Origin of the sequence: Agrobacterium sp. CFBP2214, from assembly GCF_030209895.1 — a bacterium.
Taxonomy (GTDB): Bacteria; Pseudomonadota; Alphaproteobacteria; order Rhizobiales; family Rhizobiaceae; genus Agrobacterium; species Agrobacterium radiobacter.
The window spans coordinates 1-57671 of record NZ_JARVRC010000010.1 but is presented as its reverse complement, the minus strand read 5'-3'; the positions used below and the strand labels follow the sequence as shown (position 1 = coordinate 57671).

Genomic DNA, 57671 nt, shown 5'->3' with positions numbered 1-57671 from the left:
TTGCCCGCGAGGAAACAGATGTCGCCACGCCGTTTCAGGAGCGGCGGGACGAGATCGGCGACATGGCGACCGCCATCGAAACGTTGCGCGAGGCGGTTCTGGAGCGTGGACGCCTGCGGCAGATACGCGATATGGCGCAGCAGCTGGAGCATATGGCCCATCACGACGCGCTGACCGGACTTCCAAACCGCGTGCTGTTGATGAAGACGCTGGAAAACCGTCTGGAGCAACTGTCGGCGTCCGGCCAGCCCTTCAATGTCATGCTGCTCGATCTCGACCGCTTCAAGGCCGTCAATGACACACTCGGACATGCCGCCGGTGACGCCTTGCTGGTGGCGGTGGCCTCGCGGATTTCCTCCGTGCTCGGTGAAAACGATATGGTGAGTCGCCTCGGCGGCGACGAATTCGCAATCATACAGTCGACAAACGGTGACTGCGAGAGCGATGCGGCGATGCTGGCCGCGCGGGTGGTGCATGCCGTCTCGCGCAGTTTCGGCCTCGAAGGCAGCGACATCAGCATTGATACCAGCATCGGAATCGCCTGCGCGCCGGGCCACGGCACATCCGCCACACAGCTTCTGCAACACGCCGATCTCGGCCTTTACCGGGCGAAATCCATGGGCTGTGGTTACTTCGTTTTCTATGAGGCGGGCATGGACATGGCGGCGCAGCATAAGCATGCGCTGGAAATAGACATGAAATCCGCACTCGAAAACCACGAATTCGAGCTGCACTACCAGCCCGTGGTCAATCTGCAGAGCGGTCGCATTGTGGCTTATGAAGCGCTGGCCCGCTGGCGACACAGCAAGCTTGGCCTCATTACCCCGGACCGCTTCATCACGCTTGCCGAAGAAAACAACTTCATCAGGCCGTTGGGCGAATGGGTTCTGGCACAGGCCTGCATGGATGCGATGACCTGGCCGAAGGATATCAAGCTCGCCGTCAACCTATCCGCCGTTCAGCTCTGTAATGACGACATCGTCCCTGTCGTCGACCGGGCGCTTGAGAAATCCGGCTTCCCGGCGGAACGGCTTGAACTGGAAGTGACGGAAACGGCCATGCTGGAGCGTGACAGCAGCGCCCGGGCCCTGAAACTGCTGAAGGAAAGAGGCGTTCGCCTCGCTCTTGATGATTTCGGCACCGGTTACGCCGGGCTCAGCACGTTAACCCATGTCGCTTTCGACAAGATCAAGATCGACCGGGAATTCGTCTCCGGCCTGCCGGCCAATCCCATGTGTTCGGCCATCGTCAACACCGTCATCGACATGGCTGAACAGATTGGCCTGAAGGTCACCGCCGAAGGCGTTGAGAACAGTGAGCAGGTCGAAGCGCTCAAGCTTTCCGGGTGCGACGAAGCGCAGGGCTATTATTTTGCCGAGCCCGCGCCGCTTGCCCGAATTCTCAAGAACCGCGCCGTCATCGCTCCGATTGCGCAGGATGAATTCGGCGATATCGGTCTGCCGACACAGGAAATCTATTGCCCACCACAAAAAGCCATTTGAGAAACCGGCCGCCGGCCCAGAGGACATAAAATGCGTCTTTCAGTATTTTGCCTTTTCCTCACATGCTTTGCTCCCATCACGCCCCTTCAGGCCGCCGGCGAAGGCGACACGCTTCAGCAGATTGCCAGAACCGCCAAGATTCGCATTGGCTATCGCGAGGCCGAACCGCCCTTTTCCTATCAATTGCCTGATGGCGAGGTCACTGGTTTCTCGACTGATCTTTGTCGGGCGATCAGCGAAGATATTCGCAGGAAGCTGAAGCTCGACCGCATCGAGCTCGAATATGTCAAGGCAACGCCCGCGACACGCTTCATCCTTGTCCGCAGCGGCCAGATCGACATTGAATGCGCAGCCACGACCAATAATAACGAACGCCGCAAGATCGTGGATTTCTCCTATCCCAATTTCATGACCGCGACGCAGTTTCTCTCCCGCAGGCAGGACAATCTGAAAAGCCTTGCCGATCTCGCCGGACGGTCCGTCACATCCGCCTCCGGCACCGTCAATATCGAGCAGCTCAACGCCGTCAACCGGGCGAAGAACCTCAACATCTCGGTGATGCCGACAAAGACCAATGAGGAGGCCTTCGAACTCGTGGTTTCCGGCAAGGCTTCCGCCTTTGTCATGGATGGCATATTGCTCGCGGCGCTGGCGGCGACATCGGAAAACCCGGACCTCTATGCGCTTTCCGAGGAAACGCTGAGCGCGCCCGAACCCTATGGCCTGGTTTTCCGGCGCAACGACCCGGCTTTCAAAGCGGCGGTCAATGAAAGTCTCAGACATATCTTCACCGGCCCGGCCATTCACGGCCTCTATGAAAAATGGTTCACCAAGCCCATTCCCCCCAACGGCATGAACCTGAACCTGCCAATGGCCGCGTCATTAAAACAGGCCTACGAATATCCAAGCGAATACCAGGACTGAGAGCGCAAAGCGCCAACTCCTATCGATTTTCATGAAGATGTTTTGACGGATTATTTTGGCTGGAGATGCGCGATGCAGAGATCGACATTATGGCTTCTGTTGTTTTTCCTCAGTCTTCTGCCCGCCCAGGCGGCCAGTGACGGTGCCCAACCGCCGACGCTTGATACCATTGCCAGAACCGGCACGATCAAGCTCGGTTATGCCGATCGCAATATTCCCTTTTCTTATCTTGGCACCGGATCGGAACCGATCGGTTACAGCATCGAGCTCTGCCTGAGGGTGGCGGATTCCATCAAGAGAAAGCTCGGCCTGCCGGAACTGAAAGTCGAATTCGTCAAGCGCACGCCCAGCAACCGCATCATGCTTCTCAATGACGGCACGATGGATATGGAATGCGTGGCAAGCACGAATACGGAGGAAAGGCGCAAGGCCGTGTGGTTCTCCTACAGCCACTTCATCACCGGCACGCGTTATGTCGCGCTGAAATCGAGCGGTCTGAACACCGTCGCCGATCTTGCCGGACGAACGGTGGTGGTGACGACAGGAACCATCAATATCAGCCAGCTCAACGTGCTCAATCGCAAATTGGGGCTGAACATTGCCGTGCTGCAGAATGACAGCACGGAGGGCAGTTTCGACATGGTGACGGAAAACCGCGCCTCAGCCTTCGTGATGGACGATATTCTTCTGCGATCCTTCGTCGCCGAAACGGGCAAGCCGGAAGACTATGTCATCTCCAACGAATATCTCGCCCCGCCTCAGCCCTATGGGCTGATGCTCCGGCACGGTGATACCGGCTTCAGGGATGCCGTCAACGAAGCGCTCGGCGAAATCTATGCCAGCGGAGAAATCGAAAAAATCTACGACAAATGGTTCAACGCGCCGATCCCGCCGAACGGGATAAACCTGAAACGCCCGCTGCCCGGTGACCTGGAGGAAGCGTTTCACAAACCCGTCGATACGACGGCGGAATAGAAAAGCCGCCCGGTGGCGGGCGGCGTCTTTGGCGGAACGTCTTCAGGCAGCGCGCAGGTCCGCGCCAAGCGGGATTTCGACGTCGATCTCCAGAATGGAGACATGCTCGTCGCGATCCATCTTCACATGCACCCTGTCGCTGTCGATCTGCACATGCTTGGCGATGACACCGAGAATTTCTTCCCGGAGGATAGCCACGAGATCGGAGCCGGACGATGCCCTTTCGTGGGCGAGCAGCACCTGCAGACGCTCACGCGCAAGCGGTGCCGACTTCTGTTTGCGGAAAAGACTGAAGATGCTCATGCAGCCCTCCTTGCGAAGATCTTGGAGAAGATGCCACGCTTCTCACCCGGGATGACCACCGGAATATCCTCGCCGGACAGGCGGCGGGCGGCATCGAAATAGGCCATGGCCGGCGCGCAACGGGCATCCGCCAGCGTTACCGGCGCACCGACGTTGGAGGCGCGCAGCACGTCCGTGCTTTCGGGAATGATGCCGAGCAGCGGAATGGAAAGGATTTCCAGAACGTCATCGACCTTCAACATGTCGCCACGCTCGGCGCGGGAAGCATCGTAACGCGTCAAAAGCAGGTGCTTCTCCATGCGCTCGCCGCGTTCGGCCTTCAGCGTCTTGGAATCGAGCAGGCCGATGATGCGGTCGCTATCGCGCACCGAGGAGACTTCCGGATTGGTGACAACGACGGCCACGTCTGCATGGCGCATGGCCAGCGTCGCACCGCGTTCGATACCGGCCGGGCTGTCGCAGATCACCCAGTCGAAATGTTTCTTCAGCTCGTTGATGACCCATTCGACGCCTTCCGGCGTCAGATTGTCCTTGTCACGCGTCTGCGAGGCCGGCAGGAGGAACAGCGTCTCGAGGCGCTTGTCGCGGATCAGCGCCTGCGTCAGCTTGGCGTCGCCCTGAATGACGTTGACGAGATCGTAAACCACGCGGCGTTCAGCACCCATGACGAGATCGAGGTTACGCAGACCGACATCGAAATCGACGACCACGACCTTCTCTTTGTTCTGCGCCAATGCGGCGCCAAGCGCTGCGGTCGAGGTGGTCTTGCCGACCCCGCCCTTGCCGGAAGTTACAACGACTACCTTCCCCATATGGCTCTCTCCTGTTCCTGTGTGTTTATCTGTTATCAGCCGAGTTTTGCGGCCTTGATCGTATCGTTTTCCAGCCAGAGCTGAACGGGCTGGCCGCGCAGCTTGTCGTCAATATCCTCGGCCACCTTGTAGACGCCGTCGATGGCCAGAAGCTCCGCTTCGAGCTTGCGGCAGAAGATGCGCGCCGAAACATTGCCGAGCGAACCGGCCATGGCGCGACCGCGCAGGGCGCCGTAAATATGCACCGAACCGCCGGCGATGATTTCCGCGCCCGAGGCGACCGAGCCGATGACGGTCACGTCGCCTTCGGGAAACATGATCGACTGGCCGGAGCGCACCGGCTCGTTGATGACCAGTGACGGCACGACGGCCCTGACCTCACCGGCAGCACGCGGCTTTTCTTCCGGCAACTCGGCAGCGATGGCGACCGGCTCCACCTCGACATCGGAAGCGGGCTTTCCACCCTTCAGCGATGGCGGCATGCCCGGCTCGATCATCGACGGGCGAACACCCTCAATGCCCATGATGCCGACATTGCGCTCCGTCAGCGCCGCCAGCAGTTCTTTCAGGCCCGCCTTGTCGAGCGACAGCTCAGAGACGTCGAGAACCACCGGCCGCGACAGAAAGAAGCCCGCCGAACGGGCGGCGAGATCATCAAGCCTCTCCAGCCATTGATCGACCGGAGATTCGGGGGACAGGACGACTGCGAGGAAGGAGCGGCCTTTGATACGGATCGAACGCTGGTCTGTTAGCACTTTGGTCATCTTGGTAAATAAATCGTTGACAATTAGGTACCTCGAATATGGTTAACAAATGGTTAACGCCGACCCCAAAGAAGGGAAATCGTTAAGAAAATTCCCCTTGCGAAACTCCTCGCGCAGAACTTTCAAAAACCTCGGCTACCTTTTGATTTCGCGATATTCCACCCGCTGTGAATGCCTATGATGACAGCTCATCCTTGCAGCAGGCTGACGTCTCAGCGAAGACACACCCTCCCCTCCTTCCCTGCCCCGGGGAGATCGACTCGACGGGATCGCGGCGCGTCCGATTCTGGCACAAGATTTCCGACCGACCTTGAGCCGGCCTTCGATTCCCTAGATGGAAAAGCGATTCCGTTATGTCTCCCAATACTGTAGATACGGGCTATCCCACAGTTCCAACGGAAGAATGAGATGCACAGCAAAGTCCCGCCGCAGAACCAGATTTTTTCGCAAGAGTTTGCGGCATTCCTGTTCGACATGGATGGAACACTCGTCAATTCGATCGCCGTCGTCGAGCGGGTCTGGCGGGAGTGGGCCGTTGCTAACGGCATCGAGCCGGTTGCTTTCCTGCAGCGCATTCACGGCATGCGGGCCTCGGAGGTGATCCGTCGCGAGGCGGTTCCCGGCCTTAATGTGGATGCAGAGGCCGACATGATACTGCGCGCCGAGATGGATGATGTGGACGGCATCATCCAGATACCGGGCGCCGCAGCCTTCCTCGCATCTTTGCCGGCAGGCAAGTGGGCCATCGTGACCTCAGCCGTGCGTGAACTGGCGGAACGGCGGCTCGCCGCGGCCGGCATTACGCCGCCACCCGTCATGATCTGTGCGGACGATGTCGTCAACGGCAAGCCCGATCCCGAAGGTTACAGGAAGGCGGCCGAAAGGCTGGGCGTTGCGCCGGAAAGCTGCGTCGTCTTCGAAGACGCGCCCGCAGGCATTCAGGCCGGAGAACGCATGGGCGCCGCGGTGGTGGTCATCAACGTGACCCATTCCCACCCGATCGAAACGCCGCATCTTTCCATTGGCGGGTATGGTGAGCTGGATGTCATCATCGGCGACGACGGCGGCTTGAAGCTCGCAGGTAGCAAGAGCTGAAAAGCCAACCCGCGCCGTCATCCTCGGGCTTGTCCCGAGGACCCAACCACGTATCGCAAAGCCGATCGGTTGCAGATGCCCGGGACAGGCCCGAGCATGACGGAGGAGACGTTTTCGGACTTTGCCATCACCCTCGGTCCGATGACTTGGGCTGGCTGGTTTCCGGTTCAAGTCCGGAATGGCGGAAATGAAAAAAAGCCCCGGAGTGAGGCAAATGCCAAGCCTCTGCGTCGGCCGCAAGTCTTTCGCCTCGCACTTTTCCACACCGGCCAATTGACAGCACCACATAAATGCGCCCTAATAAAATTGGTAAGACCATCTTACCGCTTGCGCGATCGGGGGAGACTTTCGCGCTGGGAGGGACATCATGTTTGTGGCTCTGGAGCCGCGCCGCCTTTACCGGCTGGTCGCGGAACAAATTCGTTTGCTCATCGAAAGCGGGGAGCTGACCGAAGGTCAGCGCTTGCCGGCGGAACGGGATCTTGCGGAACGCTTCGGCGTTTCCCGCCCGACGGTTCGTGAAGCCCTCATCGTTCTGGAAGTGGAGGGCCACATCCATATCCGCATGGGTTCGGGCGTCTATGTCAGCGCAGCCGGCAAACAGGCTAAAGAAAAGCCGACGGTGCCGGATGCGCATGGTCCGTTCGAAATCCTGCAGGCGCGCTGCATCATCGAAAGCGCGATTGCCGAGGAAGCCGCACGGCTTGCCAAGCCGGAATGCATCGCCAAACTTGATGATATCATCGAACGCATGGCCGGCGCGCTCGACAATTCACCGCAGGCGCTCAATCTCGACCGGGCATTCCACACTGCGATTGCCGACATCATCGGCAATTCGGCGCTCAATCGCTTTACCGGCCTGATCTATGACGAGCGCAGCCTGTCACCCTTTTTCGAAAAGCTCGCCAGCTATTTCGAGGGCCCGCACACTTGGAACCTCGCCGTGCAGGAACATCGGGTAATCCGTGACGCCATTGCCGCCAACGACCCGGAAGGGGCCCGCGAGGCGATGCGGCAGCATCTGACGCTGTCGCAGAAGAGATTTTCCGAAAGCTTCGGGGAGGAAGCGATCGGAGAAGAATAACCGCCGCCAAAACCGGCGACGGGGAAAATGAAAAATCTGACTTTAATTCGGGAGGAGTTAAGAATGAAAATCAGATTGTCGACTTTGATGGGCGCAACAGCCGCCATCCTGCTTTCCGCTCTGGCGGCGCAGGCACAGACCACGCTGAAATGGGCCCATGTTTACGAAACCTCCGAGCCGTTCCACACGGATTCGGTCTGGGCCGCAGAAGAAATCGCCAAGCGCACCGACGGTCGTTACAAGATCGATGTCTTTCCGGCTTCTCAGCTTGGCAAGGAAGCCGATATCAATCAGGGCCTGAAGATCGGCACCGTTGATATCATCATTTCCGGCTCGAGCTTCGCGGCGCGTGACTTCAAGCCGATCGGCGTCACCTATTTCCCCTATATCTTCCGCGATCCGAGCCATTTGATCGCCTATACCAAGAGCGACATCTTCAAGCGCCTCGCCAAGGGTTATGAAGACAAGACCGGCAACCACATCGCCGCCGTCAGCTATTACGGCACGCGCCACACCACATCGAACAAGCCGATTGCCGCCTGCGCCGACATGGCCGGGCTGAAGATGCGCGTTCCCGATGTTCCAGCCTATCTCGCCATGCCGCGTGCCTGCGGCGCCAACACGACGCCGATTGCCTTTGCGGAAGTCTATCTGGCGCTCCAGAACGGCACCGTCGATGCACAGGAAAACCCGCTGACCACCATCGAGGCGAAGAAGTTCTTCGAAGTGCAGAAAAACATCGTCTTGACCGGTCACATCGTCGACCACCTCAACACGGTGATCTCGAAGAACCTCTGGTCGCAGCTTTCCGATGACGACAAGAAAATCTTCACCGAGGTCATGCAGCAGGCCGCCGAGCGGACCACCAAGACAATCGATGAACGCGAAAAAAGCCTCGTCGAAGACTTCAAGAAGCGCGGCCTGACCGTCGCCGAAGTCGACAAGGCCGACTTCGAGAAGAACGTCATCGAAAAAGTGAAGTTCGAGGACTTCGGTTACGACAAGGCCGACTGGGAAGCCATTCGCGCCGTCAAGTGAAGCAAGATCCGGTGCGGCTCCTTTTGCCGCACCGCCCTTTCTCTCCAGACGGGATATCTCAATGTCGCAGGAAATCCATACTCAGGTCACGCCTGAGGAACTCGCCCATACATTCGACGAGGCGCCGCCCGAGGTTGATCTCAAGGTCTATGCATTCGAGGACTGGGTCACGCTCGGCCTTTTCTGGCTGATGACGGGCTGCGTGTTCCTTCAGTTCTTCACCCGCTACGTGCTCAACAACAGCTACGCCTGGACGGAGGAAATCGCCGTCAACTGCCTGATCGGCGTGGTGTTTCTGGGCTCGGTCATGTGCGTTCGCATGTCGCGTCACATCCAGGTGGATGTGCTTTATCACTATGTGCCGCCGCAGGTGGCCCGCGTCATGTCGATCCTTGTCGATGTGCTGCGTATCGTCTTCTTCGCTTACACATCCTGGCTGATGTGGCGCTATCTGGAAATCGTCGCAGATGAGGAGATGGTAACCGTGGCGCTTCCGCGCAACATCGTCTTCTACACGGTTCTGGCCGCTTTCGTGCTGATGTTCTTCCGGTCGGTGCAGGTCTTCATCGACAATATGCGGCGTGGCTATTCCGTTCTGGAGCGGCCCGAAGAATTCCAGAGCGCGGGGGATTGATCAGATGCTGCTTCTTATCGGCTCATTTCTTCTGCTGATGCTGATCGGCCTGCCGGTCGCCATTTCCATGGCCTCGGCCTCACTGCTCTACATCGTGTTCTACAATGTCGCGCCTGATATCATCGCGGCGCAGCGCCTGATTGCAGGTGTCGAGAGCTTCCCGCTTCTGGCCGTTCCCTTCTTCATCCTTGCCGGTAATCTCATGAACACGGCAGGGGTGACGGGACGTATCTACTCCTTCGCGGTCGCGCTCGTCGGCTGGATGAAAGGCGGCCTGGCACAGGTCAACATCATCGGCTCGGTGATCTTTTCCGGCATGTCCGGCACGGCGCTTGCCGACGCCGCCGGTATCGGCACCATCGAAATCAAGGCCATGAAGGACCACGGTTATCCGGTGGAAGCAGCCGTCGGCGTCACCGCCGCTTCCGCGACGCTCGGACCGATCTTCCCGCCATCGCTGCCCTTCGTCATTTACGGCATGATGGCGAATGTCTCCATCGGCGCTTTGTTCATGGCCGGCATCATTCCGGGTGTCGTCATGACGCTGCTGATGATGATCACGGTTGCGGTCTTCGCCTATATCAAGGGCTGGGGCTCCGATACGCCCTTCAGCCTCAGAACCATCTTTGGTGCATCAATAGAAGTCTTCGTGGTGATGATGGTGCCGCTCGGCATCTATATCCTCACGGCATTTGGCCTGTCGCTGAACCTGTCGATCCTGATCGTGCTGGTCATCCTGCTCGCCTGCGACTGGTATTTCGACTTCTCCGCCGTGATGGCGCTAATGACGCCGGTGATCCTGATCGGCGGCATGACCATGGGCTGGTTCACACCGACGGAAGCAGCCGTCGCGGCCGTGCTCTGGTCGCTGTTCCTCGGGCTCGTCCGTTACCGCACGATGACCTTCAAGACGCTGGCGAAATCGACCTTCGACACCATCGAGACCACAGCTTCGGTGCTCTTCATCGTCGCGGCGGCATCGGTCTTCGCATGGCTTCTGACCGTCAGCCAGGCGGCGCAGCTTCTGTCTGCGGCGATCCTGACGATTACCGACAGCAAGTGGATCTTCCTCGTGCTGGTCAATCTCTTGATGCTGTTCGTCGGCTGCTTCCTCGATACGATCGCGGCCATCACCATCCTCGTGCCGATCCTGTTGCCGCTGGTGCTGCAATTTAACATCGATCCGGTGCATTTCGGCCTTATCATCACGCTCAACCTGATGATCGGTCTGCTGCATCCACCACTTGGCATGGTGCTGTTCGTGCTCTCGCGCGTGGCAAAACTCTCCGTCGAACGCACCACCATCGCCATCCTGCCGTGGCTGGTGCCGCTGTTCGTCGCATTGCTGCTGATCACCTTCATTCCCGCAATCACGTTGTGGCTGCCGACCGAAATGGGCCTGATCCGCTGACGAAACCCCTGCCCGCGCGGTTCGCCGCGCGGGTTCATTCATTCCATACACAGACATGAGGGCATCGTCATGCAGACACGCGTGGCACGTCTATACGGCCAGAAGGACATTCGCGTCGAAACGCAGGACCTCGTCGAGCCGGGTTCCAGCGAAGTACTGCTAACCATGGCGGCGGGCGGCATCTGCGGCTCCGATCTCCATTATTACCAGGATGGCGGCTTTGGCCCGGTCCGGGTGCGTGAACCGATCATCTGCGGGCATGAGGCATCCGGCCATGTACGAGCGCTGGGGGAAGGCGTCAGCGGGCTCGCCATCGGCCAGCTCGTCGCCGTCAATCCCTCGCAACCCTGCGGCCATTGCCATTTCTGCCAGAAGGGCCAGCCGATCCACTGCCTTGAGATGCGCTTCATGGGCAGCGCCATGCGCCTGCCGCACGAACAGGGCATGTTCCGCGACCGGCTCGTGGTTCCGGCAAAACAATGTGCAACATTTTCAGACGCCACCTCGCCCGCCGAAGCTGCCTGCACCGAGCCGCTCGCCGTCTGCCTGCATGCCGCAGCCCAGGCCGGCGATCTCGCTGGCGCGAAGGTGCTGGTGACGGGGGCCGGGCCGATCGGGCTCTTGACCATCGCCGCGGCCCGCCATGGGGGTGCAAGCATCATCGTTGCGACCGATCTGACCGATGCGGCGCTGGAACGTGCGCCAGCCATGGGTGCAGATCGCACGATCAATGTCGCAAGGGATGCCGAGGCGCTTTTGCCCTATCAGGACAACAAGGGTTATTTCGACGTTATTTTCGATTGCTCCGCCGCTGGCCCCGCGCTCCGCAGCGCCTTCGCCTGCGTGCGTCCGCGCGGCACCATCGTGCAGGTGGGCGTGACCGGCGATATTACCATTCCGCTCAATGCGCTGGTGGGCAAGGAAATCGTCTGGCGCGGCTCGCAACGCTTCCACGATGAATTCGCCATCGCCGCGGGGCTCATCTCCACCCGCAAGATCGATGTGCGGCCAATCATTTCCCACAGTTTCCCCCTTGGCGAGGCGAAAGCCGCATTCGAACAGGCCGGAGACCGATCCGCGGCCTGCAAGGTGCAACTGACATTTTCCGCAGAATGATATTTGAGGACTTAAGATGAGACATACATGGCGGTGGTTCGGCCCGGTCGACAAGGTCACGGTTCAGGATGCGGCTCAGGCGGGGGCGGAAGGCATTGTCAGTGCGCTGCATCACATCGCCACCGGTGACGTCTGGCCGGTCGACGAAATCACAAAGCGGCATGAGGCCATCAAGGCCGGCGGTCTTTATTGGGACGTGGTGGAAAGCGTGCCAGTTTCCGAGGATATCAAGACCCAGACCGGCGATTGGAAAACCCATATATCCAACTGGCAGGAGACGCTGCGCCGCCTTTCCGCCTCCGGCATCCGCACCGTCTGCTACAATTTCATGCCCGTGCTGGACTGGACCCGCACCGACCTGCGCTGGGAAACCAAACACGGCGCGAAGGCGATGCGCTTCGATCTTACCGATTTCGCCGCCTTCGATATTCACATCCTGAAGCGCCCCGACGCAAAGGCCGATTATCCGGACTGGCTGGTAGAAGAAGCGACAAAACGCTTCACTGAGATGCCGGATACAAAAATCGCAGCGCTCGGGCGCAATATCGGCGCGGGTCTGCCGGGCTCGGCGGATGGTTATACGCTCGCCCAGCTTCTGGAAAAGCTGCGCTCCTATCACGGCATCAACCGCGAAAGGTTGCAGCAAAATCTGGTCGACTTTCTCTCCGAGGTGACGCCGGTTGCCGAAGAAGTCGGCATCAACATCTGCGCCCATGGCGATGATCCGCCGTGGCCGCTGCTCGGCCTGCCGCGTATCCTCTCCACCGAGGCCGACTATGCCCATATGCTCTCAAAGGTCGATAGCCGCGCCAATGGCGTGACGCTCTGCACCGGCTCTCTCGGCGCGCGGGCGGATAACGACCTGCCCTTCATCGCCAGCCGTTTTGCTGACCGCATCCATTTCGTGCATCTGCGCAACGTGACGCGCGACACCGACACCGTGCCCTGCTCCTTCTTCGAAGACGAACATCTGGAAGGCGGAACCGACATGGTCGCCGTCATCGCCGCACTCGTCACCGAAGAGGCGCGCCGCCGGGCGGAGGGCCGTGAAGACCACACCATTCCAATGCGCCCCGATCACGGCCAGGAAATTCTCGACGATCTGACGCGCGGCGCGCAACCCGGTTATCCCGCCATTGGCCGGCTAAAGGGGCTTGCGGAACTGCGCGGCATCGAGCGCACGCTGTCGCACAGCCGCTTCGGTCTTGCGAACGGCAAAGGCTGAACAGGAGAATTGACCGCGGACGGTTCCGTCAGCCTGCGGTCAACCGCGCCCGGAAAAAGAGATAGGAGAAGGTTGCAAGTCCTCCGGCAACCACTCCAGCGGCTTTCACGGCGCCGTCCGTCAGCTGCGGATGGCGTGTCGGGGACAGGAATTGCAGCGCCTCGATCCCGAAAGCCGCAACAATGCCCGCCATAATGATTGCCAGCCAATAACGCGGATAGGCCAGCACGAAGGCGGCAGAGCAGAAGGCGAAGGCGGCAGCGCGGTCTATACCAACAGTTGTCAGCGTGTGCGGCCGAAATCCGATCGGGCAGATTGTAACGATCACGATCAGCAGAAGAACCGACCAGGCGACATATTTCGGAAGTCTATTTGTCATCATGGCGTCACAATAAAGCGCTGTGCGCGTAAACGGAAGCGGGTCTTTTTCGCGCCTCGCCCAATTAATCACACTTTTCGGTCAGATAGTTGAAAAACCGGCTTTCGCTCAAGCCCCACACGGGCTAAGGCAGAAGGCAACCGGGCGAGGATCGCGGCTGATGGCGTTTGCGCTGTCGCTTTTCGGTCTGGCGTCACGGTGTCGGGTGGATTTTCCACACAGGATCAGATTTTCAGGGAAGAGCACAATGAGTTTCAAGCCGCACGGCAAACATCTGGTTGCAGGAGAATGGGTCGCAACGGAAGCAAAATTCCGCAGCGAGCCTGCACATGGCGAAGCTTTCGATTTTTCGGTCGGCACCGTCGATCTGGTGAATGCGGCCTGTGAAGCTGCCGAAGAAGCCTTCTGGAGCTACGGTTATACCACCCGCGAAGAGCGCGCCGCATTCCTCGACACCATCGCCGATGAGATCGAAGCCCGCGCCGACGCCATCACCGAAATCGGCTCGTCCGAAACCGGCCTGCCCGCAGGACGCCTGCAGGGCGAACGCGGCCGCACCGTTGGCCAGCTCCGTCTCTTCGCTTCGCATATCCGCAAGGGCGACTATCTCGACCGTCGCCATGACGAAGCGCTGCCGGATCGCCAGCCCCTGCCGCGCCCGGATATCCGGCTGATGCAGCGTCCGATCGGCCCCGTTGCGGTCTTCGGCGCCTCCAACTTCCCGCTCGCCTTCTCCACGGCCGGCGGTGACACCGCAGCGGCTCTGGCAGCTGGTTGCCCAGTGGTTGTCAAGGGTCACTCCGCCCATCCCGGCACCGGCGAAATCGTTGCCGAAGCCGTTCTCGCCGCCGTCAAGAAGCATAATCTGCATCCCGGCGTCTTCTCGCTGATCCAGGGCGGCCGCCGCGATGTCGGTTCCGCGCTCGTGCAGCATCCGCGCATCAAGGCGGTCGGTTTCACCGGTTCGCTCGCCGGCGGCCGCGCGCTGTTCGACCTCTGCGCCCAGCGCCCCGAGCCGATCCCCTTCTTCGGCGAACTCGGTTCGGTCAACCCGATGTTCCTGCTGCCGGAAGCCGTTTCTGCTCGCGGTGAAGCCATTGCCAAGGGCTGGGCGGGTTCGCTCACCATGGGTGCCGGCCAGTTCTGCACCAATCCGGGCATTGCCGTCGTTCTTGCCTCGCAGGCAGACACGGTCGCGGAAACCGCGCGTACTGCTCTTTCCGAAGTCGGCCCGCAGGTCATGCTGACCGATGGCATCGCTTCGGCCTATCGTGATGGCCGCGACCGCATCGCTGCCGGCAACGGCGTGCGCGACGTGCTGACCACCTCCTGCAACCTGCGCAATGCAACACCTTATCTCTACCGTGTTGCCGGCAAGGACTGGGTTGCCAACCATGCACTCGCAGAAGAAGTCTTCGGACCGCTCGGCCTGATCGTCACGGTCGAAAGCGCAGAAGAAATGATCGAAGTCGCCAAGAGCTTCGAAGGCCAGCTGACGGCAACCCTGCATCTCGATGCCGGCGATGCCGAACTCGGCCGCAAGCTGCTGCCGATCCTGGAACGCAAGGCGGGCCGCGTTCTCGCCAACGGCTTCCCGACCGGCGTTGAAGTCTCCGAAGCCATGGTTCACGGCGGCCCCTACCCGGCCTCCACGAACTTCGGCGCAACTTCGGTCGGCACCATGTCGATCCGCCGCTTCATGCGCCCGGTCTCTTATCAGAACATTCCTTCGGACGTTCTGCCGGAAGACATTCGCTAATCACTGAAAAGGCAGGCGCGGCAATGCGCCTGCCTTCAGCGCCGGAACCTCCGCTTCCGTCATCCTCGGGTCAAGCCCGAGGATGACGTCGCGTTTGCGGCCTGACACGGAAGCTTCAACGCTTCACCGATACACACTTTCCAGATTTTCAGCAGTACGACGTCCACGTCGGTTGACATGGACCCTGCGCATAATGCTAATACGTCTCTCGTAACGTAATAACATTACACTCATTCTCAAAGACCCGCTATCGGTTCGAACCCGTATGAGGATGACAACGTCTGGAAGGAACACCATGAGATTTTCCCTTCATCACCATTTCGGTATGAGCGCACTCGCCACATGCCTTGCGCTTGCCACGCCGCTCGTTCCAGGCATGGCGCTGGCAGAAGAAAGCAGTGACAGCATCAAGGAATGGCGGCTATTCGTTGCCGATCACAGCCAGCCGGTGGTGCGCGCAATAGATTTCGAAACCGGCAAGGAGCTCGGGCGCTACGATCTGAAGGGCTATGCGGCGCTGACCGCCAGCGCCTCCGGCAAGACGGTTTTTGCGACACAGTCGGATGCCGACATGGTGCATGTGATCAAGACCGGCATCGTTTTCTCCGATCACGGAGAGCATCGCGATCTGGATGTGGAGGATACCGCGCTTTTACCCGTCACCTTCGAAGGCAAGCGCCCTTTTCACGTCGTGCCGCATGACGACCATGCGATCCTTTTTTATGACCGTGGCGGCAAGGCTGACATCATCGACGAGGCGGCCCTGCTGGATGGCAAGGCCAAGGTCCGCACCGTCGACACGACAGCGCCGCATCATGGCGTGGCGGTGACGCTGGGGCGCTTCGTTCTGGTTTCCGTGCCGAATACCGAGATCGAAACGAAACCCGATACACTGCCGCCGCGCATCGGACTGCGCGTTCTCGACAGGGAGGGCAAGCAGGTTGGCGAGCAGGCGGCATGCACCGACCTGCATGGCGAGGCGACGTCCGCACGGCTTGTCGCCTTCGGTTGCAAGGAAGGCATTCTCATTGCCCGCCCCGGCGGCACCGATGGTCCGAAGCTTGAAATGCTGGCCTATCCGGAAGATTTCCCGAAAGCCTATACCGGCACACTGCTTGGCGGCAAATCCATGCAGTTCTTTCTCGGCAATTACGGTGAGGACAAGGTCGTCCTGATCGATCCGGATAGCAAGGACGCCTTCCGTCTGGTGGAGCTGCCGACCCGGCGCGTGGATTTCATTCTCGATCCCGCCAATCCGCGCAACGCCTATATTCTGACCGAAGACGGCGACCTGCACGTGCTTGATGTGCTGGAAGGCGCGATCACCCGCAAGGCAAAGGTGACCGAGCCCTACAGCAAGGACGGCCATTGGCGTGATCCGCGCCCGCGTTTGGCCGTTGCCGATGGGCAGGTCGCGATCTCCGATCCGCGCCATTCACTCATCCGCGTGGTAGATGGGGAAAGCCTGAAGGAAACCCGCACGGTCGCAGTGGAAGGCCAGCCTTATTCCATCGTCGCCGTCGGCGGCTCCGGCGCTTCGCATTGATACCAAAGCAAAGAAACCCCGTGCGCCCGACAGACGCACGGGGTTTTCTAATTTTGAAGAGACGTATCCTCAGGCAGACTGCACAGCCTGTATCTTCTCGATACCGCCGACGATGCCGGCGAAATCCTGCCAGACGCCCTGAGCACCCTTGCGCCATTCATCCAGCGCTTCCGGCTGCAGCACCTTGCCGCCCTTGGAGAGTGCAAGCTCGACAGACTTCGTCTCGTCTTCAACGATCAGCTGGTTGAAATATTGCGCACCTTCGCTGGAGGCTTCCGAAAGCACCTTCTTTTCCTCATCATCCAGCTGGTTCCAGAAGGTCGCGCCGTAATAGACGACGCCCGAGGCCCAGATATGGCCGGTCTCGGTCATATAAGGCACGACCTCGTAAAGCTTGAAGCCGGCATAGGCGGATTTGGTGAGGTCCATGGCGTCGGCCACGCCGGTCGCCAACGCATTATAGGTTTCGGTGATTGGAATGCCGACCGGCGTGGTGCCAAAGGCGCTCCAGAGCTTGGTGTGCAGCGGGCTCTGGATGACGCGGATCTTCTTGCCTTCCAGCTGCTCCGGCCGGGTCACCGGCTCTTTGGTCAGCAGATGGCGTGCGCCGTAATTGATGAAATCGGCGGCGACGAATTGTTGCGCGGCGAGTTTCGTCTTCAGCCCGTTGCCCGTTTCGCCCGTCACCACCTTACGCACATGGTCGGCATCGCGGAACAGGAAGGGCAGATCTAGGATCTGTAGTTCCGGCACCCAGCCGGAAAGCGAGGAAACCGTGGAGAGGCTCGCCTGAACCGATCCGAGACGGATATTCTCCGCCACTTCCTTTTCGCCGCCCAGCGCGCCGCTCTTGACGATATTGAAGCGGAAACGGCCGGGCAGTTTCGCCTCCACCAGCTCGCTGATCTTCACCCAGATTTTCGTCTCCGGCTTGTCGTCGGCAAAAAGCGACGCGACGGTCAGGCTGCGGGTTCTTGCATGTGCGGTGCGAATGAAGGCCGGTGCGGCGAGCGTTGCCGCGCCAAAGGCGGAGAGTTTGAGGAGATTGCGGCGATCGATAATAGTCATGAATAAAACCCCGGATTTAGAAGAAAATGGCCCAGACGCACAAAATGGCAAGGGAAACGAGAAGAGAGGCGAGATAGGGAACGACGGCCCGGAACAGTGCTGTCGCCGGAATGCGGGTGACACCACTGACCACAAAGATGAGCATGCCGAGTGGCGGCGTCAGGCCGTGGATCATGAGATTGACCACCAGGATGACACCGAAATGGATCGGATCGATGCCGGCAGCCACGGCGGCGGGCAGCAGGATCGGACCGAACAGCAGAATGGCCGCGCCGATATCCAGCACCAGACCAACCACGAGCAGGATGAGATTGGAGAGCAGAAGCACCGCGATCTTGCTGCCGCCAAGTAACGTCACGAAGTCAGTGACAAGGCCGGAGACATTATCGACCGCGAGCAGGAAGGCGAAAGGTCCGGCCGTGCCGATCAAAAGACCGATGGCCGCTGCCTCACCGGCGGATTGGCGGAAAGTCGCGAAAATGCGCCCCGCACCCAGCCGGTAACCGAAGCCGAGAAGCAGCGTGTAAAGCGCCGCAAGTGCTGCGGCCTCCGTGGTGGTGACGATGCCGATGCGGATGCCGACCACCACGATGACGCCAAGACCGAAGGCCGGTATGGCGGCGATGGCCGAGCGCCATCGCTCCGTTCCCGTGGCGCGCGGCAAAGTATCGACGCTGCGCACGCTGAAATGGATCGCTACCGCTAGGCAAACCGCCATCAGCCCGCCGGCAAAGAAGCCGCCAACCAGCAGCGAGCCGACCGAAAGGTTGGTGGCCGTTGCGAGGATAAGAAACGCGATGCTGGGCGGAATGACGTTATCCAGCACCGAGGTGGCGGCGATGATCGCCCCGGCCTGCGCCGGCGGATAACCGTGCTTCACCAGTTCCGGCTGGAAGGTGGAGGCACCGAAGGCGGCATTGGCGACAGAAGAACCGGATGCGCCGGAAAACAGCACGCTGGTCAGAAGCGTCGTCTGCGCCAGCCCAGCCCGCCGGTGGCCGACCATGGAAGCGGCGAAACGAACCAGCTGGTTGGCCACACCCGATTCCGTCAGCAGGCTTCCGGCGAGCAGGAAGAAGGGGATGGCGAGCAGCAGGAATTTCGACATGCCTGTTACGGTCGAGGACACGATGGCCGGCTCCGGCAAGGTGCTGCCGAAGGCGATCGCCACATAGGCCGCGGCGAGGAAAGCATGGGCGAGCGGTGCCGCCAGCACCAGCCCCAGCGCCGCCGTCAGCGCCAGAAACAGGCTTGGCGGCAGGGTCGTATCGACAAAAACTTCCGGCAGGCCGACATAGGCCACGACTGCGATGGCGAGCGACGCGAGAACGGCAAACACCTTGCCTTCACTAACGCGCTGTAGCGCCAGATAGAGAAGGATCAGCGCGCCACCTGCGCCCAGAAAGCCGAAACGCACCCATTCCGGCAGACCGAGTGTCGGCGAGGTGCCGCCCAGCATCGCCGCGATCTCAACCCCGCCGAAAGCGAGGATGAGCGCTGCGACGAAGGAGAAGGCATCCGCCAGAACTTCGGTGGCTGCGTGAAAACGCTCAGGCAAAAATCGCACGAAAACGTCGAGCCGCATGGCAAGCGCGCTTTTGAGACTGAGCGGCGCGCCAACCGCGATCATCGCCACATGCAGCCAGATGCCGAGATCTTCCGCACCGATGAAGCCGGTGTGAAACAGATAACGCAGGGTGACATTGACCAGCACCACCACGAGAAGCGTGGCAAGGATGGCGGCGGCGACCGCACCGAGCGCCTTGTCCAGAACGGCGAGCACACGCTCGGCCACGCGTTGCGGGCCGATGCGCCTTTGTGCTGATATCGTTGCCGGACTTGCCGTCATGTCTTTCTTCTCCACTCCCAAAGCCATGCTCAGGAGGCCTTTGCCGAGAGGTCGCGGTCGAACAAAGTCGACCAGGTGAATTGTTTCGCCGACGAGACTTCACGCGACACGTCAAGACGCGGCAGGACCTTTTCGCCGAAGCGAAAAGCTTCTTCCAGCAATGGCATGCCGGAAAGGATAAAGGTATTCACGCCCGCCTTCTTATAGGCCTCCAACGTGCGGATGACAGTATCCGGCGAACCGACAATCGCCGTTCCCGGCCCGGGCCGAACAAGCCCGATGCCAGCCCAGAGGTTGGGGGCGATTTCAAGATCGCGCAGGTTCTCAGGCTTCTGCCCGCCATGCATTGCCGTCATGCGCTGCTGGCCGACCGAATCCGTCTTGCCGACGAAACGCTGGTTGGCGGCAATCGCGTTCGCATCCATACGGCCATAGAGATCGGCGGCGGCGGCCCAGGCCTCTTCATCCGTATCACGCACGATGACATAAAGGCGGATGCCGTATTCCAGCTCGCGGCCGAGCTTTTCCGCGCGCGCCTTGACCAGATCGACCTTAGCACCAATCTGGTCCGGCGTTTCACCCCATGAGAGATAGGTCTCGACATGTTTGGCGGCAACGTCGATCGCCTTATCCGACGAACCGCCGAACCAGAGCGGCGGCGGCTCTATGCCCTGCCCCACTGGCAGAGCGAGCTTTGCGCCCTCCGTCTGGAAATATTGGCCCTTGAAATCGACCGTCTCACCGGCGAAAAGCCGGTGCCATATCTGCAGATATTCATCCGCCATCTCGTAACGCTCGTCATGCGGCATGGTCATGCCATAGGCGCCGAGCATCTTCGCATCGCCCGAAACGACATTGATCAGCAGGCGTCCGCGCGAAAACTCCTGAAGCGTTGCCGCCATCTTGGCAAGCAGGGTCGGCGCGACAAGGCCCGGATGAATGGCGACCAGAAACTTCAGCCGCTCGGTATAGGAGAGCAGCGCGCCCGCCAGAACCCAGACGTCATGCGCGCCGGTGGCAAACAATGCGCCGGTGTAACCAAGCTGGTCATAAGCCAGCGCCAGCTGCTTGTAATAACCGAGATCGACCTTGCGGGATCCTTCTGGCTGCCAGGGATAGGCGCCATCGGGCGCACACATGTACCAGAAAACGTTCATCTGTCGCCTCCCGCGCTGGCTGATTGACCCGTCAGAACCGGTAAAGAGAAATGACCGTGCCTGTAAAGCGTATCGGCCTCCTCCTGCTGTTCGGCAAGGATATTTTCGGCGGCGGGCACTACCGAAAGATCGCGCGAGCGCAGCACCTTTGCCCAGGATGAAGCGTCGCCCTCGCTACCCGGTTCGGCAGCGAGCAGCGTCGCCGCTCTGTCGATATCCGCCATGACGGCGCGGCCGACGCGGTCGAGTTCGATCGCAATCGCCTCTCGGCTCTCCAACGCAATATTGTGGCGCACAAGCGTCCAGAACAGCGAGCGGTTGGGAATGGTGGAGCCGCAGCGGACCAGAAGATTGATCCCGTCATGCGTAAGAGCTTTTTCGAGCCGTGGCGACATCGTCACCCAGGCATCGACGCGGCCTTCGACTAGATCGTGCAGGCTGTCGCTGTCGCCGCTTTCGATGCGCGTCACATCCGCAAGACCAAGCCCGGCCCCTTCCAGACTGCGCGCCAGAAGATAGGTATGAAAAGAGCCATCGATCAGCGATATGCGTTTTCCCGAAAGGTCGGCGGCGGAGCGGATCGGGCTGTCGCGCCGCACGAGGATCGCGCCATTTGCGGGTCTCGGGGCCGAGGCAGCGATATAGGCTGCGGAGAGCCCGCGCGCATCCGCCTCGATGGGCGGCGTCGAGCCCGTACCGCCGAATTGGATGTCGCCCTTTTCCAGAAGCGCCGCCGTATCGCGCCCCTCGCGATAGGGCACGAATTCCGGATCAAATTCTTTGAAAGCACCGGGCCAGAGCCGGGCGAGCCGCAAATGCAGATTGTTGGGATGGACCCCGATTTTCATGTCGACACCTCATTTCGCAGTCAATCTACTTTTTTATAGAATGTTTTCGAGGAACGTTTTGGCGATCCTCGGCCGGAAAGCGAAAGAGAAATCTACTAATCCTGTAGATTTTAAAAATTGCTTGATCTGGTCAAACTGAGCTTAATCAAGCCATTGAAATTTATTGCCATACAATTTACTTTTTTATAGTTTGAAAAATGGGCCTGTAGTCGTGACGAAACCGGTTTCCAATCTCATCTGCCGCAGCGTGGTGGAGGCGAGTGAGCTTTTGAAGCTTGTCGCCAATGCCAATCGCCTGGCCATCGTCTGTTATCTCATGGAAACGGAAGCCTCCGTTTCCGCACTGGAATACGAACTCGGCATCCAGCAGCCAACGCTTTCCCAGCAGCTTGCCGAATTGCGTGACGCCGGTGTCATCGAAGGCTCGCGGGAAGGCAAACAGGTGATCTATCGCGTCACCGATCCGCGCATCGTCCAGCTGGTTCTGACATTACGCGGTCTTTATACTGACCTATCCGACGTGACCGGCAAGAAAGGCAGGCGGGCTTTGCCATTAGATGAGGCGATGTTCGATTAGTATGATCGACCTTTACACCTGGATCACTCCCAACGGCCTGAAAATCTCGATTGCGCTGGAAGAACTCGGCCTGCCCTATGTCAGCCACGCCATCGACATCGAAAAAGGCGAGCAATTCTCAGCCGATTATACCCGCATCAATCCCGGCTCGAAAATCCCCGCGATCGTCGATCGCGACAATGGCACCATCCTGACGGAATCGAACGCGATCCTGATCTATCTCGCCAAAAAGGCCGGACGGCTCATGCCCGTCTCTGCCGCCTCACGGCTGACAGTCACCGAATGGCTGATGTGGCAGGCCGCCAACTTCGGCCCGACGCTCGGTTACGCCCATTATTTCCTGACCTACAATGCCGGAAAAGCACCCTTTGCCGAGACGCGTTTCGCCTCGGATACGGAGCGCCTCTATCTGACGCTGAACGACCGTTTGACCGAGCGGGAGTTTGTCGGCGATGATTTTTCCATAGCCGATATTGCCATCTGGCCATGGGTCTCGCGTTTCCCTCGCCATAAAATCGACCTCGACGACTATCCGGCGATACAGCAATGGTATCGCCAGCTCGGACAGCGCGAAACATTCCAGCGCGGTTACCGCGTGCCTTTCGCGACTTCCGAGGTGCCGGGTCTTTAACCTGCTTTAACAGGCGACAAGGTGGCCGGGCGAGACCTCGCGATACTCACGCGGCTTCACCACGTAGTCGACCGCGCGGATCGGGCTTTTCAGCTCGTCATTTGCCGCACCACGCCGTGTGTTCCTGCGCTCCGGATCCGGCACCGGCACGGCCGCCATCAGCTTGCGGGTATAGTCATGCTGCGGATTGTCGAACACCGCCGCACGCGGGCCGATCTCGACGATTTCGCCGAGATACATCACCGCGACACGGTGACTGACGCGTTCCACCACCGCCATGTCATGGCTGATGAACAGGAAGGCGAGATCGAGGCTCTGCTGCAAATCCAGCATCAGGTTGATCACCTGCGCCTTGATCGAAACATCAAGCGCCGAAACGCTCTCATCGGCGACAATCACCTTCGGCTGGAGTGCAAGCGCGCGGGCGATGCAGATACGCTGGCGCTGGCCGCCGGAGAATTCGTGGGGGTAACGCGCCGCCATATCGGGCGAGAGACCGACTTTTTTGAGCATGTCGGCCACCACATCCTTCGCCTCACGGGGGCTTCCCATGCGGTGCTCCAGAAACGGTTCGGCAATCGCTGCACCCACCGTCATGCGCGGATTGAGCGAGGCATAGGGGTCCTGAAAGATCATCTGCACCGTCTTGCGCATCTCGCGCATGCCTGATTTGTCGAGGGCGAGAATATTCTCGCCATTGACCACCACCGAACCGGCAGTCGGCTCGATCAACCGCATGATGGCTCGTCCCGTCGTCGATTTGCCGCAACCGCTTTCACCCACCAGCGACAATGTTTCACCAGCCCGCAGATCGAAAGACACGTTTTCCACCGCATGCACGCGACCGCTGAGCCGTCCCAACAGACCCGAGTGAATATCGAAGTGTTTGGTCAGCCCTTCCACTTTCAGCACCGGCTGGGCGCTCGCGTCGACGGTATCGCCCGGGCGCGCCGGCTGCTGCGTTTCCCCTGTGGTGGTGTTGACGATGGGAAACCGGAGCGGTCTTTCCTCACCCGTCATGGAACCCAGAACCGGAACGGCGGACAAGAGCGCACGGGTATAGGGATGTTTGCCGCGATGGAAGATATCCGCCGTCGCGCCGACTTCCACCTGCTCGCCGCGATACATGACGACGGTGCGGTCGGCGATCTCAGCCACCACACCCATATCATGGGTGATGAACAGAACTGACGTGCCTTCCTCTTCCTGAAGCGTCTTGATGAGGTCCAGTATCTGGCCCTGAATGGTCACATCGAGCGCGGTCGTCGGCTCGTCGGCAATCAGCAGCTTCGGCCGGGAGGCCAGCGCCATGGCGATCATCACGCGCTGGCGCATGCCGCCGGAAAAGCGATGCGGATATTCATCGAAACGCGATGCGGCCGAGGGAATACGGACTTTTTCGAGAAGGCGGATCGTTTCGGCCCGGGCATCCGCTTTCGACATGGGCTGATGGCACAGCAAGGCTTCGGAAATCTGGTCGCCGATGGTGAACAGCGGATTGAGGCTGGTCATCGGCTCCTGAAAGATCATGGCAACCTCGTTGCCGCGCACCTGCCGCATGGCATCTTCGGAAAGGGACAGCAGGTTGCGTCCGCCTAGCAGGATTTCGCCCTGAACCCTGCTGCTTTCACGATCCAGCAGCCGCATGATGGAGAGCGAGGTAACACTTTTACCCGATCCGCTTTCACCGACGATTGCGACCGTCTCGCCCGGCCCGACATCGAAGGAAATATCACGCACCACGGGTTTCCAGCCGCCATCCACGTGAAAGGACGTGGTGAGATTGCGGACGGAAAGCACGGCATCTTCGGCACCAAGGGGTGCTACCTGCGGCATGGTCATGATCGTTCCCTTCTTGTCGTTAGGTTTTGGCGGTGCCAGCGGTCGAGCCTTAGTCCGGCCAGCGCAGCATGCCGTCGAAACGATGGCGGCTACGGTCGTCGAACGGAGTGGCAATCACCTCATTGGAGGCGCGCGCCTTGTCCAGTTCCTCCACCAGACGCGAAGCCACGATGGTTTCCTGTCCGGGGTGAAGGTTGCATGGGTCGAGATAGAAATAGCGGTGCTCCACCTCGTGGTCGCGGGTGATGATCGGAGGATTACCCCTGGCCAGCGCCGTCGTCAGGTCCCAGGCGGTGATATGCGCTTCTTCGGCATTGATGATGACACGCATCCGGTCGAGCGGGTTGTTGGTCGGGTCGGGCTCGATCAGCGCCGTCACGCCGGGGCGTCCATCCAGTGTCTTTTTCCAGAGGTTGAGATAGCCGGTCTCGCGCTCACGGATGCCGGCATGGTCGCGCTTTTCCCAGGCTTCCAGCGCCGCCATGACGCCGTAAATGCTCTCCTTGCCGACCTTCATGCCGCGGCCAATGCCCATATTCTGCAGGAAGGCGTTGCGCACCAGTTCTTTCTTGCCGGTCACGATGCCTGACGTGGGGCCGCCGAGGAACTTGTGGCCGGAATAGAGCACCACATCCGCTCCCGTGGCCAGAAACAGCTTCAGGTCATATTCGGAAGCGGCATCGACGATGACAGGCACACCCTTGGCATGGGCGATTTCGACGAATTCGGAAAGATGCAGCAGGCCGTAGTCGACGACATGGTGCGAAACGACATAAACTGCCGCCGCCGTCTTTTCGGTGATGGCGTTTTCCATGTGGAAACGATGGGTGGATGTCGCCTGCCCGACCAGCACCACCTTGCCGCCGCCGAGCCGGATGGCCTGATCCACCGGTGCGCCATAGCTCACCACATGGCCCATCTGCACCAGAACCTCGTTCTTTTCCGGGGTCACATCGGGCAGCTTTTCGATGGCCAGAAGATTGTTGCCGGTGATCGCACCCGCCACCGCAAGGCTGATGCCGGAGGAGCAGGAGGCCGTGACGAAACCGGCCTCGCCGCCCGTCAGCCTCGCAATCACCGCGCTTGCCTTGCGCTGCAGATCGTTGATCTCGACAAATTGCGGCAGGATGGCCGCCATGGCTTCAACCGCTTCCGGAACGACGATGGAAGCGCCAAGCGAGGTCATGGTGCCCGAGACGTTGATGACCGGGCGAAGGCCGATCCTGCTTCTGATATCCTCGGTCATGTCTTTCTCCTGTCTTTGCGATGCGTTGGGCATCGACATATATGCCATAATAATGTAATAGCTTCTCAAAATTCATGAGGAGCCGGAAATTGGACGCCCATAAGCTGGACGAAATGCCTTCAACCGCCGTGTCTCCCACGGAAGAAACCCCGGACGCGAAGGCGGCCAAACGCTCGCGCGTCAGCGGCATCGACCGCGCTCTTCAGGTGATTGATTATCTTTACGAAACCGGATCGCCGGCTGGCGCTTACGCCATCGCCAAGGCAATCAAGGCGCCGCTTTCCACCGTCTATGTGATCGTCGACGATCTCGTCGAAAAGAACATGCTGGCCCGCAATGCCGACGGCAACATCTGGCTCGGCGCGCGGCTTTATCACTACGGCCTTGCCTATGCCCGCTCGCTGGATTTCATGGGTGTCGCCACGCATGAAATGCATGATCTCTGCCGCCACGCTGGCGAAACCGTCCAGCTTTGCGGTCGCGACGGCGACCATATGCTTGTTCTGGCCATGGCCGATGGGCCGAGCCATTTCCAGGTCGCGTCCCGCGTCGGCACCCGTGTTCCGCTGAACTGGACCGCGTCCGGCCGCCTGCTGGTCGGCCATCTGCCGGAGGCGGAACGTGTCGAGCTTTTTCGGCGCTGCGCCCGTTCTTCGCCGACTGGCCGCGCGGAGATCAACCCGGAGACCCTGTCGCAATCGGCGGCGGCCGCCTTTCATGACCGGCTGTCGATACAGGTCGCCGAATCCGATTACGCCGTCGCCTGCATAGCCTCGCCGATCTGCGATAACAGGGGTGAATGCGTCGCGACGATCTCCATCGTGCTGCCGGAACAGAAGGTGCTGGCGGACGAGAACCACTACACCGAACAGGTCAGGGTCTCGGCGGAACGGATCGAAAAGCTGATGGGCTGGCGCAACCATTAAATAGCCTCACCCCTTGAGCGCGACGATCGCTTCGATCTCGACGGTGATATTGCCCGGCAATGAGCCGAAACCTACGGCGGAACGAGCATGTTGCCCGGCATCGCCGAACACGTCGATGAAGAGATCGGAACAGCCGTTGATGACGCTCGGATGATCGCGGAAATCGCTGACGGCATTGACCATGCCGAGCAGCTTCACCACCTTCTTCACCCGCGCCAGATCCCCCAACGCCTCATGCATGACGGCAAGCAGATTGATGCCGGTGAGGCGCGCATGGTTATAGGCCTCTTCCAGCCCAATTTCCGCGCCCACCTTGCCGGCGTAAAGATGGCCGTTTTCCTCCCGCGGCCCCTGCCCCGAGAGGTACAGCATGTTGCCTTCCACCACATGGGTGACGAAATTGGCAATCGGCGGCGGCGGCGGCGGCAGGGAGATGCCGAGCGCGGCAAGCCGGTCATAGGGCGAAAGATGCTCTTCTGCATCAAGCGAAGACTGTTTCACGCGAATTCCTCATAATGCCGGGACGGGTATCCCGTCGTGTCTGCGGAAGGCGAAAGGCAATGCCCTCCGCCGTTCCAGTCGGGGTCAGCGCCAGGAATAACCATGGCTGTGGCGCACAAGCTTGCGCGCCCTCGGGATATAGCGGCTGGCGGTGATCGCTTCCGCGCCGATGACCGCATAACGCGGCTCGAACAGGCGCTTCAGACGCGACACGTCACCATTGGAATCGGTCGCTTCGAGATCGGCATCGACAAGATCGAAGACAGTGAAATCAGCGCGCTGGCCGACATCGAGGCGGTTTTCCATATCGAGGCGAATGATGGAGGCCGGGTTGCGGGTGACGGCTTCGACCACCTTTTCGAAGGGCATATCGACCGACAGCAGCTTCGACATGGTCGTCGCGAGATCCCAGACCGGGAAATTCATCGAATGGCCATGCAAATCCGTGGAGATCGAGAAGGGCAAAAGGCCACGCGCAATCGCCGCTTCCGCCACCTTGAAGGAGAAGGATGCGCCGCCATGGCCGATATCCAGCCGGATGCCCTCACCGGCGCAGCGTTCGGCAAGGTTGAACAGGTCCTCGTCTTCCATGATGCTGGAGCCCGACTTGCCGTTGAAGCAATGCGTCACGACATCGCCGGGGCCGAGAATTTCCAGCACCTCGTCGTAGAGTGCCGGCGGTTCGCCCACATGCACCATCATCGGCACTTTCAGGATCTTGGCGATCTTCTTGCCGAGCTTGACCGGCGTCACACCCCAGGACCCGGTGATGACGTGGCTCGCACGTACCTTGATACCGACAATATGCTCGCTGTTTTCGGCGTAACATTCGAGGATTCGATCAAGGTCGATATCCTTGATGTCGCGCAGTTCCGGCACGCGGTTGCAGGCGACGAGACCGATGGAGCCGAGATTGAGGAAGGCCTTGATGCGTTCCTTCGAGGGCTCGATGATATATTCGCGGAAACCGTGGAAATTCGCCTCCCCCGCCGAACCGGCATCCACCAGCGTCGTCACACCGCGCTCGGCCCCGCATTCGGAGGGACGGATGGAGATATCGGTGCCGCCATGCCAGATATGCACGTGCAAATCCACCCAGCCGGGCGAGATGAATGCGCCCTTTGCGTCGATGCGCTGCGCATCCGCGGGCGCCTGCAGCGCAGAGCCTACCGCGGCAATCTTGCCATCGCCACCGATCAGAATATCAGTCGAGGCCTGGGACGCCCCCTTTCCGAAACCGACGGGTTTGACATTGGTGAGAAGAATGGGAGCTTGAAGAGGCGCTTTCGCCTGTTCACCGGACGTCATATTACAAATCCCTTCGCAGTCTTGGGTCGAGCATGTCCCGCAGCCCGTCGCCGACCATTTGCAGCGAGAGCACGGAAAAAATGATGGCAAAGCCGGGGAAGTAGGTCATCCAGTCCGCCTGACCGATATATTGGCGGCCGGCGGAAATCATGGTTCCCCAGGTGGGTATTTCAGGGCTGACACCAAGTCCCAGAAACGAAAGGCCGGCCTCGGCCAGCATGGCGCTGGCGAACAGAAAGGTGCACTGCACGAGGATCGGCGAGACGAGATTGCGCAGCACATGCCGCGTCATGATGTGGAAGGTGGAAATGCCAAGCGCCTTGGCCGCCTCCACATAGGGCAATTCGCGGATCACCAGCGTCGAGGCGCGCACGATGCGGGCAAGGCGCGGCGAGTAGACGACGGCAAGAGCAATGATGACAGTCGTCAGCGACGGTCCGAGCGCTGCCACCAGCGCAATCGCCAGCAGAATATCCGGAAAAGCCATCATGGCGTCGATCAGCCGGGCGATCGGCGTATCCAGTTTCTGGAAGAAACCGGCGAGCAGGCCGAGCGTGATGCCGATCAGCGCCGAAAGCGCCACCACCGCGGCCCCGACCAGAAGCGACAGTCTTCCAGCGTAGATGGTGCGGGAGAAGACGTCACGGCCAAACTCATCGGTGCCGAACCAGTAGAGTTCGCTCGGCGGTTTCAGACGGTTCACAATCGACAGTTTCGACGGCGAATAGGGCGCGATCATCGGCGCGAAAACCGCAAGCAGCACGAAGATGAGCAAAACGATGAGACCGGCGGCAACCGTCTTGCGCTTCAGCAGACGCCGAATGAACAGGATGCTCGGGTTGCGCGCCGGCGGGGCGGTGGAAACAATATCGGCCATCAGTAACGAACCCTCGGATCGACCAGCAGGTAGAGCATGTCGATTGCAAAATTGATGAGCACGTAAAGCCCGGCGATGACGAGAAGCGCGCCCTGAATGACCGGATAATCGCGTCGCAACACGGCCGACACGACGAGATTGCCGATGCCGGGCAGGCCGAAGACGGTTTCTGTGACGACCGCGCCGGAAATCAGCACGGCGGCGGTGAGACCAAGCACGGTCAGGATGGGAATGAGCGCATTCTTCAGCGCATGTTTCATCACCACCCGCCGCTCCTTGACACCCTTGGCTCTGGCGGTACGGACGTAATCGTCGCCGAGAACATCCAGCATCGAGGCGCGGGTGAAACGCAGAATGAGGGCCGAGGAAACGAGGCCGAGCGCGATTGCCGGCAAGGTCAGGTGATACATGCGCTCGAGGAAGCTCGCGCCCGGACCGCCATATCCCGAGACCGGGAACATATCGAGCCGGACGGCGAAGACCTGCATGAGGATGAGGCCGAGCCAGAAGCTTGGAATGCTCGCCGCCAGCATCGCAATGGTGGTGGCGGCCTGATCCACGAAGGAACCGCGCCGGTAAGCGGCATAGATGCCGATCGGAAGCGCGATGACGCTGGCGATCAGCAGCGAAAAGATCGTCAGGAAGAAGGTCGGCTCCGCCCGGTCCAGCAGGGCCGATCCAACAGGCATGTTGAGAAAGATCGACTGGCCGAGATCGCCCTTCAGCAATTGGCCGATATAATAGACATATTGCACGCCAAGCGACTGATCGAGACCGAGCCGGGTGCGCAGCTCCGTTATGTCCTGCGCCGAGGCATCCGGCCCCAGCATCACGGCGGCCGGGTCTCCGGGTGTGACGCGCAGAATGACGAAGACAATGGTGACGACGAGGAACATCACCACGACCATTCCGGCAAGTCTCTGGAAAATATACCGTATCACGAATAAGGGCTCCCAATGGCACAAGCGGCGGACTGCTCATGCGCGATAGTTGAAGCGAAACTGCTGAAGGGTGCCGGCAGCCCGGCACCCGATTGCCGTCCTGGCCTTATTTCGTGACCGAGGCATTCCAGAAATAGGGCCACGGAGCCGGATCGACGCCTTCCAGCTTGTTGGACTTGGCCGCCACGGCATTGAAGTCGCCGATCTTGAGGAGCGGCAGCTCGGCATAGATCGTCTTCTGCACATTGGCCCAGAGCGCGATGCGTTTGTCCGGATCGGCTTCGGAGGTGAAGGCGTCAACCGCAGCCTTCCGCGTCGGCGTGTCCCACCAGCCCGGCGAACTGGTCGAAAGCGCGCCCATCAGCGCCGGTTCAGGCAGGAAGGGGCTGTGGCTGATGTAGATGTCCCAGAGCTTCGGGTCGGCGCGGCGCTGCGTCAGCGTCGCCCAGTCCACCACCTGCATATCCACCTTGAAGCCGGCAAGCTTCAGATATTCCGCGGCAACCTGCGCCATCTTGTAGTGGAACTCATATTGGCGGCTGGTGAGAATGCGCAGCGGCTCGCCATTATAACCGGCCGCTTTGAGCTTTTCGGCAGCGGCTTCCGGGTTGCCGACATTGTAGTTGCCCTCGACGCCCTCTTCCGTGTGCCAGGAGAAATTGTCGGGATAATAGGCGCCGTCAAGCGCATAAAAATCCTTGCTGCCGAAAGCGGCTGCCAGCATGTCTTCCATGTTCAGCGCCTCGGTTACCGCCTTGCGGACCTCAAGCTTGGAAGAAAGCCCCTCCTTGGTGTTGAACACGAAGACCGGGAAACCGAAAGGCTTCAGCATCAGCGGCTGCGACGCCGCCGACGACTTCACCTTGTCGAAGGATTCCACCGGAATGGAATCGACATAGTCATACTGGCCGGAAACAGCGGCTTCGACGCGGGTGTTCGGATCGGGTACCGGAACGAAGCGGATTTCATCGAGATATTGATGGCGTGCGCCGCCATAACCGTCGCTTTCGCCGTCGCGGGACTTATAGCCGTCGAAACGGACGAGCTGGATATACTGGTCGGCCTTGCGTTCCTTCAGCATATAGGGACCGGTGCCGATGAATTCGGCCATTGGCTCCGCCTGCTTTTCAGCGGGCAGGATGATCGCCGCCGAATTGTTGAAGGCGAGCAGCGAGGTCAGCGGCGCATAGGGCTGCTTGAGGGTGATCGCCACCGTCCCTGCGTCAGGCGCGGAGATATTTTCGATGAAGCCGGCTGCCTGCTTGCCGCGCGAGGCGATCTTCATCCAGCGGCCAAGCGAGGCGACGACATCTTCGGACGTCATGTCGCTGCCGTCATGGAACTTGATGCCCTGCCGCAGCTTGATCGTGTAGGTTTTACCATCAGCGCTGATCTCGGGCAGGCTTTCCGCCAGAAGCGGCGTCACCTTCCAGCCCTTGTCGAAGGTATAGAGCGTTTCGAAAATATGCTGCGTGACGATGCCGACGAGGTCGGCGGTAGACGCCATGGGATCAAGTGTCGGCGGCTCACCGATCGTCGCGACATTGATGACGCCGCCCTTCTCCGCGGCCATCATTACGTTAGGTGCCAACAGCAAAGCGACAGTGGCGAGAAATGCAAGTTTACGTCTCATGGTCAAGCTCCCAGCTCTTATGTGTTCCATTATTATGTTATATGCATCTTTATAACAGAATATCTTGATACGTCGCCGTGTCAATGAGAATGAGGCATGGCGATGAGTTTCCGTGATCGGCGAAACGCGAGGCAGGTTTGCGCGGGAGGCGGCAACAGGTTGTAAGGTGATGGAAAAATGGGGATTTTACCCAAAATACAGCGCACCAAAAAATCCAACTCTTCCAGCCGGGACGGCGGGAATGACGGCAAGCGTTCGGCTGTAAAGGAAGAAAGGGAATTAAGAAGGTTGGATATTTCGCATTTGCGAACAAAGTGCTATTAAAGATCGGACCAACATCAGATCACCACACACATACCAGCACATTTTTATTATTCGTTACGCCATTCTCCGCCGCCAGCCGTATTTTAAAAGGCTGCACATAGACCTGATACTCTACACCGCCGAACTTTATTCCAGGGCGGAACATTAATTTTTATTACGTTGAAATTATTGAGGAAATTATGAAGACGGCAATCGTGCATGACTGGCTCACCGACAGAGGTGGCGCCGAAAAAGTGCTTCACAACCTTCTTGAGATTTATCCTGACGCGGACCTCTACTGCCTCGTCGATTTCATGAGCGAGCGCGACCGGGGGTTTCTCGGCGGGCGCCCCGTCAACACCTCCTTCATCCAGAAACTGCCTTTCGCCCGAAAAAAATACCGCTCCTATCTGCCGCTGATGCCGCTCGCCATCGAACAGTTCGATCTGAGCGGCTATGATCTGGTGATTTCGTCGAGCTACGCGGTCGCCAAGGGCGTCATCACCGGGCCGGGCCAGTTTCACGTTTCCTATATCCATAGCCCCATCCGCTACGCCTGGGACCTGCAGCACCAATATCTCAAGGAAACCAGATTGACGCGCGGCTTCGCCTCATGGATCGCGCGCGCCGTTCTTCACTATATCCGCATGTGGGACATCCGCACCGCCAACGGCGTCGACCTGATGACGGTCAATTCCAAATTCATCCGCAACCGGGTGCGCAAGTGTTATGGCCGCGATTCCACCGTGATCTATCCGCCGGTGGACACGTCCCATCTTTCCCCGTCCGACCTTAAGGGCGACTATTTCGTCACGGCGTCGCGGTTGGTGCCTTACAAGAAGGTGCACCTTATCGTGGAAGCCTTTGCAAAGATGCCGGACAAACGACTGGTCGTCATCGGCGACGGACCGGACATGAAACGCATCCGCGAAATCGCCGCGCCGAATGTCGAAATCCTCGGTTTCGTCGGCAATGAGGAGCTTCACAAATATATGGCCGAGGCCAAGGCCTTTGTCTTTGCGGCAGAAGATGATTTTGGCATCGTGCCCGTCGAATCCCAGGCGCTCGGCACACCGGTCATCGCCTATGGCAAAGGTGGCGTTCTGGAAACCGTCGTTCCTCTCGGCGCCTCCAACCATCCGACTGGCCTTTATTTCGGTGAGCAGACACCGGAAGCGATCTGCGCCGCCGTACAGGAATTCGTCGACAATTCCGATCGCTTCGACAAGAACGCCTGCATCAACAATGCCGCTCGCTTCTCACGTGAGCGTTTCCTGCGGGAATTTGCGGATACCGTGAATTTCGCGCTGGCTGAGCGGGCATGACGAGCTAATAAAAACATTTATAAAACAATTGATTAGAACTCAATTGAATCAACCGCAAAAGAAACCGCGCAAGCGTGACAAAACTGCACTAGCGCAATGCGGTAATCAAAGAGATTATGGCATCCGACTGAATATTGAAGCACAACAATACTGACACCATCAGGGGATTAAAACATCGTGCCTCGCCCGAAATTTTTCGGCGCAGTTGAGCGATGATCAACTTGAAGCATCGCCTGAAACTGGGCATATGCCTGATTGGCAGGCGTAAACATCTCGGGATGCGATTCCGCTAAACGGATGTAATACCGGTTTTGATTTTCTTTACCGGTGTCATTTATGAAGTGCTTATTTTTAAAAACTTATACGATGTCCGGATTATTTCTGCTTTTCGGACGGCATTCATTTCGAGGACCAAATGCGTTTATTGAATGTTTCGATTCTGCTTGCCTCCGCAGCACTGGCGGGGTGCACGGTTACAGCGGCTTCCGGGCCCGATGCAGCGTCGATAGAATCTAACGCTTCCGTGAAATTTGCCTCCAAGGACAAACAGAAAACCGCAGGTGTCGACTACGCGCTGCTCGATATCAACAGCGCCGTTCTCAATTACGTCGGCGATACCACAACCACGACCCTGCTCGGCAGTTTCGGCGGCGGCAAGGGTGGCGTTCCGGCCCTGCCGATGGGTGTCGGCGATGTGGTGCAGGTCGCAATCTTTGAAAGCCAGGCCGGCGGCCTGTTTATCCCGAACGACGCGGGCAGCCGTCCCGGCAACTTCATCAGCCTGCCGAACCAGACGGTCGACCGGGAAGGCAATATCAGCGTTCCCTATGCGGGCAAGATTCGCGCCACCGGCCGCAATGTCGAGGATGTCCAGAGCGAAATCGAGGAACGGCTCGCCAACCGCGCCATCGAGCCGCAGGTTCTCATCACCAAGATTTCCAGCCGCTCCGCGCAGGCCTCCGTGCTGGGTGACGTCAAGGAGCCGACCAAGGTTCAGCTTTCGGAAGCAGGAGATCGCGTTCTCGACGTTATCTCCTATGCAAAGGGCCTTAGCGCCCCGAATATCGAATCCTATGTCACGCTGATCCGCCGCGGCAAGACCGCGCGCGTCAACTACAACCACCTCGTCAGCACGCCCTCCGAAAACATCTATGTGGTTCCGGGCGACACGATCATGGTGGAGCGTGAGCGCCGCACCTATCTCGCCTTCGGCGCTTCGGGCCTCAATGGGCGTTTCGAGTTCGAGGATGCCGATCTCAAGCTTTCGGATGCACTCGGCAAAGCGGGCGGGCTGCTCGATTCCCGTGCCGACCCCGCCCAGGTCTATGTCTATCGTATCGTCAAGCGCGATCTTCTCGTGAAGCTCGGCATCAACACGTCCAAGTTCCCCGGACAGGACGTTCCGGTCATCTTTCGCGCCAATCTGCGCGATCCGTCGACCTTCTTCGCTGCCACCAAGTTCCCGATGCAGGATCGCGACATCATCTACGTCACCAATTCGCAGGCTACCGAACTCTACAAGTTCCTGGATCTCGTCGGCTCCGTTCCGGCGACGACGGGCAATGTTGCCGAGGACGTGCTTGCCACGCGCAACGCCATCCGGGCCTTCTGATCGTCGGTTTCTCGCCACTTGTACCAAAGCCGCCCCGGAAACGAGGCGGCTTTTTCTTTGGCCGGGACCGGCGGCGAAGGTGAACGTGATCAAGCATGGGCTTTCGGCACGGACCGAAACCGTCTGCCCCCTGAAAGACAACGCATATAGCGACAGTCATTGTCGCCGCCATTACAAAAGTTTAAGGTGATTTCGCAGCGCATTGGGTGTCTTGTGGGGGAAAGCTGCTCCCAAGGCTTACCGCACATGTTCGGGAAACATGTATCGCTCTCATTACGCGGAATCGTCAGATGAAACGTTTCTGGACCGCCCTCAGCGTTCTTGCCATTGCAGCCGCCGGTACCTGGTATTTTAGGGATCGCTTGCCGCTCGACCAAGTTCCTTACCTTAAACAATTCGCCAGCGTTTCGCAGCAGGCGAACACCGAACCGGCGGCACAATCGGCCCAGAGCGGCCAGCCAGCCCGACAGCAGGGACAAAGACAAGGTGGAGGTCGGCGCAATGGCGGGCCACCCACCGTCAGCACCATCGCCGTCAGCAAGGCGACGCTGCCGATGGATGCAACGGCGACGGGCTGGGCGGTTGCAGCCGACATCACCAATATCGCGCCGCTTCAGGCCGGCCTCGTTACCGAAATCGAGGCGAAGGATGGCCAGCACATCGAGGCAGGCGATCTGATCCTCAAGATGGACGATCGCATCGCCCGCGCCGCCGTCGACAAGGACAAAGCCAATATCGCAGCTGATCAGGCAACGCTTGAGCAGACGGAGGCAGCCTTCCAGCGCGCCGCCAATCTGGTCAAGCAAAGCGCGGAATCGCAACAGGTACTGGATCAGGCCAGGGCAGCGCGCGACAGCGCCAGCGCCAAGATCGATGCCGACAAGGCAACGCTCGCCTCAGATCAGGTGACGCTCGAGCATATGGAAATCCGCGCGCCTTTCGACGGACGGCTCGGCGACATCACTGTCAGCCCCGGCGCCTATCTCAGCGCAGGCGTCAATATCGTGACAATCACCAAATACGATCCGATCTCGGTCAGTTTCCGGCTTTCGCAACGCTATCTGCCGCAACTGCGTGAAGGCGTGACAAAAGACACCGCTGTTGATGTCGATCCGGCGGCAACGGGTGGCGAGCCGATGAGCGGTGTGCTGCGGTTCTACGACAATACGGTGGACCAGACCTCCGGCACCGTGCTGGCCAAGGCGGAATTCAAGAATGATCGCGGTCTTTTATGGCCCGGCCAGTCCGTCAACGTCACGGCTCATTTTGTTTCGGATGAGGAGATGATCGTCGTGCCGACGGTCGCCGTGCGGCCCGGTCCGAAGGGCAATTTCGTCTATACCGTCGATAGCGACCATCATGCCCATATGACGCCGGTGGAAGTCGCTCGTTCGAATGGCGATCTCACGGCCATCGCGAGCGGCCTGAACGGCGGTGAGCATATAATCGTCGAGGGCCAATCGGAACTTGCCGATGGCCAGCTCGTCGTCGAGCAATTTTCCAACAAGGGCGGCGCGGCCGGCAATCTGGCCGCCAATATTCCGCAGGAAAAGGTTGGCGGCCAATGATCCCGAATTTCTGCATCAACCGGCCCGTTGCCACCACGCTTCTTGCCATAGGCCTGATATTGGCAGGGCTCGCCGGCTTCCGCCTGCTGCCCGTTGCCGCCCTGCCGAAAGTGGATTTTCCGACGATCAATGTCTCGTCATCGCTTTCCGGCGCTTCGCCGCAAACCATGGCCACCTCGGTCACCACGCCGCTGGTGAAGCAGTTCGAAACCATTCCCGGCGTCAGCGAAATCAGCGCCACCAACACGCTCGGCAACAGCTCGATCGTGCTGCAGTTTGATCTCAACCGCAATATCGATGCTGCGGCCGCCGATGTGCAGGCGGCAATCTCGCGCGCGCAGCGGCAGTTGCCGAGCAACATGACGACGACGCCGAGCTATCGCAAAACCAACCCGGCCGATGCGCCGGTGCTGCTGCTCGCTGTCAACAGCAAGGAAATGCCCACCAGCAAAGTGGACGAAATCGCCGAAAACATCATCTCGCCACTTCTTTCCACCATTTCGGGCGTCGCCCAGGTCAGTATTTATGGCGCGCAGACCTACGCCGTGCGCATCGGCCTCGACCCCACGCAGCTCCAGGCAAGAGGGCTCGGCGTCGACACCGTCACCACGGCCATCGCCCAAGCGAATAATCAGGTGCCCGTCGGGGCCTTGCAAAACGAAAATCAACGCCTGACGATCGAGGCGGACACGCAACGCACCAATGCCGAGGCGTTCCGCTCGCTGGTCGTTTCAACGACCAACGGCGCACGGATTCACCTCGGCGATATCGCCAATGTCACCGACAGCATCGACAACACCAATGCCGGCAGCTGGTTCGATGGCGAACAGGCCATCATTCTTGCCGTGCAGCGTCAACCGGATGCCAATACAGTCGAGGTTGTTGACGCCATCAAGGCCAAGCTTCCGGCGCTTCACCAACAATTACCGCCTTCAGTCAATATTAACGTGATGAATGATGCCTCGACCGCGATCAAGGACGCGATCTCGGACGTGCAGTTCACGCTGTTCCTCACCATCGGGCTGGTGGTGGCTGTCATTTATCTCTTCACCGGACACCTGACGGCAACCATCATTCCGGGGCTTGCCGTGCCTCTGTCGCTCATCACCGCCTTCGGCATGATGTATGTCCTGGGTTACAGCATCGACAATATTTCACTGCTCGGACTAACCCTGTCCGTGGGGCTGGTGGTGGACGATGCCATCGTCATGCTGGAAAACATCCTGCGCCTGCATGAAAAAGGCCTGCCCATGCGGGAAGCCGCCCTTCAGGGCGCGGCAGAGGTCAGCAGCACCATTCTCTCCATGTCCATCTCGCTGGTTGCCGTCTTCATTCCCATCCTGTTGATGGGCGGCGTCATCGGCAGGCTCTTTAACGAGTTCGGCATGGTCGTCACGCTGGCGATCATGGCCTCGGCACTGGTGTCGCTGACGGTGACGCCGATGCTCGCTTCACGCCTCTCCGGCCATTCCTCCAGACCACCGGCGATCATCCGCTGGTTCGATGCGGGTTTCGAACGTACGCTACGCGCCTATGGTCGCGCCGTCGGCTGGTGCCTTTCCCATCGCCGCATCGTTTTGGCGTCATTTCTCGCCTCGGTCGCGGCATCGCTTTATCTCTTCGAAACCCTGCCCTCCAGCTTCTTCCCCCAGGAAGATATTGGCCGTCTTTCGGTCTCGACACAGGCGCGTGAGGATATTTCCTACACGGCGATGCGTGACCTGCAGGCTCAGGTCGCCGATCAGATCCGCAAGAATCCGGCCGTGGTGCACGTCACCTCCATTGTGGGCGGCAATTCCCGTAACCCGCTGAACAACGGCTCGATGTTCGTGGAACTGAAGCCGAAGGAAGAGCGTGCGCCGCTGAGCCAGGTGCTCACGGAACTTGGGCAGGCCACATCGAAAGTGGCGGGCATCCGCACCTATATCAATCCGCAGCAGAGCCTGCGTTTCGGCGGGCGCAGCTCCGCCAGCCAATACCAGCTCGTCGTTCAGGGCCTGAATGCCGACACGACCAATGAATGGTCGAACAAGCTGATGGAGGCGATGCGCCGCGATCACACCTTCACGTCAGTTACCTCGGATGCCCAGAATGGGGCGATCGCCGCAACGATTTCCGTCGATCCGGAAAAGGCGGCCGCCTTCGGCATCACCAATGACCAGCTGCGCAAGACGCTGGAAATGTCTTTTGGCGGTTATACGGCGGCGCAGATCCAGTCCACCGGCGACAGCTACGACGTTATCGTGGAATTCGACAGCTCCAAACCGTGGAACGATGATTTCCTCAGCGATATCAACATTCTCTCCGCAAAATCGGGCGTTCTGGTTCCGCTTTCAAACTTCGCCACCCTCACCCGCACACAGGCGTCTGTGACCATCAACCAGACGGGCCAGCTCGTCTCCACGACGATTTCCTTCAACCTGCCTGACGGCGTGGCGCTTTCCGATGCCACAAGCCGGATCGATCAGATCAAGAGCATGATAGGCCTGCCGCAGGATGTCTTCACCAGCTATGGCGGCACGGCGGCAATCTTCCAGCAGAGCCAGGGCAATACCGGCATCCTCATTCTGGCGGCGGTGCTGACCATCTATGTGGTTCTCGGCGTGCTCTACGAAAGCTTCATCCACCCGTTGACCATCCTCTCCGGCCTGCCGGCGGCGGCCTTCGGCGCGCTGGTGGCGCTGAAGGTGATGGGCATGGATTTCTCGATCATCGCGCTGATCGGCCTGCTGATGCTGATCGGCATCGTCAAGAAAAACGCGATCATGATGATCGACGTGGCGGTGGAACTGATGCGCGAAAAGGCCGAACCGCCGGCTACCGCCATTCGCGAAGCCTGCGTACGCCGGTTCCGGCCGATCATGATGACGACTTTCTGCGCATTGCTGGGCGCACTGCCCATTGCACTCGGCTCGGGCGCGAGTTCAGAACTGCGCCAGCCGCTCGGCATCGCCGTGGTTGGCGGCCTCATCGTCTCGCAATTGCTGACGCTGTTTATCACGCCCGTCATCTTCGTGGAAATGGACAGGTTTGGCCACTTTCTCACCGGGCTGTTTTCCCGCAAAAAATCAGCCGAGAAACATGCTGAACAGCAAAAGCCGGAAGGCGCCGCAGAGCCCGATTCCGTCGCGGCTTAATACAGGCTTCCGAGGCGCTTCAACGCCTCGGAAAAACCAGCCGACTGCAGCTGGAATGAGACGGTTCTTCCATGCAGATCCGGGGCTTCGATCGTCAGCGTCTTGCCTGTTTCCAGAGCCGAGACAAGTTCGACGAAGGGCGTGAAAGACACGACACAGCCGACCGGAAGGCAGGTGCTCACCTGCACTTCCTGCAGCCGCACATTGCCGGATTTTATCGAAAAGAGTTTGGTGACAGCCAGGCCGAACGGCATGACGATGATGCCTGAGAGCTGTCCCGGCGTTTTGGAATCATCAAGCCGGAATTCGACCGAGACGACAAGTTTGCGGGTTTTTTCCTCAAGCTGCACCTGCGCGATGGCGCAGAGCGGTTTGGCCGGCGCCGTCTGCGTGGTGTTCGGATCGGCGAGATCTTTTTTCACTGGTGCGGCACAGGCAAGTTGCCAGCTTCCATGAACTTCATGCAGCGGCACGGCCGGTTTCGCGGCTTCCTGCGCACCGGCGTCACCCGCCATGGCCCCGGCGAAGACGGCAACAGCAAGCGCCGCATTCCGCGACTTGTGTGGTCTGAACGACATCAGAAACGGACTCCCAGTTCGGCCGAAGCGGATTGATCCAGCACTCCTGCCCCAAAGACCGCGCCATAACGGAATGTCAAAGTGGCGGAAGGAGCAAGATCGTAGCTGAGCCCCAGGTTAAGCAGCGCAGCATCCTGCGTCATCGCTGTTCCTGCGACGGAAAATCCATTGCCGCCGGTATAAAACAATGTGCTCACCACTGACGGGTCACCATAGGCGTGCCGCCACCCGATATCGAACGTCGCCTGCCCGGACATGTCGTCCAACGAAATATCCTGACGCAAACGCGCACCAAGCGTCGTGTATAGCTGATCATGGCTCGCCGAACCGGACGAAACCGTGGCAACGCCGCCCTTCTCGCCAAAGGCCTCCGTCTCAAGGTTCACATAGCTGATACTGGCATAGGGCTCGATGAGGGTGCGATCGAGATCGAAACGCCAGGCTGCTTCGGCAAAGGCCTGCGTTGTGGACGCACCATAGCTGGCAGTGAGATTTTCCTGCAATGTTGAAAAGGAAAGCACGCGGCGCGTGTCGATATCCTGAAAGGCATGGGTCGCGCCGAGGCGCAGCGATGCCGGACCGTTCGTCAGACCTGCATAAGCTGCCACATAATAGCTATCCACATCCGCCGATGCGGACTTCTGGCTTATGCTGTCGTGGCCGTAACCCGCAGCAACACCAGCATGCACGCCGTCATCCAAATCCCCATCCAGGCCGATAAGGACGCCCTTGCCTTTGATATCGACCGTAGCGCCATTTCCATCTCCGTCGACACGGCCGCGCGATCCGAATCCATTGGACCAGAACGTAAGAGAACCCTCGTCCACACGCTGCGTTCCGCTCCCGCCCGTCGCATTGCCGGCGGGCATGATCGCGCGCGCATCCACGCCGTCGAAGGCGCTGCGCAACCTCTCGATAATGACAGCCCGCGTCAGCTGGCTGCGATTTATCAATGCCATGGCCAGTGACGGATGCAGCTCGCCGGCAAGCTGCGAAAAGGCGGATTGGGTTTCATTTTGCCCCAGAAACAATGCCGCCTGATAAAGCGCCGGATCTTCCCGCGCTGTCTCGACAGCATTGGCGGCATTTTGGGCATTCTCCGAGGATGTCTCAGAGGCAAGCAGCCCGGAATCCGGCGATGCACGATTAAAGGAGAGATATGCGGTGCCGTTATCCGTGCTCTTTGTGACGTTCACAACCAAATAAGCGAATTTCTCGTCCACGCCGGAAAAAGTGCCGGCAATACCGCCCATTGCCGTCAAGATCGGATATTGCGTGCCGAGACTATAGGCTGAATGACTTGCAAGCGGCGTGACGACGAGTTTGACGTTGTTGTCGATGGTGACGGTACCGGTGACGGCAATCCTGTCGGAATTGCCGGACGCGTCGATTTCAACCGTATAGGTCGAGCCACTGAAGAATCGCACATCGCCGGTCGAGGTCAGGGTGCCGATCGAATTGCCGGGCGACAGCGTGCCCCCGGAAGCGACAGTCAGCCCGCCGATGGTGCCGGAACCACCAAGCGTCGCGCCGCTGCGGACGGAAACGGCGCTCGCCAGCGAGCCGTTGACGCTGAGCTTGCCCGATGAAACCTCGGTTGCGCCTGAATATGTGCTGTTGCCGGTCACAACCAGATTGCCGTCGCCAGTCTTTTCAAAGGTGCCGGTGCCGCTGACGACATTTGAAAACGTACCAGCCCCATCCACCACGAGCTGCGCATCGTTGACGATCTCGCCCGAGCCGAAGCTTTTTGCCGCTCCAGTCAGCGTGCCGGCCGAAATCGTTGTTATACCGGAATAGCTGTTGTTGCCGGCAAGAACGAGGTTGCCGCCGCCCGTCTTTTCGACAGTACCGGAACCGGTGAGACTATTTGAAAGCGTTCCTGCCCCATCCACAACGAGTTGCCCGCTGTTGGCGATTTGACCAGAACCAAAACTTGTCGCCCTGCCTTTCAAGGTACCGGCAGATATGGTGGTGCCGCCGGAGTAGCTGTTGTGGCCTGCGAGCGTGGTGACGCCATTCTCCGCGACAACACGTCCAGCACCCGAAATATTCGCGGAGAGGTCATAATCAGCTTCCGAATGGTTGAAAACGATACTGCCGTCGCCAGCGCCGAAAACGATTCCCGCAGCGTCAACCTCACCTGCCACTCGCGCCGTCAATCCCGCGCGGGCGCCTATGTTCAAAACGCCAGTGGAACCTGCCGCTGCCGCGATGACAATAGTGTGGGCCGCAAGAGCGCCGCCGCCAGTCACCTCGACTGAACCGTTGCCGCCTCCACCGATCACGAGAGCATCGTGGACCTCAACCTGCGAGCCAATACCACCAACATGCAGGAAGCCGTTTGATCCAGCCTGCGTGCCAACAAACAGGCGATTTGTGCCGAGAGAACCGGCATCGGTCACCGTTAAATTCCCACCGCCGCGCCACCCGACATAGGTTGAACCGGAATTGACGAGATTGCTGTCAACGGAGACGGTAACGATCGAACCCGCTCCGATAACGCTCAGCTTGCCGGAAGAGCCGCCAAGCTCGCCGATCGAAAGCTCCTTCGCCCGGATTTCGCCGCCGGTCGTGACGGAAACCTCTCCCGTGGTAGCGTTCTCATATCCGACGATCAGCGTCTTTGCGAGCGTCAGGGTCGAGCCGCCGCCACTGATGTTCACCGCGGCAATCATCGATTTTGTGCCGACAATTGCGCTGTCGCTTGTTACCGTGCCGCCGGTATCGACATGCAGCGAAGCGTCGCCTTCCCAACCCACATCGAGATCACCGGCGTTGTTGAAGGTGCTTCCAGACCCGGAAACCGTGATAGAGCCATCACTCCCCTCTTTTGCCCCGACAACCGTGTTGGCGGAATCGACATGACCGCCGGCTTTGACGCTCAGGGAACCAGAGCCTGAAAGGCCGACAGAAAGACCATCGTCTCCGATCGTCCAGGCAGAATCCGCGCCTTCAACAGTGGCAGACCCCCTGGCACCCGAGACAGCGCCAAGTTGAACCGAAGCACTGTTGATCGCAGCGCCCGCCATTACATCAACTGCACCATCACCGATGGCACCGCCAGGATCGTTCTCATCACCGCCAATACTCAGATTGCCCGTGATCCACCGGGAATCGCTGCCCGTGACGGTGGCCCGACCGACCGAATGCCGGCCGATCACGACAGCGCCACTGATAACCTCTGCCGCCGTCCCGACAAACATACTTGCCGAGCTTTCATTGCCAACAATCAAGGGGCCGGAGGTTTCCAGAATGGAACCACGGCCGTTGACGGTCAGCGAACCTCCGCTCGATGTCGCGAGATTGCCGATGATGGTGGTCGCAAGACTTTTGACAACACCACCGCTGGAGATCGTCAGAAGCCCGTTGCCGCCATGGCCAATCACCATATCCTGCGACACGGTAAGGCTGCTTCCGCTCCCCTCGACGGAGACGGTGCCTACAGAATCCATACCATCTGCGATCACAAATCCGCCGGTCCTGAACGTGCTTGCGCCAAGAATCTGCAACTGATCAAAGCCATCATCCGCCGCGACACCGACAAAAGTGGTGCCGGTATTATCGAAACTCGATAGATTGTCGAGAGTGAGCCAACCATGGCCCGAACCGCCACCCAGGTAGACATTCCCACCGGAGACCGCCCTGCTGCCGGTGAGGGAGACTTCCCCAATGCCTACGCCGCCAATAAATATGTCATGTTTGTTCGACCAATCGCCGCCGGAAAAATTTAACGTGCCCGCGACCAAATCCTTGTTGCCGAGTTTTGTATTGGAAGTCTTAAGGCCGCCCTCCACTGACAGCGACCCATCCAGAGTAATGCCAATGCCGAGTTCATCGATTTCTGCGACACGCCCGGCGGCTATTGTCGGGCCTTGAGCGTCGATGGCGGCGAGGTCGTTCGCTCCCGGCACACGCGTGTACCCAAACCAGCTACTTGGCGAGAACCAGTCATCCGAGGAAGAGCCAACCCAGGCGATGGATTCTGCAAATGCAGCAGGCGCGATGGCAGAGGACAACGCCAGCGCAAGGAGGCTCGTTGATGCCCGCAAGAAGAACTGCCGGACGGGCCTAAAACCTGAACCGGTCTTCGACGCCTCTTCCCGCCAGAAACCACCGGTCATCAATTTTTCCTCATCGGCGCATCATTTCGCCTGTTATGTCCGGCGAATCATCTCTTGCTGCCACTTAACCCGGTTTCAGAGACCAGCGTCAGTATAAAAAGCGAAGAATGCTATTTTACTTCGCAAAAAAGGAGCGCGACCAGCGCGCTCCTTAGAAAAGTGGAGTGTTTCCCTAATAACGGCATCACTGATACCGAAGTTTCCGGAATGACTGAAGGTTCCGTTATTGCCGGGCGAAGCGACCGAAGGTGCCGCCCGAAAAACACAGCGGATCGCCATCACGATGCGCGGCGCGCAGCACCTCACCGACGATGATGGTGTGGTCGCCCGCATCATGGGCCGCCGCCTGTCGGCACTCGAAACGGGCAAGTGTTCCGGGAATGACCGGCACGCCTTCGTCGTTCAATTCCCAATCCAGATCGTCGAAGGCACGGCCGTTGCGGGTAAAGCGGGCGCTCAGCACGTCCTGATCCGCGCTCAGAACGTGGATGGCAAAATGGGTCGCACCGCTGAAGGCCTGATAACGTGATGAGCTTTTGGCCGGTGACCAGAGCACCAGCGGCGGATCAAGCGACACGGATGCAAAGCTGTTGACTGTCATGCCGATCGGGCCTTCCGGCGTGGTGGCGGTCACGACAGTCACGCCTGTCGTGAAAGCGCCGAGCGCATTGCGAAAGCTGCGGCTGTTTTCGCCGCCGGGAACGAATACATGCTCATTGGGCATCTTGATCGCCTCTGCCACTGTCATCACGGCACCTCTTTTCCAATCGCAAGGGTGTAGAGTTCGAACCAGGTCTGGCGGTCCATCGTCACGCGGAGCGCATCGGCCGCGGTTCTGATACGCTCGATATTATTGGTGCCGAGCACCGGCACGATCTTCGCCGGATGACGCAGCAGCCAGGCGATCGCGACAGCCGTCGCATCAACGCCCTGTTCCTTGCCGATGCGCTGCAGGGCAGCCATGGTGCCACCATGAGCACCCGAAAACAGCGAACCGCCGCCAAGCGGCGACCATGCCATCGGAGAAACGCGCTTTTCCTGCAGGAAAGCGAGATCGCCATTGGTAAAGCAATCCGTGGCGAGAAGGCTCATCTCGATCTGGTTGGTCACCAGCCGGTTGCTCATGGCCGATTGCAGCAGGGAAAAGTCCCACGGGCGGAAGTTGGAGACGCCGACGGCCTTCACCTTGCCGGACGCCACCAGCGCATCGAGCGCCTTGCCGGTTTCTTCCGCGTCGATCAGCGGATCCGGGCGATGAATGAGAAGGAGGTCGACATGATCCGTTCCCATGTCGCGAAGAGATGCCTCAACCGAAGCGTTGATGTGGCCGGCCGTCGTATCGTAATGCTTGACGCGCGCGGCTGAGTGACGCCCGGCCGGCGCGACGATGCCGCATTTGGTGACGATTTCGATCTTGTCACGCAGACCCGGTGCAGCCTTCAGGCCGGCGCCGAGAATGGCTTCCGCCGTGTATCCGCCGTAAATATCGGCCTGATCCATGGTGGTGATGCCCTGCGCGAGGCAGGCCTCGATCTTCGCCTGTACATGGGCCGGTGAAGTGTCGGCGTCGTCACCGATGCGCCACATGCCGTAGACGATGCGGCTGAGTTCGAGTTTGTCGGAAAGAGCAATGCGTTCCATCAGTGGCGTTCCCCGTTGCCGAGCGGCGTGGTCGGCGTTTCAGAAGGCACCCGGCCGTAGGCATGCGGCAGGGAGCAGGTTTTCATCTGCGGCAGAACCTTGGTGCCGAAATGTTCCGCCTCGTCAAGATGCGGATAACCGGAAAGGATGAAGGCACGGATACCCATCTTCTGGTAGTCCTCCAGCGCCGAAAGAACCTGATCCGTCGAACCGACCAGCGCCGCGCCGCAGCCGGAGCGCGCCCGGCCGATGCCGGTCCACAGATTGGGTTCGACATAACCGAACTTGTCGGCGAGTTCGCGGGCTCGTGCCTGATGCGACACGCCGAGCGAACCGCTGTCATGAGCGCGGTTGCGGATCAGCTGGCCATACTCATCATCCAGCTTCGAGACCAGATGTTCGGCATATTCGCGGGCTTCCTGCTCGGTATCGCGCACGACCATATGGACACGCAGGCCATAATCCAGCGTGCGTCCATGGGCGGCGGCGCGCTCATTGGCGGCGCGCATGCGGTCTGCCAGTTGATCCTTCGTCTCGGGCCACATCAGATAGACGTCACATTGTGCGCCGCAGAGTTCCAGCGCATTGGGAGAGTAACCACCGAAATAGAGAAGCGGGCCGCCATTTTGCTGGTAGGGTCTTGCCGGTTCGGTCGACACACCCTTGAACTGGTAGATCTCGCCGTCATGATCGATGGTGTCGCGGGTCCAGGCCTGACGCAGAATCTCAACGACCTCGTGGCTGCGCTTGTAACGGAAGGCGCTGTCGGCCACTTCGCCGGGGAAATCGGAGCTGATGACGTTGAGCGTCAGGCGGCCCTTCAGCATGTGATCGAGCGTGGCAACCGTGCGCGCCAGCATGATCGGCTGCATCTCGCCGCAGCGGATCGCCGCAAGGAAATTGATGCGGTCGCTGATCGGCGCACAGCCGGCGACGAAGCTCAGCGTATCCTGCCCGACCTGATAGGACGAAGGGCAGAGAATGTTGCGAAAGCCGAGTTCTTCGGCTTTTTTGACGATATCGGAGCAATGCTCGAAGCTGGAGCGCAGGCTGCCGTCAGGCACGCCGAGATAGGCGTAGTCATCGGAACACAAAGCGGAAAACCAGGAGACCTCGGCAGCATCGAGATCAGCGGATGTAACGGGTACGACGGTCATGCAATTCCTCCTCAAGGCCGCTCTCGTTTTTCTTGCATAACATCAAGAAATATGTAAATCAATGATGTATCAATTTTTGTTTCGGGGGAGGAAACGGCATATGAAACACACTGGCGGCAGCCTGCCCATGTATATGCAGATCGCCGAAATGCTGGTGCGCGAGGTGGCGGCGGGCCGGTTGATCGACGGCGAGAAGCTGGCGCCGGAGCGCGATATGGCGGCCGATCTCGGTATCGCCGTCGGCACGCTGCGCAAGGCGCTTGCTGAACTGCAGGAGCGCGGCCTTCTGGAGCGCGTGCAGGGTTCCGGCAATTACATCCGCGCCGTCAGTGATCCGCAAAGCGTCTATGCCTTCTTCCGCCTCGAACTGATCGAAGGCGGCGGCCTGCCGACGGCGGAGGTTCTGGATGTGGCGCGCCTTGCCAAGCCCGCTGACCTGCCCGCTTTCGGCACATCGGCGGAAGGGCACAGGATCCGCCGCCTGCGGCGCATCGCCGGCAAACCCGCAGCCATCGAGGAGATCTGGCTTGATGGTTCTTACGTCAACGCAATCGCCATCGAGAACATGTCGGAATCCCTCTACCTCTATTACCGCACCCGCCTCAACCTCTGGATATCGAAGGCGGAGGATCGCATCGATCTCGGCGACGTGCCCGAATGGGCGCCCGAGGTTTTCGGCCAGAAAGCCGGCGTTTCGGTGCCGAGGGTTCTGCGCCTCAGCCAGGCGCAGGATGGCGCCGTGGCCGAAGTGTCATGGACCTGGTTCGACCATACCGTCGCACGATACGTTTCACGCATACGTTGAGATTGCGAAAATTTCGCGTGATCCACATGGATGAAAGAATTTGACGGGAGGCAAGCAAGCAGCAGCCTGCCGTTGGGCTGATTTTGCAGTTATATTTCTTTTAATCAATGGGTTAATAGTTTTTGATTTCTGTCAGAAATAAAATTGATACACTATTGATTTCCTTTTTATGAAAGGTAATATCACGACCTCAGGGAGACAGGCGTTTCGCCATCCCACGATATCGCCAAATAATCGGGATCGATTTTCGAAGATGCGATGCGTGGAATTTGAAGGTTGATACCGGCTATTGCGTCCATTCAAATTCTGGACGCGCCGGTCGTGAGGAGGAAAATATGGCTTCGGTCAGCCTGCGCAAGCTGGACAAGAGTTACGGTGCGCTTCGCATCGTCAAGGGCATCGACCTTGAAATCAACGATGGCGAATTCGTCGTGTTCGTCGGCCCTTCCGGCTGCGGCAAATCCACGACGCTGCGCATGGTCGCGGGGCTGGAAAGCATTACCGGCGGCGAGGTGAGGATCGGCGACCGTGTCGTCAACCGGCTCCCGCCGCGTGAGCGCGACATCGCCATGGTGTTTCAGGACTATGCGCTTTATCCGCACAAGACGGTGCGCGAAAACATGGGTTTCAGCCTGAAGGTGCGCGGTGTCAGCGCATCGCAGGCCAATGCCAGCATTGACGAGGCGGCGAGGATGCTCGGCATCGAGCACCTTCTCGACCGGCGACCCGGCCAGCTCTCGGGCGGCCAGCGCCAGCGTGTGGCCATGGGCCGCGCCATCGTGCGCCGTCCGCAGGTCTTCCTGTTCGACGAGCCGCTTTCCAATCTGGATGCCAAGCTGCGCGGACAGGTGCGCACGGAAATCAAGCGTCTGCACCAGCAGCTCGGCACCACCATCATTTACGTCACCCACGACCAGGTGGAGGCCATGACGCTGGCGGACCGCATCGTCATCCTTCGCGGCGGCGATATCGAGCAGGTCGGCACACCTGACGAGGTCTATAACCGACCGGAAAGCGTCTTCGTGGGCGGTTTCGTTGGCGCCCCGGCGATGAATTTCGCCCGCGCAAAGGTGAGCGGTGACCGGCTGGCATTTTCCGATGGCAATTCCCTGCCGATGGCCGCGATCCGGCCATCGCGCGAAACGGGCCTCGAGGGGCGTGAAGTCATCGTCGGCATTCGCCCGGAACATTTCGGCCCCGTCGAGGGCTTCGACACGCAGCTTGCGGTCAAGGTGCAGGTAGTGGAACCGCTGGGCTCGGACACGCTCGTCCATTTCAGCCTTGGCGATGCGGCGCTGACCGCACGCATGCCGCCGCAGCTTCGGCCGACGCCGAACGAGGAACTGCGGATCGGCGTCGATCCATCCAAGGTCCATCTTTTCGACGCGGCAACGGAACGCTCTATCCACTGATCGCCCGGCGAAAAATGCTGCGGCCAAGGGTTTAATAATGGGAGGAACACATGACATTCAAAGCTATCCGGGGCAAAGCCCTTATGGGTGCAGCTCTCTGCGCGACCATGCTCGCCTTTTCGGGACAGGCCTTTGCCGATACCGAACTGAAAATCTTCGTTTCCAGCCAGCATCAGCCGGATGTGTGGCGCAAGGCGCTTGATCAATATGAGGGCAAGACGCCGGGTGTGAAGGTGGTCATCGAGACCGGCGGCAACACCTCGGAAATGCAGGCGCAATATCTCAACACCGTCATGTCGGCCAAGGATTCCAGCCTCGACGTGCTGATGCTCGACATCATCCGCCCGGCACAGTTCGCCACGGCCGGCTGGACCAGCGATTTTGCCGGCAAGGACCTGTCCGCCTACCTGCCGACCTATGCGGAAGCCAACACGGTGGATGGCAAGATCGTGGCGCTGCCCGCCTTCGCCGATTCCATGTTCCTTTATTACCGCAAAGACCTCCTCGACAAATACGGCATCAAGCCGCCGACCACCTGGGACGAGCTGAAGGAAGCTTCCAAGAAGGTGATGGAAGGCGAAAAGAACCCCGAACTTCAGGGCCTGTCCTTCCAGGGTAAGGCGATCGAAGGCGCGGTCTGTACCTTCCTCCTGCCCTACTGGAGCGAAGGCAAGTCCCTGGTTGAAAACGGCAAGCTGAATTTCGACAACAAGGCCGCCGTGGATTCGCTGAAGCTGTGGAAGAGCTTCGTCGACGAAGGCATTTCCAAGAAGAACATTTCGGAAGTGGCAACCGACGATACCCGCAAGGAATTCCAAGCCGGCAAGGTTCTCTTCGCCGTCAACTGGTCCTACGCCTGGACCCATTTCCAGGGCAAGGAATCGCAGGTGAACGACAAGGTCGGCGTCGCCCGCCTGCCCGCCGTCAAAGGCGGCGAGCAGACGACCTGCCTCGGCGGCTGGGAATTCGGCGTTTCCGCCTATTCCAAGCAGCAGGACGAAGCCAAGAAGTTGGTGGAGTATCTCTCGGGTCAGGATGTGTCGAAGTTCATGGCCATCAACGCCGCCCTTCTGCCCACCTATGCCGCACTCTACAAGGATGCGGACGTGACCAAGACGATCCCCTGGTTCGCGGACGCCCTGCCAGTCGTTGAGACCGCGAAGGCCCGCCCCGTGACACCGCGTTACAACGAGGTCAGCGAGACGATCCGCACCACGGTCAATGGCGTGCTTGCCGGCGTGATGACACCGGAAGACGGCGCAAAGCAGATGGAAAGCCGTCTGCGGCGCGTTCTGCGCTAAGCTTTGGGCCGGAAGGCGGCATGCAAACCATGCCCTTTCCGGCCGTTTCGACTGACAGGAATAACGCCGCCTGAACGGCGCGATAAACGGGCCGGATATAAACCGGTCCGATCGGGAGACGATGACGTGAATCCAGTTGCGGGAGTGGCAGACGTGACAATGCCTGATAGAACCATGGTTCGGGTGGACGAGAAACCGCAGCCGCGCTGGACGCGGTGGCTCGATCTCGGCGACCGGTCGCTGGCCGTGCTTCTGCTGGCGCCGGCAGCGATCCTGCTTTCGCTTATCATCGTTTATCCGGTGGCGCGGCTCGTCTACACCTCGTTTTTCAGCCTGTCGCTGACATCAGGCCTGCCGGCGGAATTCATCGGCTTTGAAAACTACACGGCGATGTTTGACGATCCAATCTTCTGGGAAACGACCTGGAATACGGTTCTGATAACGCTGATCACCGTGCCTGGCGCGCTGTTCATGGGCCTAGGGCTGGCGCTGCTCGCCAACCTCCCCTTCTCCATGCAGTGGCCGATGCGCCTGTCGCTGCTCATTCCCTGGGCGCTGCCGCTCTCTTTTGCCGGCCTCATCTTCGCATGGTTCTTCCATTACGAATATGGCGTGGTCAATGACGTTCTGAACCGGCTGGGCTTTGAAGGCATCATCTGGTTCAACTCGCCGAACTGGGCCTTTGCGGCCATCTGCCTGACGATCATCTGGAAAACTTCGTCGTTCATGGCGCTGATGATCCTCGCCGGCCTTCAGACCATTCCACGCTCGCTCTATGAAGCGGCTGATGTGGATGGCGCCGGCAAGGTCCGCCAGTTCTTCGAAATCACCCTGCCGCTTCTCAAGCCCTCGATCGTCGTCGCCCTCATCTTCCGTACGATCACAGCGCTGCAGACCTTTGATATTCCTTACATGATGACCGGCGGCGGCCCCGGCACGTCCACCACGACGCTTGCCATGTATATCCACCAGAACACCGTTTCCTTCCTTGATCTCGGTTACGGTTCGGCGCTGGCGGTCATGATGTTTGCGCTCTCCATGTGCGTTACCGCCGTTTATCTCCGCATCATTAGGACGAAGGACTGATCCCATGAGCACCGTTGCAAATTCCGGTCTGTCCTCCGTCTTTTCCGGCAAGCCGCTGCGCTTCATCGCGGCCTCCATCCTGCTGGTCAACGGCTTGTTCCCGGCAATCTGGATCCTCTTCACCTCGCTGAAGACCGAAGCGGAACTGACGGTCAAGCCGATCACGTGGTTTCCGCATGCCCCGACGCTTGCTAACTACATGCAGGCCTTTTCCGACCAGCCGCTGCACCTCTTCCTGTTCAACAGCTTCATGGTAGCCCTGCTCTCCACGGCGCTCACCATTCTGATTTCGGTGCTGGCGGCTTATGCGCTGGCGCGGCTGAACCTCAAATACCGGGCGCTGATCCTCTCACTCATCATCGCCGTTTCCACCTTCCCGCTGGTGACGCTCTTGGTGCCGCTGTTCGAAATCATGCGCGCGCTGAACCTGCTCAACAGCTGGACGGCACTGATTCTGCCTTACACGGTCCTTTCTCTTCCGGTCTGCACGCTGATGCTCGTCTCTTTCTTCGAAAGCATTCCGCGCGATCTCGAAAACGCCGCCATGATCGACGGCTGCACCCGCATCGGCGCACTCTTCAAGGTCGTCGTGCCGCTCTGCGCGCCGGGCGTTTTCACCGCCGGCATCCTCGCCTTCGTCAATGCCTGGGATGAGTTCCTGCTGGCGCTGTCCTTCAATTCCAATCCGGCGCTCCGCACGCTTCCCGTCGGCATCCAGCTGTATCAGGGTGAATTCGCCTTCCCCTGGCCGGTCATTTCGGCGGCGCTGGTGGTCGGCATCGTGCCGGTCGCGATCCTGATCGTTATCTTCCAGGAACGGGTTGTCTCGGGCCTCACCGCCGGTGGTCTCAAGGGCTAAAAGGTTAAGTCATGCATTTCGAAACGACCAAAGACGGCTTCACACTCGCGATCGGCAACCGCACCATCCTTTCCCATTCGTCTGATAGTCCGGCCTTCTTCGCCGGTTTCGGCAAGGAGCGGATGGATATGTATCGCGGCAATTTCGATATCGAAGACTATGTCATCGAGCGAACCGCCCTGCGCCATGCGGAGGTCAACGGCGACAGCGTCACGCTCTCATCCTCACCGGGACAGGCACCGCGCCTTCGCCTGACGCTCGACGGCAACGCTATCAGGCTGACGGCTCTAGATAAAACCGTCAACCGCCTCTGGCTGCGCATCGTTGCGGAAACGGACGAGCATGTCTGGGGTGGCGGCGAGCAGATGTCCTATTTCGACATGCGCGGCCGTCGTTTCCCGCTCTGGACCTCCGAGCCGGGGGTCGGCCGCGACAAGACAACCGAAATCACCTACAAGTCTGACGTCAGCGGCAAGGCGGGCGGTGATTATTACAACACCAACTATCCTCAGCCGACCTGGCTCTCGTCGCGCAAATATGCGCTGCATGTGGAAACGACCGCCTATTCGGTCTTCGATTTCCGCAATGGCGATTTCCACGAAATCGAAATCTGGGCCATCCCTGAAAGGATCGAGTTTTTCGCCGGCGACAGTTTCACCGATATCGTTTCCGCGCTTTCGCTGCGGTTCGGACGTCAGCCGGAATTGCCGGAATGGGTCTATAACGGCGCGATCATCGGATTAAAGGACGGCGCCAACTCCTTTGCCCGGCTGGAGAAAATCCGCGCGGCCGGAACGAAGGTGTCTGGCCTCTGGTGCGAAGACTGGGTGGGTCTTCGCCAGACATCCTTTGGCGCCCGCCTGTTCTGGGACTGGCAGGCGAATGATACGCGCTATCCGCATCTGCGCCAGAAGATCGCCGAGCTTGCCGATCAGGGCATCCGCTTCCTGGGTTACGTGAACCCCTATCTCTGCGTCGACGGCCCGCTTTTCCCGGTCGCCGAAAAGGCTGGTTATTTCGCCACCGACGCCGAGGGAAAAACGGCGCTGGTGGATTTCGGCGAGTTCGATTGCGGTGTGGTCGATTTCACCAATCCGGCCGCCGCCGACTGGTTCGCCGAGGAGATCATCGGCAGGAATATGCTGGATTTCGGCCTTTCCGGCTGGATGGCCGATTTCGGCGAATATCTGCCGATCGATATCGCGCTTTCCAATGGCGTCGACGCCAAGCTGATGCACAATGCCTGGCCCACTCTCTGGGCCGAGGTCAATGCGAAGGCCGTCGAGAGCCGTGGCAAGACCGGCGAAGCGCTGTTCTTCATGCGGGCCGGCTTCACGGGCGTGCAAGCCCATTGCCCGCTGATCTGGGGCGGCGACCAGTCTGTCGACTTCTCCCGTCACGACGGCCTGGTCACCGTCATCTGCGGCGCGCTTTCCTCCGGCCTCATGGGCAATGCCTATCACCACTCGGACATCGGGGGTTACACCAGCCTGTTCGGCAATGTCAGGACCGCTGAACTCATCATGCGCTGGACGGAGATGGCCGCCTTCACGCCGGTCATGCGCACCCATGAGGGCAACCGCCCGCGCGACAATCTGCAGATCGATCAGGATGAGGCGGTTCTTGCCCATTTCGCCCGTATGACATCCATCTATGTCGCGCTCGCCCCCTATCTGAAGTCGCTCTCCGCCGAGGCTGCAGAGTCGGGCCTGCCGGTGCAACGCCCCCTCTTCCTGCATTATGAGGATGACCGGCAGACCTACGAAATTCAGGACTGCTACCTCTACGGGGCGGACATGCTTGTCGCACCGGTCTGGAAAGCCGGAGAAACGCAACGTTCGCTCTATCTTCCGGGCGACGGCGAATGGGTGCATCTGTGGAGCGACACGCATTATCGCGGCGGGCGAGACATTACCGTCGAAGCGCCGCTCGGCGAGCCGGCGATATTCTACCGTGCCGATAGCAGCCAGCGGCAGCTGTTTGAAAAACTTCGCACCATCGGCTGAACGATAGCGGGTTCGTTCTCCATCACCCCGTCAGGCGGGGTGATGTGATGGCCTTTTTAAAGAGGGCGGTCATCGCCTCGCTGATGCCCTGCGACGGGCTGACTTCGAAGAACAGTCCCGGAGAAGCACATTGCTGCATGCGTGCGCCGATTTCCGGCTGAAAGGGCGCGATCCAGCTATTGTACCAATCATTGGTCGGCAGCGGCAGATAGGTGGTGTAGAGCACGGCGATCCGGAAGCCCTTTTCCTTCAGCTTCGTGCAATATTTGATATCGATCGGCTCCTGACAGCGGCCGCTGGTCGTCTTTTTGGTGCAGCTGGATGGCTTGTAGCTATCGCCGACACCGTCTGAAACGAAGAAGATAATCTTCTCGGGGCTGGCCGAACTCGCCCCAGTGCCAGAATTGCCGATCTTGTCGCCGATCTGAGTGAGTGCCCGGTCGAAATCCGTCTGCTGGTCGTTGTTAAATCCCTGCTTTGGGATCGACATCAGGTCGACTTCACCGGCTTTCTTCTTCGCGGTCGCCAGGTCCGACGTCAAGGGAACGACCTCGAGCAGCTTCGTATCTTCGGCTTTCTCTCCGAAAGTGTAGACCGCCATGCGATATTGATTGCTGCTTTTGCGGTTGGACTTCGCCGTGTCCATAAGGCTCGCCGTGGCCTTTGCGACCACATTGATGCGCGTCGTCACTCCGAGGCTTTTGGCCTTGTAATAATAGCTGTTCTTGTCCACCACCCCGTTTGTCACGATGTGACAGGCGAAAGCGCATTTGTCGCTCGTATTCGCAACCATGGTGGCGACATCGGTCGGCGTGGCGCCAACGCCCATCGAGGGAGTGTTATCCAGAAGCACATAGAAGTCGCTGAATGTTTCCGTCTCGTATTTGGCGGTCGCCTTGCCCGAAACAGTGATGAGATCCTCTCCGAGGACCCGTGAAAGCGTCGTGCCGATCGATGCCTTGAAGCTCACCGACGATTCGATGGCGTTACCGCGCTTGATCACCGACACGTCGAGAGACAGGAGCTTGTAGTCGGGATTGGCCCTCTCATTGCTTTCGAAGAATGCGGAAGCCTCATCGCCGCCAAGCGTAATGACGCCGTCACTCGACATTTCCTTTGCCTTGTGAACGCTCGCCGACGTATCGGCAACCACCGCGAGCGCCGCGGCATCCGCCGCCATCTGCAGGTCTGATTTGACGGCCATGCCGTGCGTCACATCAAGGGCCACGCCGGCGGCGCCAATCAGCGGCACCATCAACAAGGCGCTGAGAATGCCGAAATTTCCCGATTTATCCTGCCAGAAGTTCTTCAAATTCGCCCCCAATCATCTTTCCCGGGGCCAAATTAGTCGTACAATATTGAAATGCAGTTTCAAGAGATAACTAATTTTCGATAAATCTAATTTCCTCAATAACTAATACGCAGATGGATACGGGTACCCGCGATCGCGCCTGACGGCGGATCGGCGGCGGGACGTTGACATTTATGAAACTTGACTTACAAAACAAACTCTTCCGAGGGGAGCACCAGACGGTGCTGAGATGGCGTTGAGCCGGACCCTTGAACCTGATCCGGGTGACGCTCGCTACTGTTTTTGTTGATTTTTCAGCGTTTTTTTAGAACAGCTTATTAGCAATTCCATTAGCAATTCGCCGCTAGCAGACGCAACGCTCCACCGGAGTTAAACTTGCATTCCCGAAGATGATCACAAGGCCCCGATGCTGAATTTCTCTGCGCTTAAATCGATCATTTTTGTCGTGGTGATATCTGTCGTTGGCAATACGGCTTACGCTCAATCTTTCGACGATTTGCATGGCTTCGAGTTAGATCAACTCTTTGCTGATGCGAGAAAGAACGCGACCGCGCGTGGATGGGAGTTAAAGAAGTCTCCCGCCTTTCCCAGTGAATGGGTGGTCAGCGGGACGGACTTCAGCCTTTACATATGCGATGATAAGATTTCTGCGGTGAGAATGCATAGGGTCGGGACACTCGATGATTTCGCCTTGATAGTGGATGAACTCCAAGCAAAGCATGGTCAGCCAACGACGAGCGTGTCTACGTTCATGGCTGGAGCTATTCGAATCTCCACTATCGCAGCGAATTTCACAGGAAATTCCAGTAAAATAAAAGTCCAGCTAAGTAGTTCAGATGACAAGCTTGGCTTAACTGCGAATTTCATTTCAAATCTGCGTTGCTCAAATGAAGTTTCCCGATAGCCAGCGGAGCTCCTAACGCTACAAAAATGGCGCACCCGACAGGATTGACGATCCAATTTAATATAATTAATTCAATTAGATAATTATAATTCTGTGTCAAGTTTCGTAGCAATTTGTGTAGCAGCGCAGGCTATAGAGCGTCGCATTTTTTAACCATGGCGTTAACGTTGCGACTGAAGTCCATACCTCTGGCGGTGTATGAAGGTCTAAATTAACTTGCGAATATTGAGGGTGTTAACTGAATTATTTTTAAGGGCGGATGAGCGAATTCACGCTTTCCAAGCTAACCGATCCTCTCTGCATCCAGTGCTAATACTACAGGTTGATTTTCCCACTGTGATATTGGATGTTTGCTGCGTACCTCACCGATGGATAGTTATGCAATACGAACGTATTAAGAAGCTGGAGCTTGCTGCTCGTCGCGACGAGATTGAGCGGGAGATGGAGCGCTATGAGATTTTCATCGCGGGTCCGTACATCGACAAAGCAAAAGATAGGTCCGACTCTGACAACTCTGACCTGCCACTGAACTTTCATCCAGCGGCGACTAGAGCCCCGGCGGTTTTGAAT

Annotated in this window: 48 protein-coding genes (1 of these 48 running past the window's edge); 27 read left to right on the top strand and 21 right to left on the bottom strand. The window is 59.2% G+C overall.

Features of this window, described 5'->3' with window-relative positions:
- From QRN60_RS21575 to QRN60_RS21565, 3 genes are all read left to right on the top strand, one after another.
- Nucleotides 1-1502, top strand: partial view of an EAL domain-containing protein gene (locus QRN60_RS21575; protein ID WP_111817743.1) — the 3' portion only. 817 nt of this gene lie to the left of the window's left edge; only the last 1502 of its 2319 coding nucleotides appear in the window; the start codon falls outside the window, past its left edge; the stop codon is at nucleotides 1500-1502.
- A 30-nt stretch (nucleotides 1503-1532) separates the two neighbouring features.
- On the top strand, nucleotides 1533-2426 hold the full coding sequence (locus QRN60_RS21570) for an amino acid ABC transporter substrate-binding protein (RefSeq protein ID WP_003506503.1): 894 nt from the start codon (nucleotides 1533-1535) through the stop codon (nucleotides 2424-2426).
- 72 nt (nucleotides 2427-2498) lie between these two features.
- The gene (locus tag QRN60_RS21565) at nucleotides 2499-3401 is read left to right on the top strand and encodes an amino acid ABC transporter substrate-binding protein (protein WP_003506502.1); all 903 of its coding nucleotides are present in this window, start codon (nucleotides 2499-2501) and stop codon (nucleotides 3399-3401) included.
- Between the two features lie 42 nt (nucleotides 3402-3443).
- On the opposite strand, the gene minE is transcribed toward QRN60_RS21565, so the two are convergent.
- The 3 genes from minE to minC are packed head-to-tail and all read right to left on the bottom strand — an operon-like array spanning nucleotide 3444 to nucleotide 5280.
- Complete coding sequence (gene minE, locus QRN60_RS21560) at nucleotides 3444-3704, bottom strand: cell division topological specificity factor MinE (RefSeq protein ID WP_003506500.1); 261 nt, start codon at nucleotides 3702-3704, stop codon at nucleotides 3444-3446.
- A complete protein-coding gene (minD, locus tag QRN60_RS21555) occupies nucleotides 3701-4516 on the bottom strand; it encodes a septum site-determining protein MinD (protein WP_003506498.1) in 816 nt (271 codons plus the stop codon). Before minD ends, minE begins: the two co-directional genes overlap by 4 nt.
- A gap of 35 nt (nucleotides 4517-4551) precedes the next feature.
- Nucleotides 4552-5280 (bottom strand): septum site-determining protein MinC, encoded by a 729-nt coding sequence (gene minC, locus QRN60_RS21550; protein WP_003506496.1) that lies wholly within the window; start codon nucleotides 5278-5280, stop codon nucleotides 4552-4554.
- A gap of 408 nt (nucleotides 5281-5688) precedes the next feature.
- Here minC and QRN60_RS21545 point away from each other — a divergent pair, with 408 nt between their 5' ends.
- The 7 genes from QRN60_RS21545 (at nucleotide 5689) to uxuA (ending at nucleotide 12883) form a co-directional block, all read left to right on the top strand.
- The gene (locus QRN60_RS21545) at nucleotides 5689-6375 is read left to right on the top strand and encodes an HAD family hydrolase (protein ID WP_060724723.1); all 687 of its coding nucleotides are present in this window, start codon (nucleotides 5689-5691) and stop codon (nucleotides 6373-6375) included.
- A 367-nt stretch (nucleotides 6376-6742) separates the two neighbouring features.
- Nucleotides 6743-7459, top strand: coding sequence for a FadR/GntR family transcriptional regulator (locus QRN60_RS21540; RefSeq protein WP_003506492.1), 717 nt, complete (start codon nucleotides 6743-6745; stop codon nucleotides 7457-7459).
- A 63-nt stretch (nucleotides 7460-7522) separates the two neighbouring features.
- Nucleotides 7523-8497: a sialic acid TRAP transporter substrate-binding protein SiaP gene (locus tag QRN60_RS21535; protein ID WP_003506490.1), complete on the top strand. Its 975-nt coding sequence runs from the start codon at nucleotides 7523-7525 to the stop codon at nucleotides 8495-8497.
- A 61-nt stretch (nucleotides 8498-8558) separates the two neighbouring features.
- Nucleotides 8559-9131, top strand: coding sequence for a TRAP transporter small permease (locus tag QRN60_RS21530; RefSeq protein WP_003506488.1), 573 nt, complete (start codon nucleotides 8559-8561; stop codon nucleotides 9129-9131).
- A 4-nt stretch (nucleotides 9132-9135) separates the two neighbouring features.
- Nucleotides 9136-10542, top strand: coding sequence for a TRAP transporter large permease (locus QRN60_RS21525; RefSeq protein ID WP_003506486.1), 1407 nt, complete (start codon nucleotides 9136-9138; stop codon nucleotides 10540-10542).
- A gap of 69 nt (nucleotides 10543-10611) precedes the next feature.
- On the top strand, nucleotides 10612-11658 hold the full coding sequence (locus tag QRN60_RS21520; RefSeq protein ID WP_111817744.1) for an L-idonate 5-dehydrogenase: 1047 nt from the start codon (nucleotides 10612-10614) through the stop codon (nucleotides 11656-11658).
- A gap of 16 nt (nucleotides 11659-11674) precedes the next feature.
- On the top strand, nucleotides 11675-12883 hold the full coding sequence (gene uxuA / locus QRN60_RS21515) for a mannonate dehydratase (protein WP_080866781.1): 1209 nt from the start codon (nucleotides 11675-11677) through the stop codon (nucleotides 12881-12883).
- Between the two features lie 28 nt (nucleotides 12884-12911).
- Here uxuA and QRN60_RS21510 read toward each other — a convergent pair whose 3' ends face one another.
- Nucleotides 12912-13265, bottom strand: a complete 354-nt coding sequence (locus QRN60_RS21510) for an antibiotic resistance protein VanZ (RefSeq protein WP_162686921.1) — start codon at nucleotides 13263-13265, stop codon at nucleotides 12912-12914.
- 244 nt (nucleotides 13266-13509) lie between these two features.
- On the opposite strand from QRN60_RS21510, the gene QRN60_RS21505 reads away from it, so the two are divergent.
- Together QRN60_RS21505 and aztD are read left to right on the top strand one after the other, a co-directional pair.
- Complete coding sequence (locus tag QRN60_RS21505) at nucleotides 13510-15021, top strand: aldehyde dehydrogenase (NADP(+)) (protein WP_003506480.1); 1512 nt, start codon at nucleotides 13510-13512, stop codon at nucleotides 15019-15021.
- Between the two features lie 295 nt (nucleotides 15022-15316).
- Nucleotides 15317-16567: a zinc metallochaperone AztD gene (gene aztD, locus QRN60_RS21500; RefSeq protein WP_111817745.1), complete on the top strand. Its 1251-nt coding sequence runs from the start codon at nucleotides 15317-15319 to the stop codon at nucleotides 16565-16567.
- A gap of 69 nt (nucleotides 16568-16636) precedes the next feature.
- On the opposite strand, the gene QRN60_RS21495 is transcribed toward aztD, so the two are convergent.
- Genes QRN60_RS21495 through QRN60_RS21480 form a run of 4 tightly spaced genes read right to left on the bottom strand, consistent with a single transcriptional unit; the run spans nucleotide 16637 to nucleotide 21489 of the window.
- Complete coding sequence (locus tag QRN60_RS21495) at nucleotides 16637-17635, bottom strand: TRAP transporter substrate-binding protein (protein ID WP_003506474.1); 999 nt, start codon at nucleotides 17633-17635, stop codon at nucleotides 16637-16639.
- A gap of 16 nt (nucleotides 17636-17651) precedes the next feature.
- Nucleotides 17652-19484 (bottom strand): TRAP transporter large permease, encoded by a 1833-nt coding sequence (locus QRN60_RS21490; RefSeq protein ID WP_099087148.1) that lies wholly within the window; start codon nucleotides 19482-19484, stop codon nucleotides 17652-17654.
- Nucleotides 19485-19513: 29 nt separating this feature from the next.
- On the bottom strand, nucleotides 19514-20641 hold the full coding sequence (locus tag QRN60_RS21485; protein ID WP_003506471.1) for an LLM class flavin-dependent oxidoreductase: 1128 nt from the start codon (nucleotides 20639-20641) through the stop codon (nucleotides 19514-19516).
- Nucleotides 20638-21489 carry an ABC transporter substrate-binding protein gene (locus QRN60_RS21480; protein ID WP_111817746.1) on the bottom strand — a complete coding sequence of 284 codons (852 nt, stop codon included), beginning with the start codon at nucleotides 21487-21489 and terminating at the stop codon, nucleotides 20638-20640. Before QRN60_RS21480 ends, QRN60_RS21485 begins: the two co-directional genes overlap by 4 nt.
- 211 nt (nucleotides 21490-21700) lie before the next feature.
- Here QRN60_RS21480 and QRN60_RS21475 point away from each other — a divergent pair, with 211 nt between their 5' ends.
- Nucleotides 21701-22066 (top strand): ArsR/SmtB family transcription factor, encoded by a 366-nt coding sequence (locus tag QRN60_RS21475; protein ID WP_003500789.1) that lies wholly within the window; start codon nucleotides 21701-21703, stop codon nucleotides 22064-22066.
- A gap of 1 nt (nucleotide 22067) precedes the next feature.
- A complete protein-coding gene (locus tag QRN60_RS21470) occupies nucleotides 22068-22697 on the top strand; it encodes a glutathione S-transferase family protein (RefSeq protein WP_111817747.1) in 630 nt (209 codons plus the stop codon).
- Between the two features lie 6 nt (nucleotides 22698-22703).
- Here the strand turns inward: QRN60_RS21470 and QRN60_RS21465 are convergent, their stop codons facing one another.
- Together QRN60_RS21465 and QRN60_RS21460 are read right to left on the bottom strand one after the other, a co-directional pair.
- Nucleotides 22704-24539, bottom strand: a complete 1836-nt coding sequence (locus QRN60_RS21465; protein WP_111817748.1) for an ABC transporter ATP-binding protein — start codon at nucleotides 24537-24539, stop codon at nucleotides 22704-22706.
- Between the two features lie 49 nt (nucleotides 24540-24588).
- The gene (locus QRN60_RS21460) at nucleotides 24589-25785 is read right to left on the bottom strand and encodes an aminotransferase class V-fold PLP-dependent enzyme (RefSeq protein ID WP_003506463.1); all 1197 of its coding nucleotides are present in this window, start codon (nucleotides 25783-25785) and stop codon (nucleotides 24589-24591) included.
- 89 nt (nucleotides 25786-25874) lie between these two features.
- Between QRN60_RS21460 and QRN60_RS21455 the strand changes: the two genes are divergently transcribed.
- On the top strand, nucleotides 25875-26711 hold the full coding sequence (locus QRN60_RS21455; protein WP_162686922.1) for an IclR family transcriptional regulator: 837 nt from the start codon (nucleotides 25875-25877) through the stop codon (nucleotides 26709-26711).
- Between the two features lie 6 nt (nucleotides 26712-26717).
- Here the strand turns inward: QRN60_RS21455 and QRN60_RS21450 are convergent, their stop codons facing one another.
- The 5 genes from QRN60_RS21450 to QRN60_RS21430 form a co-directional block, all read right to left on the bottom strand.
- Entirely contained in the window at nucleotides 26718-27212 is a 495-nt protein-coding gene (locus QRN60_RS21450; protein ID WP_003506459.1) for a RidA family protein, read from the bottom strand.
- Nucleotides 27213-27296: 84 nt separating this feature from the next.
- Complete coding sequence (locus QRN60_RS21445; RefSeq protein ID WP_087745585.1) at nucleotides 27297-28520, bottom strand: amidohydrolase/deacetylase family metallohydrolase; 1224 nt, start codon at nucleotides 28518-28520, stop codon at nucleotides 27297-27299.
- Between the two features lies 1 nt (nucleotide 28521).
- Complete coding sequence (locus tag QRN60_RS21440) at nucleotides 28522-29397, bottom strand: ABC transporter permease (RefSeq protein WP_020808496.1); 876 nt, start codon at nucleotides 29395-29397, stop codon at nucleotides 28522-28524.
- On the bottom strand, nucleotides 29397-30338 hold the full coding sequence (locus tag QRN60_RS21435) for an ABC transporter permease (protein WP_162686923.1): 942 nt from the start codon (nucleotides 30336-30338) through the stop codon (nucleotides 29397-29399). The genes QRN60_RS21440 and QRN60_RS21435 overlap by 1 nt, the downstream gene beginning before the upstream one ends.
- Before the next feature lie 106 nt (nucleotides 30339-30444).
- Nucleotides 30445-31971 (bottom strand): ABC transporter substrate-binding protein, encoded by a 1527-nt coding sequence (locus QRN60_RS21430; protein WP_111817751.1) that lies wholly within the window; start codon nucleotides 31969-31971, stop codon nucleotides 30445-30447.
- Nucleotides 31972-32474: 503 nt separating this feature from the next.
- Between QRN60_RS21430 and QRN60_RS21425 the strand changes: the two genes are divergently transcribed.
- From QRN60_RS21425 to QRN60_RS21410, 4 genes are all read left to right on the top strand, one after another.
- The gene (locus tag QRN60_RS21425) at nucleotides 32475-33599 is read left to right on the top strand and encodes a glycosyltransferase family 4 protein (protein WP_111817752.1); all 1125 of its coding nucleotides are present in this window, start codon (nucleotides 32475-32477) and stop codon (nucleotides 33597-33599) included.
- Between the two features lie 415 nt (nucleotides 33600-34014).
- Complete coding sequence (locus QRN60_RS21420; protein WP_020011828.1) at nucleotides 34015-35211, top strand: polysaccharide biosynthesis/export family protein; 1197 nt, start codon at nucleotides 34015-34017, stop codon at nucleotides 35209-35211.
- A gap of 290 nt (nucleotides 35212-35501) precedes the next feature.
- Nucleotides 35502-36779 carry an efflux RND transporter periplasmic adaptor subunit gene (locus QRN60_RS21415; protein ID WP_111817753.1) on the top strand — a complete coding sequence of 426 codons (1278 nt, stop codon included), beginning with the start codon at nucleotides 35502-35504 and terminating at the stop codon, nucleotides 36777-36779.
- Nucleotides 36776-39916, top strand: coding sequence for an efflux RND transporter permease subunit (locus tag QRN60_RS21410; protein WP_284766665.1), 3141 nt, complete (start codon nucleotides 36776-36778; stop codon nucleotides 39914-39916). Before QRN60_RS21415 ends, QRN60_RS21410 begins: the two co-directional genes overlap by 4 nt.
- Here QRN60_RS21410 and QRN60_RS21405 read toward each other — a convergent pair.
- From QRN60_RS21405 to QRN60_RS21385, 5 genes are all read right to left on the bottom strand, one after another.
- Complete coding sequence (locus QRN60_RS21405; protein ID WP_003506442.1) at nucleotides 39913-40494, bottom strand: invasion associated locus B family protein; 582 nt, start codon at nucleotides 40492-40494, stop codon at nucleotides 39913-39915. The two genes, QRN60_RS21410 and QRN60_RS21405, sit on opposite strands and share 4 nt — an antisense overlap.
- Nucleotides 40494-44618 (bottom strand): autotransporter domain-containing protein, encoded by a 4125-nt coding sequence (locus QRN60_RS21400; protein ID WP_111817755.1) that lies wholly within the window; start codon nucleotides 44616-44618, stop codon nucleotides 40494-40496. The genes QRN60_RS21405 and QRN60_RS21400 overlap by 1 nt, the downstream gene beginning before the upstream one ends.
- 223 nt (nucleotides 44619-44841) lie before the next feature.
- The gene (gene smoA, locus QRN60_RS21395; protein ID WP_003506438.1) at nucleotides 44842-45366 is read right to left on the bottom strand and encodes an NADH-dependent FMN reductase SmoA; all 525 of its coding nucleotides are present in this window, start codon (nucleotides 45364-45366) and stop codon (nucleotides 44842-44844) included.
- Nucleotides 45366-46259 (bottom strand): aldo/keto reductase, encoded by an 894-nt coding sequence (locus QRN60_RS21390; RefSeq protein WP_003506437.1) that lies wholly within the window; start codon nucleotides 46257-46259, stop codon nucleotides 45366-45368. Before QRN60_RS21390 ends, smoA begins: the two co-directional genes overlap by 1 nt.
- The gene (locus QRN60_RS21385) at nucleotides 46259-47416 is read right to left on the bottom strand and encodes an LLM class flavin-dependent oxidoreductase (RefSeq protein ID WP_111817756.1); all 1158 of its coding nucleotides are present in this window, start codon (nucleotides 47414-47416) and stop codon (nucleotides 46259-46261) included. The genes QRN60_RS21390 and QRN60_RS21385 overlap by 1 nt, the downstream gene beginning before the upstream one ends.
- Nucleotides 47417-47516: 100 nt before the next feature.
- Here QRN60_RS21385 and QRN60_RS21380 point away from each other — a divergent pair, with 100 nt between their 5' ends.
- The 6 genes from QRN60_RS21380 (at nucleotide 47517) to QRN60_RS21355 (ending at nucleotide 54885) form a co-directional block, all read left to right on the top strand.
- A complete protein-coding gene (locus QRN60_RS21380; protein WP_111817757.1) occupies nucleotides 47517-48221 on the top strand; it encodes a GntR family transcriptional regulator in 705 nt (234 codons plus the stop codon).
- A gap of 335 nt (nucleotides 48222-48556) precedes the next feature.
- Complete coding sequence (locus tag QRN60_RS21375) at nucleotides 48557-49633, top strand: ABC transporter ATP-binding protein (protein WP_111817758.1); 1077 nt, start codon at nucleotides 48557-48559, stop codon at nucleotides 49631-49633.
- A 50-nt stretch (nucleotides 49634-49683) separates the two neighbouring features.
- On the top strand, nucleotides 49684-50934 hold the full coding sequence (locus tag QRN60_RS21370) for an ABC transporter substrate-binding protein (RefSeq protein WP_111817759.1): 1251 nt from the start codon (nucleotides 49684-49686) through the stop codon (nucleotides 50932-50934).
- Between the two features lie 174 nt (nucleotides 50935-51108).
- Nucleotides 51109-52020 carry a carbohydrate ABC transporter permease gene (locus QRN60_RS21365; protein ID WP_003506425.1) on the top strand — a complete coding sequence of 304 codons (912 nt, stop codon included), beginning with the start codon at nucleotides 51109-51111 and terminating at the stop codon, nucleotides 52018-52020.
- Nucleotides 52021-52024: 4 nt separating this feature from the next.
- On the top strand, nucleotides 52025-52879 hold the full coding sequence (locus QRN60_RS21360; protein WP_080866815.1) for a carbohydrate ABC transporter permease: 855 nt from the start codon (nucleotides 52025-52027) through the stop codon (nucleotides 52877-52879).
- Between the two features lie 11 nt (nucleotides 52880-52890).
- Nucleotides 52891-54885 (top strand): alpha-glucosidase, encoded by a 1995-nt coding sequence (locus QRN60_RS21355; RefSeq protein WP_111817760.1) that lies wholly within the window; start codon nucleotides 52891-52893, stop codon nucleotides 54883-54885.
- A 22-nt stretch (nucleotides 54886-54907) separates the two neighbouring features.
- On the opposite strand, the gene QRN60_RS21350 is transcribed toward QRN60_RS21355, so the two are convergent.
- Nucleotides 54908-56197: a pilus assembly protein TadG-related protein gene (locus tag QRN60_RS21350; protein ID WP_111817777.1), complete on the bottom strand. Its 1290-nt coding sequence runs from the start codon at nucleotides 56195-56197 to the stop codon at nucleotides 54908-54910.
- A 406-nt stretch (nucleotides 56198-56603) separates the two neighbouring features.
- Here QRN60_RS21350 and QRN60_RS21345 point away from each other — a divergent pair, with 406 nt between their 5' ends.
- Both QRN60_RS21345 and QRN60_RS21340 read left to right on the top strand, forming a co-directional pair.
- Complete coding sequence (locus QRN60_RS21345) at nucleotides 56604-57101, top strand: hypothetical protein (protein WP_111817761.1); 498 nt, start codon at nucleotides 56604-56606, stop codon at nucleotides 57099-57101.
- 378 nt (nucleotides 57102-57479) lie between these two features.
- The coding region (locus QRN60_RS21340) for a hypothetical protein (RefSeq protein WP_284766654.1) at nucleotides 57480-57671 on the top strand (192 nt) is incomplete at its 3' end.

What these genes read in the sequence shown, in the direction of transcription:
- QRN60_RS21465 (WP_111817748.1), bottom strand. Translation starts at nt 24,539, where the DNA reads ATGACCATGCCGCAGGTAGCACCCCTTGGTGCCGAAGATGCCGTGCTT.
- QRN60_RS21480 (WP_111817746.1), bottom strand. Translation starts at nt 21,489, where the DNA reads ATGAAAATCGGGGTCCATCCCAACAATCTGCATTTGCGGCTCGCCCGG.
- QRN60_RS21385 (WP_111817756.1), bottom strand. Translation starts at nt 47,416, where the DNA reads ATGACCGTCGTACCCGTTACATCCGCTGATCTCGATGCTGCCGAGGTC.
- QRN60_RS21485 (WP_003506471.1), bottom strand. Translation starts at nt 20,641, where the DNA reads ATGAACGTTTTCTGGTACATGTGTGCGCCCGATGGCGCCTATCCCTGG.
- QRN60_RS21565 (WP_003506502.1), top strand. Translation starts at nt 2,499, where the DNA reads ATGCAGAGATCGACATTATGGCTTCTGTTGTTTTTCCTCAGTCTTCTG.
- QRN60_RS21540 (WP_003506492.1), top strand. Translation starts at nt 6,743, where the DNA reads ATGTTTGTGGCTCTGGAGCCGCGCCGCCTTTACCGGCTGGTCGCGGAA.
- QRN60_RS21430 (WP_111817751.1), bottom strand. Translation starts at nt 31,971, where the DNA reads ATGAGACGTAAACTTGCATTTCTCGCCACTGTCGCTTTGCTGTTGGCA.
- minE (WP_003506500.1), bottom strand. Translation starts at nt 3,704, where the DNA reads ATGAGCATCTTCAGTCTTTTCCGCAAACAGAAGTCGGCACCGCTTGCG.
- QRN60_RS21360 (WP_080866815.1), top strand. Translation starts at nt 52,025, where the DNA reads ATGAGCACCGTTGCAAATTCCGGTCTGTCCTCCGTCTTTTCCGGCAAG.
- aztD (WP_111817745.1), top strand. Translation starts at nt 15,317, where the DNA reads ATGAGATTTTCCCTTCATCACCATTTCGGTATGAGCGCACTCGCCACA.
- QRN60_RS21405 (WP_003506442.1), bottom strand. Translation starts at nt 40,494, where the DNA reads ATGTCGTTCAGACCACACAAGTCGCGGAATGCGGCGCTTGCTGTTGCC.
- QRN60_RS21380 (WP_111817757.1), top strand. Translation starts at nt 47,517, where the DNA reads ATGAAACACACTGGCGGCAGCCTGCCCATGTATATGCAGATCGCCGAA.
- QRN60_RS21520 (WP_111817744.1), top strand. Translation starts at nt 10,612, where the DNA reads ATGCAGACACGCGTGGCACGTCTATACGGCCAGAAGGACATTCGCGTC.
- QRN60_RS21400 (WP_111817755.1), bottom strand. Translation starts at nt 44,618, where the DNA reads ATGACCGGTGGTTTCTGGCGGGAAGAGGCGTCGAAGACCGGTTCAGGT.
- QRN60_RS21390 (WP_003506437.1), bottom strand. Translation starts at nt 46,259, where the DNA reads ATGGAACGCATTGCTCTTTCCGACAAACTCGAACTCAGCCGCATCGTC.
- QRN60_RS21365 (WP_003506425.1), top strand. Translation starts at nt 51,109, where the DNA reads ATGGTTCGGGTGGACGAGAAACCGCAGCCGCGCTGGACGCGGTGGCTC.
- QRN60_RS21440 (WP_020808496.1), bottom strand. Translation starts at nt 29,397, where the DNA reads ATGGCCGATATTGTTTCCACCGCCCCGCCGGCGCGCAACCCGAGCATC.
- QRN60_RS21530 (WP_003506488.1), top strand. Translation starts at nt 8,559, where the DNA reads ATGTCGCAGGAAATCCATACTCAGGTCACGCCTGAGGAACTCGCCCAT.
- QRN60_RS21490 (WP_099087148.1), bottom strand. Translation starts at nt 19,484, where the DNA reads ATGACGGCAAGTCCGGCAACGATATCAGCACAAAGGCGCATCGGCCCG.
- QRN60_RS21505 (WP_003506480.1), top strand. Translation starts at nt 13,510, where the DNA reads ATGAGTTTCAAGCCGCACGGCAAACATCTGGTTGCAGGAGAATGGGTC.
- QRN60_RS21420 (WP_020011828.1), top strand. Translation starts at nt 34,015, where the DNA reads ATGCGTTTATTGAATGTTTCGATTCTGCTTGCCTCCGCAGCACTGGCG.
- QRN60_RS21470 (WP_111817747.1), top strand. Translation starts at nt 22,068, where the DNA reads ATGATCGACCTTTACACCTGGATCACTCCCAACGGCCTGAAAATCTCG.
- minD (WP_003506498.1), bottom strand. Translation starts at nt 4,516, where the DNA reads ATGGGGAAGGTAGTCGTTGTAACTTCCGGCAAGGGCGGGGTCGGCAAG.
- QRN60_RS21495 (WP_003506474.1), bottom strand. Translation starts at nt 17,635, where the DNA reads ATGACTATTATCGATCGCCGCAATCTCCTCAAACTCTCCGCCTTTGGC.
- QRN60_RS21415 (WP_111817753.1), top strand. Translation starts at nt 35,502, where the DNA reads ATGAAACGTTTCTGGACCGCCCTCAGCGTTCTTGCCATTGCAGCCGCC.
- QRN60_RS21570 (WP_003506503.1), top strand. Translation starts at nt 1,533, where the DNA reads ATGCGTCTTTCAGTATTTTGCCTTTTCCTCACATGCTTTGCTCCCATC.
- QRN60_RS21460 (WP_003506463.1), bottom strand. Translation starts at nt 25,785, where the DNA reads ATGACCGAGGATATCAGAAGCAGGATCGGCCTTCGCCCGGTCATCAAC.
- smoA (WP_003506438.1), bottom strand. Translation starts at nt 45,366, where the DNA reads ATGACAGTGGCAGAGGCGATCAAGATGCCCAATGAGCATGTATTCGTT.
- QRN60_RS21510 (WP_162686921.1), bottom strand. Translation starts at nt 13,265, where the DNA reads ATGATGACAAATAGACTTCCGAAATATGTCGCCTGGTCGGTTCTTCTG.
- QRN60_RS21525 (WP_003506486.1), top strand. Translation starts at nt 9,136, where the DNA reads ATGCTGCTTCTTATCGGCTCATTTCTTCTGCTGATGCTGATCGGCCTG.
- minC (WP_003506496.1), bottom strand. Translation starts at nt 5,280, where the DNA reads ATGACCAAAGTGCTAACAGACCAGCGTTCGATCCGTATCAAAGGCCGC.
- QRN60_RS21345 (WP_111817761.1), top strand. Translation starts at nt 56,604, where the DNA reads ATGCTGAATTTCTCTGCGCTTAAATCGATCATTTTTGTCGTGGTGATA.
- QRN60_RS21545 (WP_060724723.1), top strand. Translation starts at nt 5,689, where the DNA reads ATGCACAGCAAAGTCCCGCCGCAGAACCAGATTTTTTCGCAAGAGTTT.
- QRN60_RS21410 (WP_284766665.1), top strand. Translation starts at nt 36,776, where the DNA reads ATGATCCCGAATTTCTGCATCAACCGGCCCGTTGCCACCACGCTTCTT.
- QRN60_RS21355 (WP_111817760.1), top strand. Translation starts at nt 52,891, where the DNA reads ATGCATTTCGAAACGACCAAAGACGGCTTCACACTCGCGATCGGCAAC.
- QRN60_RS21445 (WP_087745585.1), bottom strand. Translation starts at nt 28,520, where the DNA reads ATGACGTCCGGTGAACAGGCGAAAGCGCCTCTTCAAGCTCCCATTCTT.
- uxuA (WP_080866781.1), top strand. Translation starts at nt 11,675, where the DNA reads ATGAGACATACATGGCGGTGGTTCGGCCCGGTCGACAAGGTCACGGTT.
- QRN60_RS21535 (WP_003506490.1), top strand. Translation starts at nt 7,523, where the DNA reads ATGAAAATCAGATTGTCGACTTTGATGGGCGCAACAGCCGCCATCCTG.
- QRN60_RS21370 (WP_111817759.1), top strand. Translation starts at nt 49,684, where the DNA reads ATGACATTCAAAGCTATCCGGGGCAAAGCCCTTATGGGTGCAGCTCTC.
- QRN60_RS21425 (WP_111817752.1), top strand. Translation starts at nt 32,475, where the DNA reads ATGAAGACGGCAATCGTGCATGACTGGCTCACCGACAGAGGTGGCGCC.
- QRN60_RS21375 (WP_111817758.1), top strand. Translation starts at nt 48,557, where the DNA reads ATGGCTTCGGTCAGCCTGCGCAAGCTGGACAAGAGTTACGGTGCGCTT.